The organism is Vogesella oryzae, from assembly GCF_902829295.1.
Taxonomy (GTDB): domain Bacteria; phylum Pseudomonadota; class Gammaproteobacteria; order Burkholderiales; family Chromobacteriaceae; genus Vogesella; species Vogesella oryzae.
This window is the reverse complement of sequence record NZ_CADEPL010000057.1, coordinates 1-56,595: the sequence shown is the minus strand read 5'-3', so window position 1 is coordinate 56,595 and position 56,595 is coordinate 1. Positions and strand designations below refer to the sequence as shown.

The following is a 56,595-nucleotide window of genomic DNA, read 5'->3' as shown; positions in this document are numbered from 1 at the left end:
CAGCGCCTGATTGGCCGTAGCCTGCGTGCAGTCATCGATCTGGAAAAGCTGGGCGAGCGTCAGGTGTTGATCGACTGCGATGTGATCCAGGCCGACGGCGGTACCCGCACGGCCAGCATTACCGGCGCCTATGTGGCGCTGGCCGATGCCATTGCCAAGCTGATGGCCGACGGCAAGTTGGCCGCAACGCCGCTGCGTGACCAGGTGGCAGCGGTGTCGGTGGGTATTGTCGATGGCGTGCCGTTGCTGGATCTGGACTACGTGGAAGACTCCGGTTGCGAAACCGATATGAACGTGGTGATGACCGGTGCCGGTCATTTTGTCGAAGTGCAGGGCACTGCCGAGGGCGTACCATTCAGCCGGACAGAAATGAACCGGTTGCTGGAACTGGCAGAAAAAGGCATTGGCGAGTTGCTGCAACTGCAACGTACCGCGCTGGCTGACTGAGTCTGGGTCGGTTTGCCAGAGGGGTAATGCAAAACGGGCGCCAGTGGCGCCCGTTTTGTTTACTGCTGGCTGCGATTACTTGGCAGCGGAAGCAGCTTTTTTAGCGGCCTTGGCTTTAACCACTTTCTTGGCGGCTTTCTTTTCTACTTTCTTAGCCGGAGCAGCAGCTGCCGGAGCGGAAGCGGCCGGCTTGGTAGCGGCGAAACCGGAGGAAGCAGCAACAGCGAATGCCAGGCCAGCAGCGATCAGAGTCAGTTTTTTCATGATTTTGAATTCCAGATAATGTGAGAGAGCGGGTGCCGCCAGTGCGACAACCTGGAGCCATCATAGGAGCGGTCTGCTGGCCATGTCTGTTAGGTTTTGTTCGCGGATGTAACTGCTTGTAGTCGCGGCCAACACAATGTGAATGCGGCGCCGCCCAGCGGACTGGCATCGATCTCGACCCGGCCCTGGTGCGCCAACATGATCTGTTGCACGATGGCCAAGCCCAGGCCATGACCACCTTCGGCACGGTCGCGGCTGGGGTCCAGGCGGACAAACGGCTCCAGTACGCGTTGGCGGTCTTCTTCGGGAATACCCGGGCCGTCGTCCTCCACCCGGAAGTACTGCCAGTCATCAATGGCATACAGCTTTATCAGCAGTTGCTGGTTGGCATAGCGGGAGGCGTTGCCGATCAGGTTGTCCATTGCTCGTGCCAGCAGCACGCTGTCGCCGCTGATCGAAGGTTGCTCAATCTGCAGCGTGAAATGCAGCTGTGGATTGAGCTCGCTGATGTCATCCAGCCGTTGTTGCAACCAGGCTTGCGGCTGTAACTCCTGCAGTTGCAATGGCAGGTCGGGGCGCGACAGGCGGGCGTGCAGTAACAGCTCGTCGATCATGGCGCCGACGCTGTTCAGGTCGCGTTCGATACCGGCCTGTGCAGGGTTGGCCGCATCGATGTCCAGCAGCGCCAGCCGGTAGCGCAGGCGTGCCAGCGGGGTGCGCAGCTCGTGCGCCACCGCATTGATCAGCGCCTGCTTGCTTTCCAGCAGGCGTTCGACGTTGCTGGCCATGTGGTTGAAGCCTTGCGCCAGAGGCTGCAAGCCGGAGCTGGGGGCCAGTTGTACCCGGGCGGAAAATTCGCCTTCGCTCAGTTGCTTGGCGCTGCGCTCCAGTTGCATCAGTTCGTTCCAGTGCGGGCGCATCCACAGCAGTACCGGAATCGCCAGCGACAGGCCGATCAAGGCCAGCAACGCATAGTCGAACCAGCGCAGTTCATGCAGGAACACCAGGTAACTCATCGGCCCGGCAACCAAGGCATACGGCGAGTTGCCGACGCGTTGCAGGAAGGTATAGTCGTCTTCCAGCATCACGATATCGCCTTCGCGCAGTGCTTTCAGGGTATCGCTATCGATAGGCAGCTCGTCCATGCGCTGCATGGAGACATTGAAGCCCAGGTCATGATCCAGCGTCCGCAGTGCCGCCGGCCATTGTGCCTGCGGAATGCCATCCAGCTTGTACTCGATCAGGCTCAGCGACGTCTTCAGCAAGTCGGCCAGCGCGCGGTCGCCGGTTTTTTCGGCCACCTGTTTGTACACCAGGCCGGCCAGCATCACTGCCACCAAAAAGCTGATGACCAGCAACAGATAGAACTGGATGAACAGCTTGCGCATGATTTACCAGCCGGCCGGTGAAAACAGATAACCCTTGTTGCGTACCGTCTTGATACGGGCCGGAGCAGCCGGGTCGTCGCCCAGTTTCTTGCGCAGCCGCGACACGGCAATGTCGATGCTGCGATCCAGACCGTCATAGCTCAGGCCGCGCATCACGCGCAACAGGGTGTCGCGGTCCTGCACTTCACCGGCATGGCTGGCCAATTGCCACAGCAAATCGAAGTCGGTGGTGGATAGCGTGATGCGCTCCCCGCCCAGCATGACTTCACGGCTGCGGGCATCGATACGCAACTGGCCAAAGGCAAGTTGTTGCTCGCCTTCCGTTTCGCTGCCATTGCCCTGGCGTTGTTCGTACTGGCGCAGCTGCGCGCGCAGGCGTGCGGCCAACACTGCTGGCGGGGTGGTTTTCAGCACGTAGTCATTGGCGCCCAGCTCCAGCCCCAGGATTTGATTGATGTCGCTATCCAGCGAGGTCAGGATCACGATTGGGCCGGCGAATTCCGGCCGCAGCTCGCGGCACAGCGTCAGACCGTCTTTGCCTGGCAACATGATATCCAGCAGCAGCAAGTCCGGCTGTTCGCGCCGCAGCGCGGCCTGGGCGGTATCGCCACGCGGTTCGATCACCACTTCCAGGTCGTGGCGGGCCAGAAAGCCTTGCATCAGTTGTGCCAGTTCGGCGTCGTCTTCGACGAACAGGATTTTGTGAGTCATCACCACTCTCCGGTTTAAAGCGCGAGTATCGCCTTGTCTTCGTCATAGCAGCAAGATGCTTGCTGTTTCAAAATGAAAACGCCCCGCAGGGCGGGGCGTGAAGGCCATCTGCCGGTCAGTCATGCGGCAGCGGCGGATGGCTGTCGGCATAGGCATTCAGCGAGACCACGCGGGTCTTGCCAATGCGGTGACGGTAGATCTCACGCAGATAGCAGATCGCTTTCTGGACGTGGTTGCGCGTCAGGCGGATATCGTTGATCGACACGAACTTCTTCGGATCGCGAATCAGCTCGCGGTACTTCTTCTCGTACATCGGCTTGATGGCAAACCAGTTGGTGTCGAGAATCTTGGCCGGGTTCTCGAACTCGTCCAGCAGCTCTTCCAGCCGCGACTCGTCAAATTTTTCGGCGGTGATCAGCTCGAGGATGGCGTTGTCCAGCGTGTCGTTGTAGCGATAACCGCCACGGGCGAAGCAGCGCTTGATGTAGGCCACGATCAGCGTCAGGAAGTCGTCACTCAGGCATGGGCTCTTGGCTACCAGTGTGGTCAGCGACAGGTTGGCCGATGCGCCGATCACCAGCGCATAGCGCTTCAGCGTGGTGCTGGGGAACAGGCCGTTCAGGTGCTGCTTCAGGCGGTTCAGGTCCATGTAGGACAGCTTGTAGCCCTTGGGCAGCGACAGGATGGCGACCACCGACGAACAGTTGCGGAAGAAGAACAGCTCGTTGAGCTTGGCCGGGTCGTAGCCGGATTCCTTGTATTCGTTCAGCGCGGCACGGTAGCGGTCGGATTCGATCGGCAGCAGGCTGATGCCTTCGATGGCCTGGGTCACCGGATTGAAGTGCGGCAGATCGATGGAGCGGAAGAACAGGTCGTCGATGCTGAACTTGCTGTTGCTGTTCACGTCCAGCGGATCTCCTACCACCGATTCGGCGTAGGCCACGGCTACCGGGCCGGCCAGACTCATGAACAGGTCGTTGGCATCGAGGCGGATGGTTTCGCCGATGTCGATGCCGGCACGATGGAAGTAGTTCTCGTCGTAATCGGTGGTGACGGCCTGGGCGGTCAGGATGTTGAAGATCTGCTGCGAGATGTACTGGTTGGCGTGGCGCTCCATGGCGTTCACGTCCAGATCTTCGATGCTGCCCTTATCGGTTTCTTCGGCATAACGCATGATGTCGTTGGAGATCAGCATCATGGCGTTCCACGGGCGGATGCGGCGCATCACGCTTTCGGCACCGGCTTCTTCGTTGTCGAAGTTGTAGGAGAAGTCCCACTCTTCCGACAGGTATTTGCACAGCAGGCGACCGGCGTTGATGTGCAGTGCCTCGGAGCCTTCCACATGCTGGCCGGAGATGTTCGGCAGGATGCAGATGCCGCTGGTGAAGATCGGCTCGAACACGAAACCCTGCTCGTCACCGGTGCTGCTGCCTTCCGGTTCGACGCGGGTTTCGAAGGTCTTGCTCATGTAGGCATATTGCTGCGCCAGACCGAATTCGCTGGCCATGCCGGAGCCGGTACCGCCGCCGGCGCTGAAGATATAGAAATACAGTCGCGACTGGTTGGCACGGATGCCGCAGGAGTCGATCAGGTAGGCGTGGATCAGTTTCCAGTCTTCGTCGGAAAAACTCTGGGTGTCCTTGTTGAGGATGATCTTGGCCAGATACTGCCCGAGGATAGGCGCGTTGCCGGCGCCGCCGGCATGTACCTCGGCCAGATCCATGATGCGCATCTTGCTGTAATCGTTGAGGAACGCACCCTGCTCGCCGCGATGCGAGAAGCGGATGCGGCCTTTGATGTCCTTGTCCAGGTCACCCAGCATCACCATCGGTTCGATCAGGAAGGCCGGCTTTTGCGATTTCTGCGGCGACAGCAGCGTGCGCTTGATCCAGCGCCGCGGACGGAAGTCCTGCTCGTTGCTGGGCTTTTCTTCGTTACCGAATTCGTTCAGGTAGAACTTGCGGGCGTTGTACACCAGAGTGGCAACGTCCAGTGCAATGTTCGAGCCGCAACGGCCAAGACCGATCAGGCACACCGAAGGGAATGGACGGTCGTAACTATCCAGCCCTTCATCCTGATTGGCCGCAAACGCTTCGCGCCGCAGCGTATCCAGATTGGTCAGGATGCGGGTCATGTCGCGTTCGGTGTAGTACTGATAGCGCTGGCTGGCGCTACGTTCCGGTACCGCGTGCAGGTGACGTGGTACTGCCGGTTGCTGCGGCCCCATCTCGGTATCGGCTTGGGCTTCGTTTGGACGTTCTGGCGTTGCTTGCATGATATTTCCTTCAAGAGGCCGGCCCCGGCCTTCAGGATTTGATACAGCAATATTTAAACTTCCATTTATACCATCAGATGACTTGGCCGCAGTTTGCTTTCAAGTAAATTTTGTGAACAATCCTTAGGGTTTCTGTGGTTTTTGGGGCAGTCGCATGCTTTATAAAGCATGGAAAAATATTTTGCGCAAAAGTACTGTGCATTACTTTCTCTTGCCTGCCGATAGGAAACAAAACTGCTTCTTTGCCCGACTTGCTGTGCCGCGCCGCTACTGGCATTTTCAACAGCGCGGTTTCGAATTGGTATGACATTATGACCGTGGTGGAAGGCCGTGTTCACCTGCTTTCCATTTGAATAAAACATAAAAAAAGCCACCCGAAGGTGGCTTTTTTTATGTGCGCCCAACGTATCAGATACGGCGCGCCAGCTCTTCTGCCTTGCCGACATAGCTGGCCGGGGTCAGCTCCAGCAGGCGGGTCTTTTCTGCGTCCGGAATTTCCAGACCCTTGATGAAGGCGGCCAGCGTTTCGCGGGTAACACCATCCTTGCCGCGGGTCAGCTCTTTCAGCTGCTCGTACGGATTTGGCACACCGTAGCGGCGCATTACCGTCTGGATCGGTTCGGCCAGCAGCTCCCAAGTGGCGTCCAGATCGGAAGCCAGCATCGCCGGGTTGAGTTCCAGCTTGTTCAGGCCTTTCATCAGCGCCTTGAAGCCCAGCAGAGTGTAGCCGAAGCCAACGCCCATATTGCGCAGCACGGTGGAGTCGGTCAGGTCACGCTGCCAGCGCGACAGCGGCAGCTTTTCCGCCAGGTGGTTCAGCACCGCGTTGGCCAGGCCCAGGTTGCCTTCGGAGTTTTCGAAGTCGATCGGGTTGACTTTGTGCGGCATGGTGGAGCTGCCGACTTCGTCCTTCTTCACCTTCTGCTTGAAGTAGCCCAGCGAGATATAGCCCCATACGTCACGATCCAGGTCGATCAGGATGGTGTTGATGCGGCTAAGTTGCTGGTACAGCTCGGCCATGTAGTCGTGCGGCTCGATCTGGATGGTGTACGGGTTGAAGGTCAGGCCCAGACCGGTAACGAAGCGGCCGGCCAGGCTTTCCCAGTCGACTTCCGGATAGGCCACGATGTGGGCGTTGTAGTTGCCGACGGCGCCGTTGATCTTGCCGAGGATTTCCTGCTTGACCAGCTGTTCACGCTGGCGCTTCAGGCGGTACACCACGTTGGCCAGTTCCTTGCCCATGGTGGATGGCGTTGCCGGTTGGCCGTGGGTACGGCTCATCATCGGTACCGCGGCCAGTTCGTGTGCCAGGCTGGACAGTTTGCTGATCACTTCGTCCAGTGCCGGCAGCATCACGGTGTTGCGTGCGGTTTTCAGCATCAGCGCATGGCTGAGGTTGTTGATGTCTTCCGAGGTGCAGGCGAAGTGGATGAACTCGCTGGCGGCCATCACTTCCGGGTTACCGGACAGACGCTCTTTCAGCCAGTACTCGATGGCTTTTACGTCGTGATTGGTGCGCGCCTCGATGGCCTTCACCTCTTCGCCGTGTTCCACGGAGAAGTTGGCAATCACGTCGTCGATTTCACGGATGGTGGCGTCGGAGAACGGTTTTACCTCCTCGATGCCCGGTTCTGCGGCCAACATTTTCAGCCATTCCAGCTCTACCTTGATACGGGCTTTCATCAGGCCGTATTCGGAGAAAGTGGCGCGCAGCGCTTCGGCTTGGCCGGAATAGCGGCCGTCGAGCGGGGAAAGGGCGGTCAGCGTGGTCAGATTCATCACTCAGTGCTTCCAGGTTGCTGGCCAGCGGAAGCTGGCCGGTTGCTTCAAATAAAAAACGAAAACTCAAGCTTGCAGGCGGCGGGCAATACCGGCGGCCAAGGTGTCGGCCGCAGCGGGGTTAAAGCGGAAGAACAGCTCCGGCTCCACCATCTCCAGTTCCATGATCGCCAGCTGGCCAGCGTTATCGCGGATCATATCGACGCGGGCATACAGCACGTCGAACGGCACCGCGGCCACCGTGGCTTCGGCGAACAGCACTTCGTCAGCCGTGGCTTCGTACTGGTGCACCGTGCCGCCGTGGTCATCCTGTACGCGGAAGTCGCCGGCTTTCGCTGTTTTGCGGATGGCGTGGGTGTATTTGCCATCAATGATCATCAGCGACAGTTCGCCCTGCTGCAGGATGTTTTGCTGGAACGGCTGCAGCATCAGCGCTTCCTGCTCGATCAGTTCGCCAAACACGCACTCGTACTGTTCGCTGTCGATGGCGGCGAAACGGTAGGTGTGTCGCGCGGCGCCGGAAACAACGGGCTTGAGAATCACATCCTGCCAGCCGGTTTCCGCCACGATATGGGCCAGTGACCGGGCATCACCACGTTCGATATAGACCGTCGGGACGATATTGACGTCTTTCTCTGCCAGTGCACCCAGGTAGTGCTTGTCGATATTCCAGTGGATCAGCGCCGCCTCGTTGAACAGGCGGGGGGTCTGGCTGGCGCGTGCCAGCCATGCCGAGAACTCGCTGAAACGGTTGAAGTAGTCCCACGTGGTGCGAAATACCGCGCTACGGCTGTTGGCCCAGTCGAAATCGGCATCGGCCCAGTCCTTGCGGCCAACCTTCAGTCCCTGTTTTGCCAGCGCGGCCAGTACCAGCCCATCTTCGGTGTGTACCTGGCGGCTATACCAATCGGCATCGTTGAGCTGTAACAGCTCGTGGTCAGTGAGGACGATTACATCGTATTGCATGGTGTCTTTTGATCTGCGCGTAAAAAACGGGCGTACACGACGCCCGTCCAGCTAATCATTACATGCCCGGCAGCATGCCCTTCATGCCTTTGAGGCCTTTCAGCATCTTGAACATGCCGCCCTTGGACGAGAACATCTTCATCATCTTCTGCATCTGCTCGAACTGGGCCAGCAGTTTGTTTACTTCCTGTACCGAAACACCGGAACCGGCAGCGATGCGACGCTTGCGGCTGGCCTTGATCAGCTCCGGCTTGCGGCGTTCGTCCATGGTCATGGCGTTGATGATGCCCTCGATGCGGCGCATGGATTTTTCCGCCTCGGCACCCTGTACGCCCTTGGCCAGCTGGCCGATGTCGCCCGGCATTTTTTCCAGCATGCTGGTCATGCCGCCCATCTTTTTCATCTGTTGCATCTGGGTTTTGAAGTCTTCGAGATCGAAGCCCTTGCCGGACTTCAGCTTCTTGGCCATGCGGGCCGCTTCTTCCTCGTCGATGCCTTTCTGCACGTCCTCGATCAGCGACAACACGTCACCCATGCCGAGGATACGGCCAGCCAGACGGTCCGGATGGAACGGCTCCAGCCCGCTGACTTTCTCGCCGACACCGATGAACTTGATCGGCTTGCCGGTGATGTGGCGTACCGACAGCGCGGCACCACCACGCGAGTCACCATCCATTTTGGTGAGGATCACGCCGGTCAGCGGCAGCGCCTCGTTAAAGGCCTGGGCAGTATTGACGGCATCCTGGCCCTGCATGGCATCGACCACGAACAGGGTTTCGATCGGGTTGAGGGCCGCGTGCAGTGCCTTGATTTCGGCCATCATCGCTTCGTCGATGGCGAGACGACCGGCGGTATCCACCATCAGCACGTCGAAGAAGTGGCGCTTGGCGTAATCTACGGCCGCACGGGCAATGTCTTCCGGTTTCTGGCTGCCATCGGACGGGAACCACTCTACGCCGACCTGTTCCGCCAGCATCTTCAGTTGTTCGATTGCCGCCGGGCGGTAAACGTCGGCAGACACCACCAGCACTTTTTTCTTCTGCGTTTCTTTCAGCAGCTTGGCCAGCTTGCCGACGGTCGTGGTTTTACCGGCACCTTGCAGACCGGCCATCAGGATAATGGCGGGCGGAACGGCGGCCAGATTCAGCGCATCGTTCTTTTCGCCCATCAGTTTGACCAGCTCTTCGTTCACGACGCCGATCATCGCCTGGCTTGGCGTCAGGCTGCCAAGCACCTCCTGCCCCAGCGCACGTTCCTTGACGCTGGCAATGAAGGTTTTGACCACGGGCAGGGCCACGTCGGCTTCCAGCAGCGCCATGCGCACTTCGCGCAGCGCGTCCTGGATATTGGTTTCGCTCAGTCGCGCTTGACCGCGCAGGGTTTTCAGCGCACCGGTCAGGCGTGAGGATAGGTTGTCAAGCATGGGGTGTCCTTATGGTCTGCCAACTGCATTCCGCATGGTGTAGACTTCTGCAATCGTCCATTTTACCACGACCCGGCGCCGGGGCGTGGCACTCCCCCCAATTCAAATGAGTGGCATCTTGTTGATTTTGGTCATTTTGCTGGTGTCCGGTTACCTCGGGCTGTCCTGGCATTTCATTGGTCATTGGCGTGGCGTCTCGCTATGGCCGCGCCAGCCCGGGCGCGAGCATTTCCTGCTGGGGGCGTTACTGGTGGTTCATGCGCTGGTGTTGATGTTGCCGGTACTGCGTTTCGGCGCACTGAGCATGGGGCTGGGGACGGCGCTGTCGCTGCTGGGCTGGATCATGTTGCTGATATTCTGGACCGGTAGTTACTTCGCGCGCATGGAGGGGCTGCAGGTGTTCCTGGTGCCGCTTGCTGCCATTGGCGTGCTGATGGCCGAGGTGTTGCCGATTCCGCATACCTTATATCAGATCAATAATCCGGCATTCCTGCTGCATCTAATGGTGTCATTGCTGGCGTATAGCCTGTTTGCGATTGGTGCTTTGTTGGCGGTTTTAATGCTGCTGCAAGAACGGGCGCTGCATGATCGACGCTTTGCGTTGGCCAGGCGCATGCCGCCACTGCTGGTGCTGGAAAACCTGATGTTCCAGACACTGGGCACCGGCTTTATCTTGCTGACATGCAGTTTGATCAGTGGTGTCTTTTTTGCCGAAGAGGTGTTCGGGCGTGCAGTGCCGCTTAACCATAAGGTGGTGTTCGGCATTCTGTCCTGGCTGGTGTTCGGTGGCTTGCTGCTGGGCCGAAAGCTGCATGGCTGGCGCGGGCGTATCGCCATCCGCTGGACTCTCGCTGGGTTCGCGCTGTTGCTATTTGGCTATATCGGTAGCAAGGTAGTACTGCAATTCTTTTTGCATAAATTGTAGCTATTTGACATAGTTGATACTCCATCTGTTTGTCATTTAATCGGGAGGAAATGCCATGAAGAAACTGCTTGCTGCGCTGTGTGCCCTGTTTGTGACGGTGTCAGCCTGGGCAGCGGTGAATGCCAATACCGCTACGGCGACCCAGTTAGAGGAGCTGAAGGGGATTGGCCCGGTAAAAGCCAAAGCGATTATTGATTACCGCACCAAGAATGGCCCATTCAAGACCTACGCCGACCTGGAGAAAGTGCCGGGCATCGGTCCGAAAATGCTGGAGAAACTCAAAACCGAACTGGTGGTAAGTGGTGGTGCCGCACCGGCCGTTCCTGCGGCCAAAGCAGCAACCAAGCCTGTGCCAGCAGCGCAGCCCGTCAAGAAACCTTAGTTATTTGCGTCAGACCTGCAACAAGGCCCGCTTATGCCGGGCCTTGTTGCTTTTTGCCGAATAGCGTTAGTGCCAGCTCCCGCTGGACGGCATGATCGACAATCGGTTGCGGATAGTCGCGACCTAGGACAAAACCGGCCGGTAGTGATTTGGCCTGCCATGGCGCGTGAATGGCCCGATTATCAAGTGCGGCCAACTCTGGTACGTAGCGACGGATGAATTTGCCCTCCGGGTCAAATTTTTCGGACTGGCTCACCGGGTTGAAAATGCGGAAGTAGGGTTGGGCATCGCAGCCGGTAGAGGCTGCCCACTGCCAGCCGCCATTGTTGGCAGCAAGGTCAAAATCCATCAGCTTCGCCGCGAAATAGGCTTCGCCGCGACGCCAGTCAAGCAGCAGGTCCTTTACCAGAAAGCTGGCCGCAATCATGCGCAAGCGGTTGTGCATGAACCCGCTTTGATTCAGCTGGCGCATGGCGGCATCCACAATCGGGTAACCGGTATTGCCCTGGCACCAGGCATCGAACCAGCGATCCTCGCCCGGGAATGACAGCTGCCGGTACTCGGCCTTGAAGCTGTATTCGGCAACATGCGGAAAATGCCACAGCAATTGCTGGTAGAACTCGCGCCAGATCAATTCGTTGAGCCAGCTTTCCGCGCCCTCGCTTTGTTCGCCGATGGCGAGACTGACAGCCTCTCGTACCGAGATGGTGCCGAAGCGCAAATGTGCCGACAGGTACGAGACCCCTTTTATGGCCGGAAAGTCGCGGCTTGCCTTGTAGGCGTGGATACGGTGGGCAAAGTCCAGAAGCAGCGCTTCTCCCCCTGTGCGTCCGCTTTTTACCTTTAATGTCTGCGTGGGGGCTGCCGTGAATCCCAGGGCATCAAGTGGCGGTAAGCCTTGTGATGACGGCGGCAGAGGCAGCGCGTTTTGCAGCGGTGTGGGGTGTGCTTGCGCCAAGGCGGGGGTGAAGCGTTTCCGCCACGCCCGCATGTAAGGGGTGAATACCGTATAAGGACGGCCTTGAGCGGTCAGTATCTCGTCCTGTTCAAAGATGACCTGATCTTTAAAACTGCGCAGTTCGCACCCCTGTTTTTGCAGCAAGGCGGCAACTTTGTTGTCCCTTTCTCGGGCATAAGGCTCGTAGTCGCGGTTGCAGTACACCGCATCGCACCCCAGCGATGCGGCCAACTCCGGAATCAGTTGCATCGGGTCGCCGCGTAAAACATATAAGCCGCCACCATGCTGGCGCAAGGTAGCGTCCAGCTCCTGCAGGCTGGAGTGAATGAAATCCAGCCGTCTGTCGTCACGGGGTAGGTGGCGGAGGATGTTTTCATCAAAGACGAATACGCAATGAGTGATGTTGTGGTGCCGTAATGCGTGCGACAAAGCCGCGTTATCAACAGTGCGCAAGTCGCGGCGGAACCACATCAGGCAGGTCGATTTCATTGTGCAGTCTGTTCTTGTGTCGTTAGAAAGCAACGCTTTTGTAGCGGCAGCAAGTTTTGTTGTCTAGTGGCAACAAAGATTTTTTTTGAAAAAATGTTTTAAAAACAAGGTGTTGAATTGTTTTGTGTTGTTGTGCTGGCATTCGTCGACAGGTCCGAAATTTGTTTTTTTGCAACGCCACGTTTATAGTCCGCCACAGATACCGCCGGGATGCCGGTGGTCTGAACAGCCCACCCGAAGGTTCTGCCTTCGGAAAAATTCCCGGGCAACCTACGTGACCTCTGAAAGGAACACACATGAAAAAGCTGATCGTTCTGGCTACCCTGGCTGCCCTGCCGGCAGTTGCAATGGCTGACGTTACCATCTCCGGTAACCTGGCTGTTGGTATCGTGAACACCAAGGATTCCGCCAAGGGTTCCCTGACTACCGAAGACCGCACCAGCGGTGAAATCAAGTTTGCCGGTTCCGACGATCTGGGTAACGGCCTGAAAGCCATCTGGCAAATCGCCTCCAAGATCAACCTGGCTGACACTGCTGATGGCAATACTTGGGCCGGTCGTGATTCTTACGTAGGTCTGGAAGGTGGCTTCGGTCGTCTGACCATGGGTAACATCTACATCATGCCGACCTCCGGCGCGATGTCCATCTTCGAGAACAACTCCGCTGGCTGGAAGTCCGCCATTTATGACCAGGGTACCCGTTACAACAACACCGTATCCTACAAAACCCCGTCTTTTGCTGGCTTCACTGCCACCGTACAGCACAGCTTCGGCAAGAACTCCACTGCTGAATCCGACAAGCTGAGCACCCAGGCTGTGAGCCTGGCTTACGAAGGCGACGGTTTCTCCGTTTCCTACGACGGTGAGCGTACCAAGCAAGACCAGAACAATCAGTCCTCCCTGCACGAACTGAACGCTTCTGTTTCCCTGGCTGATCTGACCCTGCAGGCTGGCTATGCTCATGGTAAGGATGAAGCTGCTGACTCCAAGCGTAGTGGCTGGGGTCTGGCTGCTTCCTACGCGCTGGGTAACCTGACTCCGAAACTGGGTTACTGGCACGAAGGTCAGGCTAAGACCGCCGGCGTGAATAAGGGTGACAGCAGCAACTCCTACGCCGCTGGCGTTGAGTACGCACTGTCCAAGCGTACCCGTGCTGGTGTTGAATACGTTCGTACCAACTACAAGGACTCTTCCAAAGTTGATGCGCACGCTACTACCGTTTACCTGGGCACCAAGTTCTAATCTGGTGTTCTTGGTTTGAAAAAGGCTGCTTCGGCAGCCTTTTTTTATTGGTATTGCTGACTAGAAAGGCATTGCCAAAGCTGGGTGAGTGGTTAATATGCCGCTATAACAAATAGCGGATGCAATTCATGCAGATGGCAGGGAGTCGTATGGAAAGTGTGGCCATTTCCGGTTTAAGCCGGGCCTTGGTGCAGAACGAGTTGCTGCTGGCGAGCGATGCCGAGTCTATTACCAAGCTGGCGCAGACAGCAGGAGTGTCGTTTGTCGAGCAATTGGTGCAGAGCAAGAAGATGTCGGCACAGGATGTCGCCTTGTTTGCTTCTACAACTTTTGGCCTGCCTTTGTATGACTTGAGTCGTCACAGTAGTGACAGCATGCCGCGCGGATTGCTGGAACAGGATTTCATTGCGGCCAACCGTCTTTTGCCTCTTTTTCGCCGCGGCAATCGCTTGTACATCGCTATTTCCGATCCCACGCAGAGTAGTGTCCTGCACGCCATTACCTTCAAGACTGGACTGACGGTCGAGTGTGTTGTTGTCGAAGATGACAAGCTTGGCGCGCTGGTGGGGCATCTTGCGGAAAACTCGATGGCGGCCATCAACAACCTGGCTGCCGAAGAGTTTGGCGAGCTGGAAATCGCGGATCCGGATGCGGAACCCGCGAGCGATGGCTTGCCGGATGTGGATGACGCGCCGGTAGTGCGTTTTGTTAACAAGTTGATGGTTGATGCAATTAATGGTGGTGCATCGGATATCCACTTTGAACCGTATGAAAAATTCTATCGCATTCGTTATCGTGTCGATGGGGTGTTGAAGGAAGTTGCACAGCCACCGCTGGCGATCAAGGAGAAGGTCGCCTCACGTATCAAGGTGGTGTCCAGAATGGATATTTCCGAGCGCCGTGTGCCGCAGGATGGCCGCTTGAAACTGGTGCTCTCCAAGCATAAGGCGGTGGATTTTCGGGTAAGTACTTTGCCGACGTTGTATGGCGAGAAGATCGTGATGCGTATTCTCGATTCTTCTGCCGCATCGCTGGATATTGAGCAGCTGGGGTTTGAGCCGGAGCAGAAGGAAATGCTGTTACGGGCCATTTCCCGACCCTACGGTATGGTGCTGGTAACCGGGCCAACCGGTAGCGGCAAAACGGTTTCGCTTTATACCTGCCTGAATATTCTCAACAAGCCCGACAGCAATATTTCCACGGCGGAAGATCCGGTAGAAATCAACTTGCCGGGTATCAATCAGGTGAATGTGAATGAGAAAGCGGGACTGACGTTTGCATCGGCGTTGCGCGCCTTCCTGCGTCAGGATCCGGACATCATCATGGTCGGCGAGATTCGGGATTTCGAGACTGCGGATATCGCGATCAAGGCGGCCCAGACCGGTCACCTGGTGTTCTCCACACTGCATACCAACAACGCGCCGGCGACGCTCAACCGCTTACTGAATATGGGGGTGGCCCCGTTCAATATCGCCAGCTCGGTATTGCTGATCATGGCCCAGCGCCTGGCGCGGCGTCTGTGCAATAGCTGCAAACAACCGGTAGATATTCCGCAGGCTGCATTGCTGCGGGCCGGTTTTAAGCAGGAAGAGCTGGATGGCAGTTGGACGCCATATGGTCCAGTTGGTTGTGACCAATGCCGTGGCACTGGTTATAAAGGGCGTACCGGTATTTACGAAATCATGCCGATTACAGACGCCATGATTCGCCTGATCATGAGTGATGGCAATGCGGTGCAGATCAATGATCTGGCACGAGAAGAGGGTATGGTTGACCTGCGGCGTGCCGGTTTGCTCAAGGTCATGCGTGGCTTGACCTCCCTGACCGAGATTGAAGCGGTCACCAACGAATAACTGACAGGGTAAAAGCATGGCCGGAACGGTAAGCAAAAAAACAGTTGCCCACATCTGGAATTGGGAAGGCAAGGATCGGACCGGCAAGCAGATTCGTGGCGAGATCCGGGCCGAGACTGAAATCGTTGCCAAAGCTCAGCTGCGCCGGCAGGGCATCAATGTGTCCAAGGTGGTCAAGCGTAAACCCAAGTTTGGCCAGAAGGTCACAGAAAAGGACGTGGCGCTGTTTACCCGTCAGCTGTCCAGCATGATGAAGGCTGGGGTTCCCTTGTTGCAGGCTTTCGACATTGCAGCAAAAGGGCTCAGCAATGCCTTGTTCACCCGTATTCTGCTGGACGTCCGTGCCGAGGTGGAGATCGGCAGTAGCCTGGCCGATGCCTTCCGCAAGTATCCGCTGTATTTCGACGGTCTGTTCTGCAACCTGGTTGCGGCTGGTGAGGCTGGGGGCGTGCTAGATGCATTGCTCGAAAAACTGGCCACCTACAAGGAAAAAGTGCTGGCCATCAAGGGCAAGATCAAATCGGCACTGGTCTATCCGGCGGCCATTATCGCAACGGCCTTCATTATTACCGCCGTGATCCTGATCTATGTGATTCCTGCCTTCAAGGAGCTGTTCTCCAGTTTCGGTGCCGATTTGCCGACACCGACCCTGATTGTCATCGCCTTGTCCGATGTGTTTGTCGAATACTGGTGGATGATTTTTGGCTCACTGATTGGTGGCATATGGGCGATTGCCTACACCTACAAGCGCTCACCGAAAATGCAGGACGGGCTTGACCGTATCATCCTGAAAGTGCCGGTGATTGGCGATGTGGTGCGCAAGGCCACCATTGCCCGCTGGTGCCGCACGCTTTCTACCATGTTTACCGCCGGTGTGCCGCTGGTGGAGGCGCTGGATTCGGTAGGAGGAGCTGCGGGCAACAAGGTGTACGCCGATGCCACCAAGGTGATACAGAACGAGGTCACCACCGGCTCGACACTGAATTCCTCTATGCAGCGTAGCAATCTGTTTCCCAATATGGTGCTGCAGATGACCGCGATCGGTGAGGAGTCCGGTGCACTGGATGACATGCTGGATAAGGTCGCCGATTTTTACGAAGAAGAAGTCGACAATGCGGTGGCATCGCTATCCAGTCTGCTGGAGCCGATGATCATGATTATTCTGGGTGTGTTGATTGGTGGCCTGGTGGTTGCCATGTATATGCCAATCTTCAAGATGGGTCAGGTGGTGGGTTGATGGTTGATGCTTTGACAACGTTGCCGCCAGTTGTGCAGATAGTGCTGGCGCTGGTCTTGGGTTTGCTGCTTGGCAGTTTTCTCAATGTGGTGATCCACCGGCTGCCCAAGATGATGGAGCAGCGCTGGCGGGCCGAGTGCGCCGAACTACAGGGCCAGGAGGCGCCTGCGGCCAACTATAACTTGTTCTTCCCGCCCTCAGCCTGCGTGCATTGTCAGGCGCCTATCCGTGCCTGGCAGAATATTCCACTACTCAGCTTTGTGTTGCAGCGTGGCCGTTGCAGCAACTGTCAGGGACGTATTTCCTGGCGTTATCCGCTGGTGGAACTGGTTTCCGGTGTGATGTTGGCCGCGTTTGCCTGGCATTGGGGGCTGGGGGCTAACTGGCTGTGGGCCAGTGTGTTCGGTCTGATACTGCTGGTGTTGACCATGATCGATGCCGCCACGCAGCTGCTGCCGGATGACCTTACCTTGCCGTTGCTATGGTTGGGGCTGCTTTTCAACCTGAATGGTGGTTTTGTACCGCTGGAACAGGCCGTTGTGGGGGCGATGGCGGGTTACCTGATACTGTGGTGCGTCTACTGGCTATTCAAGCTGGTGACTGGTAAAGAAGGGATGGGGTATGGCGACTTCAAGCTGCTGGCTGCGCTGGGGGCTTGGCTTGGCTGGCAGATGTTGCCGTTGGTGATCCTGTTCTCATCACTGGTAGGTGTTATCTGTGGCATCGCGCTGATGTTGGCCGCACGGCATGGCCGTGGCCAACCTCTGCCGTTCGGGCCATATCTGGCGGCGGCGGGGATGCTGGCATTCTTGTGGGGCAAGCCGATCATGGCTTGGTATCTGGGTGCGTAAACCGATTGTTGGTCTGACCGGGGGTATTGGCTCCGGCAAGTCCACCGTCGCACAGCTGTTTGCGGCACATGGGGTTCCCTGTATCGATAGTGATGTGGTTGCACATCAGCTCACTGCCGCCGGCGGCGCGGCAATGGCGGAAATTCGAGCTGCATTTGGCGAGCGGGTGCTGGATGAGCACGGCGCGTTGAATCGTGCAGCCATGCGTGAACTTGTCTTTGCCAAGCCGGCAGAGCGGCTCCGTCTCGAGTCCATTCTGCATCCTATGATTCGCGAGGAGTGCCTGCGTCAACTGGAGCGGGTGTCAGGGCCATACGTGCTGCTGGCGGTGCCGTTACTGTTTGAAACCCCGGCGTTCCGGACGCTGGTCAACCGTAGTCTGGTTGTGGATTGCCCGGAAGAAACACAGCAACAACGGGTGATGGCGCGCAGTGGCTTGGCCGCCGTGCAGGTGGCCGCAATCATTGCCGCGCAGATGCCGCGCCAGCAAAGGCTGCAGCTAGCTGATGACGTAATTCATAATGCTGGCGAACTGGCCGATTTGGCGCTTCAAGTTGATGAGAAACACCGCTATTATCTAGCCTGCTTTGGTTTGCCGGCTCCGGCATGACATTACGAACCAACGGATATCTGCCGTGACCAGTTTCGAGTTCCCCATCACCGAACGAACCCGTACCTTGCTCCGCCTGGAGCAGGTGTACCAGCGGCTGGTGTTCTTTATTTCGCAGGACGAGGTTAATTGCCATCATGCGGCGCTGATGGCGCTGTTTGAGGTGCTGGAGTCTGCTGGGCGGACCGAGTTGAAATCCGAGCTGTTGCAGGAGCTCGAGCGGCAGAAGCTGGCTTTGGAGTCTCTGCGCGATAATCCGGTAATTGCCCAGGATGCGCTGGATTCGGTGTTGGATGAAATCGAGCACACGGCGGCCAGCCTGCTGGAAATCAGTGGCAAATTCGGCCAGCACCTGCGCGAAAACGAGTGGCTGATGGCCATCAAGCAGCGCTCGGTGATTCCCGGTGGCACCTGCCAGTTTGATTTGCCGTCCTATTATCTGTGGCTGCAGCGCGATAGCGAGGCACGTCGGGTCGACCTGTTGCGCTGGGCTGCACCGTTGATGCCGACAGCCCGTGCCGCCACGGTTTTGCTCAAGCTGCTGCGTGACAGTGGCAAGGCGTATCAGTATGTGGCGCGACGCGGTGCTTTCCAGCAAATGTCGGGTGGCAAGGTCGTGCAGTTGATTCGTGTCTCCTATGACGCGTCGCTGCAGATCGTGCCGGAGGTCTCCGCCAATAAGTACGCACTTAATGTCCGCTTTATCTATGCCGGAACCGGCGAGGTTCGTGCCCGCCAGGTCGAGGAAGATGTGGATTTCACCCTGACCTACTGCAAGTTCTGAACTATGTCTTCCGAAAAAATCGTTGCCTGTCCGCAGTGTCGCCAAGCGGTGGAGTGGGGGCCGCAAAGTCCGTTTCGCCCATTCTGTAGCGAACGTTGCCGCTTGATCGATCTTGGGCAATGGGCCGATGAAAGTTATCGCGTGCCGCTGTCCGGTGCCGATGCCATGACAGAGCAGGATACGCTGTAGCCTGTACGCCGCGTAAAAAAGCCGCCTGATCAGGCGGCTTTTTGCATTGCAAGTTCTTAGGCTTACACGCGGGCGATGGCGGCGCCTTGGGCAAAATAACTGCGGACACCGGACAGGATGGCGTCGGCCATCTGTTGCTGGAAGTCCGGGTCAATCAGCTTCTGCTCTTCTTCCGGGTGGCTGATAAAAGCGGTTTCAACCAGAATGGACGGAATGTCCGGCGCTTTCAGTACCGCGAAACCAGCCTGTTCGACCTTGTCCTTGTGCAGCTTGTTCAGGCTGCTCAGCTTGCCTAATACCGATTTGCCCAGTTTCAGGCTGTCGTTGATGGTGGCGGTCTGGGTCAGGTCCAGCAGGGTATGGGCCAAGTACTTGTCCTTGCCGCCAATTTTTACGCCACCGACCATGTCGGCATCGTTCTGGGTTTTGGCCAAAAAGCGCGCCATGGTACTGGTGGCGCCGTTTTCCGAGAGCGCAAAGACCGACGAGCCGCGCGCGGTACGGTTATCGACGGCATCGGCGTGGACCGAAATGAACAGGTCAGCATTCAGGCGCCGAGCCTTGGCAACGCGGACGCCCAGCGGCAGGAAGACATCTTCGTCGCGGGTCAGGATTGCGCGCATATTCTTTTCGCCGTCGATCATTTTTTTCAGTTGACGGCTGATCTTCAGTACCACGTCTTTCTCTCGGATGCCGCTGGGACCGATCGCCCCCGGATCTTCACCGCCATGACCCGGGTCGATCACGATGGTGACGGTACGGCCGAGCGTGCCCTTGTCCTTGTTGTTGCGTGGTGCGGAATTGTCCAGTTGGCCCTTGTTGTAGTCTTCCAGCAGAGCCAGCAACGGGTCGTCCTGCTGCGCGTCTGCCGGGTAGAGGTCCAGCACCAGTCGATGCTGATATTCGCCGATCGGCTTTAGCGAGAAGATTTGCGGTTTGACCTCGTTGCGCAAGTCCAGCACCAGGCGCACGGTATCGTTATTGAACTGGCCGGCACGGGCCATGCGGATGAACGGGTCGGCGCTCTGAATCTGCTTGCCCAGATCCTGCAGAATGCCGGTGAGTTGTACCCCTTCCAGATCGACGACCAGACGATTGGGGTTGGCCAGCGAGAACTGCTTGTAGCGGATTTCGCTATTGGCTTCTATGGTTACCCGGGTGTAGGTGGAAGATGGCCATACGCGCACGGCCACAATCTGGCTGCTGGCGGCAAAGCCAACCCGGCTGACAGTGAGCAGAAAAGTGGCGGCGGCAGCGCCGATCAGCTTGCGGCGGTCAGAGTCTGGTAGCGGGCGAGACATGCGTTTCCTGTTTCACTGTGGGCAACAAGGCGGTAGTTGCGACCATCATTTGCCATCTGGAGTTCCAGTGACATGTCGGGGGCCGGTAGTGCACCGGCTGCTTTTTGCGGCCATTCCACGATGCAGAGACTATCGGATGCGAGGTAGTCGGCAAAGCCGGCATCAAACCATTCCCGTGGATCGTTGAAGCGGTACAGGTCGAAATGATGCACGGTGGCCATTGGCAGCGAATAGCTTTCCACCAAAGTATAGGTTGGGCTCTTTACTTTACCGCTGTAGCCGAGTCCGCGTAGCAAGCCGCGGGTGAAGGTGGTTTTCCCGGCACCCAGGTCACCATGCAGTTGCAGTTGCAGACCGGCTTGCAGGCAGTTGGCCAGTGTCTGGCCAAGGTGCAGGGTGGCTGCTTCGTCGGCGAGAAAGCCCGCGACACTGGTATGATCCGTCGCCATGAATGAAATGTCCGGTCAAAACGAGAATTATCGCCATTTGGCTCGCCAAATCAAGGCTTGGGCGCAGGAGCTCGGCTTTGCCGAGGCGCGGATTACCCGTGCCGAGCTGCCGGTGGAAGCCGAAGCCACCTTGGCTGCATGGCTGGCAGAGGGCTGTCATGGCGAGATGGAGTACATGGCTCGTCATGGCAATCTGCGGTTGCGCCCGGCCGAGCTGGTGCCGGGCACGCTGCGGGTAATCAGCCTGCGCATGCATTACTGGCCGGAAGAAGCGGCAGCCTCGGATGCCGTGTTGGCGGATAGCTCCCGCGCCTATATCTCGCGCTATGCGCTGGGGCGGGATTATCACAAGGTGCTACGTAACCGGCTGCAGAAGCTGGCCGAACGGATCTCGGTGCATGAGCCGTCACACCAGTTCCGGGTATTTACCGACAGCGCGCCGCTGGCCGAGGTGGCGTTGGCCGCGCAGGCCGGGCAGGGCTGGCGCGGCAAGCACACGCTGCTGCTCAACAAGCAGCAAGGCTCGCTGTTCTTTCTCGGCGAAATTCTGACCAACCTGCCGTTGCCGGAAGATGACAGCGAGGTCGGGCACTGTGGCCGCTGCACGCGCTGTCTCGATATCTGTCCGACTGCCGCCATCGTGGCGCCCTACAAGGTGGATGCGCGGCGCTGCATTTCCTATCTCACCATCGAGCTGAAAGGTGTGATTCCGGAGCCGCTGCGGCCGTTGATCGGCAATCGGGTCTACGGTTGCGACGATTGCCAGTTGGCCTGTCCGTGGAACCGCTTTGCGGTGCCAACGGCAGAGGCCGACTTCGCTGTGCGTCACGGCTTGGACGATGTCTGCTTGCTGGAGTTGTTTGCCTGGGATGAGGCAACGTTCCAGCAGCGCATGGCAGGTAGTCCGATTTATCGTATCGGCTACGCCAAGTGGTTGTCCAACCTCGCCATCGGACTGGGCAATGCGGCCTATGATCCGGCGATTGTTGTTGCTTTGCAGCAGCGGCAGGAAGATGACAATGACTGGGTGCGCGAGTCGGTGATTTGGGCGCTACAGCGACAGGCAGAAGGGCGGTAGTAGCAATAAAGGTTGGCCGCATGCGGCCAACCTTGTGTGCTTACCGGAGTGGCTTGGTGAAGTGGAACGAAGAAATCACGAAGCCGTGACGGAAGTACAGCTTGTGGGCCGCGGTGCGCCAGGTGCCGGAGTCCAGCACCACAAAGCCGCAGCCATGCTGGCGCGCCTCGGCTTCCAGCCAGTCCAGCATCTGGCTGCCGACACCCTGCGAGCGCACGCTGTCGTCGGTGACCAGATCATCGACGTAAAGCCGCATGTCTTCGTAAGTGTTCTCGTAGATGCGGTACAGCCCGAGCGCTACCACGTTGCCGCCGGCATCCAGGGCGGCAATCAGCCGGGCGCCGAAGCCGCAGATGCGGGCCATTTTGGCGTGATAGCTGGCGGCATCGTTTGGCAGCATCGGGCGCAACTGGCGATGAACCGGCAGGGCTGCCGCCAGCAGGGCCGGTTCCACGATCTGGCCGTGTGCATCACACAGCCTGACAATGCGCAGTGCGTCCATCAGTCGGTGCGGGACGGTGCAATGACCAGCGATTCGCCTTCCAGCACGACCTTGCCTTTTACCAGGCATGCGGTAGCGAACTTCACGCGCTTCTTGGCCGGGTCCAGCTCGGTGACGGTGACACGGGCGGTGACCGTTTCGCCAATTTTTACCGGCGCCTTGAACTTGGTGGATTGCGACAGATAGATGGTGCCGTTGCCCGGCAGGCGGGTACCGACCACGGTGGAGATCAAACCCGCGGTGAGCATGCCGTGCGCGATGCGGGTCTTGAACATCGAGGCTTCGGCGTATTCCTGATTGATGTGTACCGGGTTGTCGTCGCCAGACACGGCCGCAAACATCAGAATGTCGGCTTCGGTAATGGTTTTGGCGTACTCGGCGGAATCGCCGATCTTGATGTCTTCAAAAAAAACCGTCATGGGAACTCCCTTTGCAAGGTGACTATCGCGACAGCCGCCAGTGCCTGGCCACTGTTAACCTGGGTGTGCTCCTGCCTGTATCTTGTTGTTATGACGTGCTCAATGCTGCGCTGCATTCTTGCATGCTTTCCCCCAAATGCAAATTGCGAGGAAATCGCGTAATATCTCCTCACCCCTGTTGTACTGCAGTTGCTTTGTAGTCAATTCACCAATTAAACGCTCGTTTAAACGTGTGCCTGGCGCCTGCCGCGTGGCAACACGATACGGGCTGTTTCAACCAGAGAGTTCGCTGGAGGAATATGAAAGCTCTAGTCGCTGTGAAGCGCGTTGTGGATTACAACGTGAAAGTGCGCGTCAAGGCTGACGGCACCGATGTGGATGTGGCCAACGTCAAGTTCTCGATGAACCCGTTCGACGAAATCGCGGTGGAAGAAGCTGTGCGCCTGAAGGAAGCCGGCAAGGTCACCGAGATCGTGGTGGTATCGATGGGGGTGAAGCAGTGCGAGGAAACCCTGCGCACTGCACTGGCCATGGGTGCCGATCGCGCCATCCTGGTGGAAACCGATGCCGAGCTGCAGCCGTTGGCGGTGGCCAAGCTGCTGAAGGCCGTTGCCGATAAAGAGCAGCCACAGCTGCTGATCGTGGGCAAACAGGCCATCGACGACGACGCCAACCAGACCGGGCAGATGACTGCCGCGCTGCTGGGCTGGGCGCAAGGCACTTTCGCCTCCAAGGTGGACGTGGCTGCCGAAACCGTGGACGTGACCCGTGAAGTGGACGGTGGTCTGGAAACCGTCAAGCTGCGCCTGCCGGCGGTGGTCACCACCGACCTGCGCCTGAACGAGCCGCGCTACGTCAAGCTGCCGAACATCATGGCCGCCAAGAAAAAGCCGCTGGACAAGACCTCCCCGGCCGATCTGGGCGTGGATGTAGCTCCGCGTCTGAAGACCCTGAAAGTGGCCGAACCGGCCAAGCGCTCCGCCGGCATCAAGGTAGCCAACGCTGCCGAGCTGGTGGCCAAACTCAAGAACGACGCAAAGGTGCTGTAAGCCATGGCTATTCTCGTTATCGCTGAACACGACAACCAGAGCCTGAAAGCAGGCACTCTCAACACCGTTACCGCTGCCGCCAAGCTGGGCGAGGTGCATGTGCTGGTAGCCGGCCACAACGCTGCTGCCGCCGCCGATGCCGCCAAGTCCGTGGCTGGTGTCGCCAGGGTGCTGCTGGCAGACAGTGTGGCTTACGCGCACGGTCTGGCCGAGAACCTGGCGCCGTTGGTGGTGGAGCTGGCCAAGGGCTACAGCCACGTGCTGGCACCGGCGACCTCCTACGGCAAGAACCTGCTGCCGCGCGTGGCTGCACTGCTGGACGTGGCGCAGATTTCCGACATCATCGCCATCGAATCCGCCGATACCTTCGTGCGTCCGGTTTACGCCGGCAACGTGCTGGCCACCGTGCAGTCGTCCGACAGCATCAAGGTCATCACCGTGCGTACCACTGCATTTGAAGCGGCTGCCAGCGGTGGTGCGGCCAACGTGGAAAGCGTTGCCGCTGCTGCGGACGCGGCGCTGTCGAGCTTTGTCGGCCAGGAGCTGACCAAGTCCGACCGCCCGGAGCTGGGCGCTGCCAAGATCATCGTTTCCGGTGGTCGTGCGCTGGGTTCGGAAGAGCAGTTCAAGGCGGTGATCGAGCCGCTGGCTGACAAGCTGGGTGCTGCCGTTGGCGCTTCCCGCGCCGCGGTCGATGCCGGTTACGCGCCGAACGACTACCAGGTTGGCCAGACCGGCAAGGTCGTGGCGCCGCAGCTGTACGTGGCGGTGGGTATCTCCGGTGCCATCCAGCACCTGGCCGGCATGAAGGACTCCAAGGTGATCGTGGCGATCAACAAGGACGAAGAGGCGCCGATCTTCCAGGTGGCCGATTACGGCATTGTCGGTGACCTGTTCACCGTGGTGCCGGAGCTGATTGCCGAGCTGTCCAAGTAATACCCGTAGTACCCATAAAACAAGGCGTGGCGCTACGGTGCCACGTCATACAAGAAAGCCGGCCATGACCGGTTCGTCTGGGGAATTCCTGTCGCAGCAGCGACAGGCATGTCCGTTGGCGGACAGCATGGCCGGCTTTTTTGCACGACGATGGAAGTTATAGAGGAGCTTTACTCATGATCTACAAGGCACCAAGCAAGGACATCCGTTTTGCGCTCAACGAGCTGGCGGAGCTGCCGGCAATCTGCACCCTGCCGGGCTACGAGGACTGCACCGTCGAGCTGACCGATGCCATTCTGGAAGAGGGCGCCAAATTTGCCGAAAACGTGCTGGCGCCGATCAACAAGCTGGGCGACAAGGGGGCCAAGTGGTCACCGGATTTTAGCGTGACCGCTGCCGAAGGCTTCAAGGATGCCTGGCAACAGTATGTCGAGGCTGGCTGGGTAGGGCTGCGAGCCCCGGCCGAGTTTGGTGGCCAGGGCTTGCCGGCACTGGTGGCCATTGCGGCGGAAGAAATGTGGTGTTCGGCCAACCTGGCGTTCTCGCTGGCGCCGTTGCTGACGCTGGGGGCGGTGGAGGCCATCAACCACCACGCTTCCGAAGAGCTGAAAGCCGTCTACCTGCCGCGCATGTCCAGTGGCGAATGGACCGGCACCATGAACCTCACCGAGCCGCAGGCCGGTTCTGACTTGGCGCAGGTGCGCAGCAAGGCCGTGCCGGTAGGCGATGGCAGTTACAAAATCAGCGGCCAGAAGATTTTCATTACCTGGGGCGAGCACGATATGGCGGACAACATCGTCCACCTGGTGCTGGCCCGTCTGCCGGACGCCCCGGCCGGGGTGAAAGGCATCTCGCTGTTCATCGTGCCCAAGTTCCTGGTCAATGCCGATGGCCGCCTGGGGGCACGCAACGACGTGCGCTGCGTGTCGCTGGAGCACAAGCTGGGCATTCACGGCAGCCCCACCGCAGTGATGAGCTTTGGCGACGAGGGTGGCGCCATCGGCTACCTGGTGGGCGAGGCCAACAAGGGCCTGGGTTATATGTTCACCATGATGAACCACGCTCGTCTCGGTGTCGGTGTGGAGGGCATGGCGGTATCCGAGCGCGCCTATCAGAAGGCGGTGGAGTATGCCCGCGAGCGGGTGCAGAGCCGTGCTGTCGGTAGCCCCGACTCGGCTGGCGTGGCCATCATCCGTCATCCGGATGTGCGTCGCATGCTGATGACCATGAAAGCGCAGATCGAAGCACAGCGTGCGCTGGCCTTTTACGCGGCTGCCGCGCTGGATCGTGCTGCCCGCCACCCGGTGGCCAGCGAAGCGGCGCGCAATCAGGCGCTGGTGAATTTCCTGATCCCCATCGTAAAAGGCTGGAATACCGAGCAGGCCAACGAGATCACCAGTCTGGCTGTGCAGGTGCATGGCGGCATGGGCTTCATCGAGGAGACTGGCGTAGCCCAGTACTACCGCGATGCGCGCATCACCGCCATCTACGAAGGCACTACCGGTATCCAGGCGCTGGATCTGATCGGACGCAAAACCGCGGCAGAGGATGGCGCGACTGCCCGCTGGTTGCTGGAAGAGGTGCGTACCACCGCTCGCAAGTTGGCCGCAGCCGGATTCGACACTGTGGCGGCCAACCTTGAAGCGGCAGCCAAGGATGCCGAGCGCTGTGTAGCGTTTATCCTCGAAACCTTTGGTGGCAATCCGGCCCTGGCGGCCGCCGGCTCGGTGCCATTCCTCAAATTGATGGGCATTGTGCTCGGTGGCTGGATGATGGGACGGGCGGCACTGGTCGCCAAGGCGCAGCTGGCAGACGACGATGCCGATGCCGGTTTCCTGTCCGCCAAGATCGTTACCGCGCGTTTCTATGCCGAGCATCTGCTGCCGCAAGTCGGCGGCTTGGCGGCGGCAATCGTGCATGGTGCCGATAGTGTGCTGGAGCTGGACGAAGAGCTGTTCTGAGTGACAAGCAAGGCGCCCCGGAGTCGGGGCGTTTTGCTATCCGGAGAAGGTGGTATGCGCGGTGTTGACGGAAACGGCAGCCGGCGTGACGCTGGCGGCAGCCTGCCTTTTTGCGGCGCTGTCCGCCAGGACGGCTTGCCGAAAAGCGATTTCGTGTTACAATCGAAAAGTTTATCCGAACGGGGCATGCGCAAGGCGCGCGGTGTCCCGTTTGTTGTATAAGTGATTAAAAAAACACTATTTTCAGGAGCCAGCCAGTGACAACCGTACCCGCGATTCTTGCCTTGGCTGACGGCACGCTGTTTAAAGGCGTCGCCATCGGAGCCAATGGCCACACCGTCGGAGAGGTGGTATTCAATACCGCCATTACCGGTTATCAGGAGATCCTTACCGATCCGTCCTACACCCGGCAGATCGTCACCCTGACTTATCCGCATATTGGTAATGTCGGCGCGAACTCGGAAGATACCGAGTCCCGCGCCGTTTTTGCATCCGGTCTGATCATCCGTGATCTACCGCTGTTGCACAGCAATTTCCGTGCTGAAGCCTCGCTGTCGGATTACCTCAAGCAGAACAATGTCGTCGCCATCGCCGACATCGACACCCGCAAACTCACCCGCATGCTGCGCGAAAAAGGCGCCCAGTCCGGCTGCATCATGGCTGGTGACATCGATGAGGCCAAGGCTATCGAACTGGCACGCGGCTTTGGCAGCATGGCTGGCCAGGATCTGGCCCAGGTCGTTACCTGCGAGCAACCGTACCAGTGGAACACCCGTGAATGGCGTCTGGGTCAGGGCTATACCGCCCAAACCGACACCCCGTTCCACGTGGTGGCCTACGACTTCGGCGTCAAGCACAACATCCTGCGCATGCTCGCCGAGCGCGGCTGCAAGCTCACCGTGGTGCCGGCCAAAACGCCGGCCAAGGACGTGCTGGCACTGAATCCGAATGGCGTATTCCTGTCCAACGGCCCGGGCGATCCGGAACCGTGCGACTACGCCATCGCCGCCATCCGCGACATTCTGGATACCAAGCTGCCGGTATTCGGCATTTGCCTGGGGCACCAGTTGTTGGGCCTGGCATCCGGCGGCAAAACTTCCAAGATGAAGTTCGGCCATCACGGTGCCAACCACCCGGTGCAGGACCTGGATTCCGGCCGCGTGATGATCACCAGCCAGAACCATGGCTTCCAGGTAGATGAAACCAGTCTGCCGGCCAACGTGCGCGTGACGCATCGTTCGCTGTTCGACGGCACTGTGCAGGGTATCGCGCTGACCGACCGTCCGGCGTTCTCCTTCCAGGGGCACCCGGAAGCGAGCCCGGGTCCGGAAGACGTGGCCTACCTGTTCGACCGCTTCATCGCTGCCATGGCAGAACGCAAGACCGCCTGATCAAGGAGCGCATCATGTTTGGCATAACCGACCTGACCACCTACATCCTCGGCACCATCTTCATTGTGCTGCTGCCGGGGCCCAACTCGATGTATGTGCTGTCCGTCGCTGCCCAGCGCGGCGTCAAGGCCGGTTTTGCCGGGGCCGCCGGCGTTTTCGTCGGCGACTTCATCCTGATGACACTTGCTGCCACTGGCGCGGCAGGCTTGCTGAAAGCCAATCCGGCGCTGTTTGCCGTGGTCAAGTACCTGGGCGGCGGCTATCTGGCGTGGCTGGGTATCAACATGCTGCGTGCAGCGTTGCAGGCATTGCGCAACAGCAGTCGTGGCGAAGCAGTCGCCACCAGAACAGTGAATGCGGCCAACCCCTTCGTGCGGGCGTTGGTCATCAGCCTGATGAATCCCAAGGCGATCCTGTTCTTCGTGTCCTTCTTCGTGCAGTTTGTTGACCCGGCCTATGCCTATCCGGCGCTGACCTTCGCGATCCTCGGCGGCATCCTGCAGTGCTTTAGCGCGCTGTACCTGACCACCATCATCGTTGCCGGCTTCCGCCTGGCCGAGGCGTTCCGCCGCCGTCGCAAGTTGGCCGCATCGCTGTCCGGCACTGCCGGTGCGATGTTTGTCGGTTTTGGCGCCAAGTTGGCTGCAGCTAGCCTGTGAACTGAATCATTGAATTGAATTGAGCGAATACGATGCCGAAACGTACTGATATCAAAAGCATTCTCATTATTGGCGCCGGCCCGATCGTTATCGGCCAGGCGTGCGAATTCGACTACTCCGGCGCCCAGGCCTGCAAGGCGCTGCGGGAAGAGGGTTACAAAGTCATCCTGGTGAACTCCAACCCGGCCACCATCATGACCGACCCGAACATGGCCGACGTCACCTACATCGAGCCGATTACCTGGCAGGTGGTGGAAAAAATCATCGCCAAGGAGCGTCCGGACGCGATCCTGCCGACCATGGGCGGCCAGACCGCGCTGAACTGCGCGCTGGACCTGGCGCGCAACGGCGTGCTGGACAAGTACAAGGTCGAGCTGATCGGTGCTACCGAAGACGCCATCGACAAGGCGGAAGACCGCGGCCGCTTCAAGGAAGCCATGGCCAAGATCGGCCTGTCCTGCCCGCTGTCCTTCGTCTGCCACACCATGGAAGAGTCGCTGGAAGCACAGGCCAAGGTCGGCTTCCCGACCCTGATCCGTCCGTCATTCACCATGGGCGGCTCCGGTGGCGGCATCGCCTACAACAAGGAAGAGTTCCTGGCCATCTGCGAGCGCGGCTTCGAAGCGTCGCCGACCCACGAACTGCTGATCGAACAATCCGTACTCGGCTGGAAAGAGTACGAGATGGAAGTGGTACGTGACCGCAACGACAACTGCATCATCATCTGCTCGATCGAAAACTTCGACCCGATGGGCGTGCACACCGGCGACTCCATCACCGTGGCCCCGGCGCAGACGCTGACCGACAAGGAATACCAGATCATGCGTAACGCCTCGCTGGCGGTGCTGCGTGAAATCGGTGTCGATACCGGCGGCTCCAACGTGCAGTTCGCGACCAATCCGGATACCGGCGAGATGATCGTGATCGAGATGAACCCGCGTGTATCGCGTTCCTCGGCACTGGCCTCCAAGGCAACCGGCTTCCCGATCGCCAAGGTCGCTGCCAAGCTGGCGGTGGGTTACACCTTGGACGAGCTGCGCAACGAGATCACCGGTGGCGTGACTCCGGCATCGTTCGAACCGTCCATCGACTACGTGGTTACCAAGATTCCGCGTTTTGCCTTCGAGAAATTCCCGCAGGCCGATGATCGTCTGACTACGCAGATGAAGTCGGTGGGCGAAGTGATGGCCATGGGCCGCACGCTGCAGGAATCGATGCAAAAGGCGCTGCGTGGCCTGGAAACCGGTCTGTCCGGTTTCAATCCGGTGACCAGCAACGAAGAAACCATCCGTCACGAGCTGGGCGCGCCGGGTCCTGAGCGTATCCTGTACGTGGCAGACGCTTTCCGTATCGGCATGAGCCGTGACGACATCTTTGCCGTCAGCAAGATCGATCCGTGGTTCCTGGCGCAGATCGAAGATCTGGTCGGTGAAGAACAAGCGCTGGCCGGCCGCAAGGTTGACAGTCTGGGCTATGACGAACTGCGTCGCCTGAAGCGCAAGGGCTTCTCAGACCGCCGTCTGGGCGAACTGCTGGGTACCGACCAGGCCGCCGTGCGCGCGCATCGCTGGAACCTGCAACTGCATCCGGTGTACAAGCGGGTGGATACCTGCGCCGCGGAATTCGCGACCAATACCGCCTACATGTACTCCACTTACGAAGAAGAGTGCGAGTCCAATCCGACCGATCGCAAGAAGATCATGGTGCTGGGTGGCGGCCCGAACCGTATCGGCCAGGGTATCGAGTTTGACTACTGCTGCGTGCATGCGGCACTGAGCCTGCGTGAGTCCGGTTTTGAGACCATCATGGTCAACTGCAACCCGGAAACCGTATCCACCGACTACGACACCTCCGATCGCCTGTACTTCGAACCGCTGACGCTGGAAGACGTACTGGAAATCTGCCGCGTGGAAAAGCCGTTCGGCGTGATTGTGCAGTACGGTGGCCAGACGCCGCTGAAACTGGCGCGCGCGCTGGAGGCCAACGGCGTGCCCATCATCGGTACCAGCCCGGACATGATCGATGCCGCTGAAGACCGCGAGCGCTTCCAGCTGTTGCTGAACGATCTGGGTCTGAAGCAGCCGCCGAACCGTACCGCGCGTACACCGGCCGATGCCATGCGTCTGGCCGAAGAAATCGGTTACCCGTTGGTGGTGCGTCCGTCCTATGTGCTGGGTGGCCGCGCGATGGAAATCGTGCATGAGCCGTCCGATCTGGAGCGCTATATGCGCGAAGCGGTGAAGGTGTCCAACGACAGCCCGGTGCTGCTGGACCGCTTCCTGAATGACGCCATCGAAGTCGACGTGGATTGCATCTCCGACGGTACCGACGTGGTGATCGGCGGCATCATGCAGCACGTGGAACAGGCTGGCGTACACTCCGGCGACTCCGCCTGCTCGCTGCCGCCGTACAGCCTGTTCCCGGCGGTACAGGACGAAATCCGTCGCCAGACCGAGGCCATGGCGCGTGCGCTGAATGTGGTTGGTCTGATGAACGTGCAGTTCGCTATTCAGGGCGACACCATCTACGTGCTGGAAGTGAACCCGCGTGCCTCGCGTACCGTGCCGTTCGTGTCCAAGGTGACTTCCGCGCCGCTGGCCAAGATTGCTGCCCGCGCCATGGCCGGCATCAGCCTCAAGGAGCAGGGTTTCACTAAGGAAGTGGTGCCGCCGTACTACGCGGTGAAGGAAGCGGTATTCCCGTTCATCAAGTTCCCGGGTGTGGACACCATCCTGGGGCCGGAAATGAAATCCACCGGTGAAGTGATGGGGGTTGGCCGCACCTTCGCCGAAGCCTTCATCAAGAGCCAGCTGGGTGCCGGCGACAAGCTGCCGCGCACCGGCAAGGTGTTCCTGTCGCTGCGTCAAAGCGACAAGGAAGGTGGCATCGAAGTGGCGCGCGAACTGCAGAAGCTGGGCTTCGGCGTCTGCGCCACCCGCGGTACCGCCAAGGCACTGGCCGAGGCAGGCATCGTGGTGCAGGTGGTGAACAAGGTGAACGAAGGTCGTCCGCACATCGTCGACATGATCAAGAATGGCGAAATCGACATTCTGTTCAATACCGTTGACGAGAAGCGTCAGGCGATCCAGGACAGCCATGCCATCCGTCGCTCCGCGCTGCAGATGCGCGTGCCGCAGTACACCACCCTGGCAGGTGCCAAGGCCGTATGTGTCGGCCTGTCGCATGTCGATGACTTCGATGTTTACAGCGTGCAGCAGCTGCACGCCGAAGTGCAGGGCTGAGCGGATTTGCCTGCGGCCAACCTTTGAACCGCAGGCAAAATCCCGTTACAATTCGCGCTGACAACATCGTCCGCCAAGCCGCCGTCCTGTACGGCGGCTTGCGCTTTTATCATGGGGCGGGAAGGCCCCCGGAGAACAGAACATGATCAAAGTCCCGCTGACTGTACGCGGTGCCGAGCTGCTCAAGGCCGAATTGCAACGCCTGAAGAGCGTGGAGCGTCCGTCGGTGATCGAGGCGATTGCCGAAGCGCGCGCGCAGGGCGACCTGTCGGAAAACGCCGAATACGATGCGGCCAAAGAGCGCCAGGCGTTTGTGGAAGGCCGCATTGCCGAGCTGGAAGGCAAAATCTCCAATGCCCAGATTATCGATCCGCTGGAACTGAACGCCGATGGCCGCATCGTGTTTGGTGCTACCGTCAAACTGATGGATCTGGAAAGCGAAGATGAAGTGACCTACCAGATCGTGGGCGACGATGAAGCTGACATCAAGGATGGCAAGGTGTCCATCAACTCGCCGATCGCGCGCGCGCTGATCGGCAAGGAAGGTGGCGACGTGGCTGAAGTACTGGCCCCGGGCGGCATCCGCGAATATGAAATTCTGGACGTACTCTATATCTGACGCAGCCTGATGGCATGCTGTCTGCCAGTGTGGCCGAACAGGGGGTTGAATGAACGGTTTGCGTGAAATTGCCCGTACGCTGTGGATTGGCGGCATGTGGGTGGTGGGCATTATCGTGGCGCCGGTGCTGTTTTCGACGCTGAATAATGTGACCGCCGGCATGGTGGCAGGAAAGTTGTTTGCAGCTATCGCCTGGGTAGGGCTGGTGTGCAGCGTATTCCTGATGGCGGAGCTGGTGCTGCGCAATGGCGCCAGGGCATTGAAAAGCGGGGCGTTCTGGTTGTTGGTGGGGATGCTGGTGTGCATCATCATCAACCACTTCGCGGTGACTCCGATTATTGCCGGTTTGAAAGCTCAGATGAACCATGCTGCCGAAGGTCTATTTGGCGGCGGCTTTGCCACCTGGCATGCGATTTCCAGTCTGATCTATCTGGTGCAGAGCCTGATGGGGCTGATGTATATCCTGAGCAACGATAATTAATTGTCGCAGGCAGCAAAAAAGCGGTGGCATGCCACCGCTTTTTTCTCGTGCCGGTAACCGTATCGCTGTTACGGGCGGGCCTTCAGCGCTTTCTTGCTCTTGGGCAGTTCGATCAGCTGCTTGTCGGATGGGCGGTACATAACCAGCAGTTTGCCGATATGCTGAACCTGGCCGGCGCCCAGTTCGTCGCAGATCTTGTCGTACATCGCCACGCGGGCATCGCGATCATCGCCTTGAACGCGAACCTTGATCAGCTCGTGGGCATCCAGATTGATAGCGATTTCGCGGATAACCGACTCGGTCAGGCCGTTATTGCCGATCATCACCACCGGGTTCAACGAGTGGGCCAGACCTTTCAGGTATTGGCGCTGGACTGTGGTCAGTTCGATTTTCATTTATTGCTTCAAGTTTCAGATTAAAAAGCGATTTTACTAGAGTTTGGCCCAATCCCCAACGGGGATTTTTGATGCAGGAATTCATCATGGCACGCAGCAAAACCAGCAATGCCTGGCTGAAAGAACATGTTAACGACGCATATGTGCAGATGGCACAGAAAGATGGCTATCGTGCCCGTGCGGCCTACAAGCTGCTGGAGATCAATGAAAAGGATAAATTGATCCGTCCGGGCACTATTCTGGCCGATCTGGGGTCTGCTCCAGGGAGCTGGTCGCAGGTGGCGGCACGGATCGTCGGAGATAACGGCAAGGTCTTTGCGCTGGATATCCTGCCGATGGACCCGATTCCGGACGTGGCATTCATCCAGGGGGATTTTCGCGAGCAGGAAGTGCTGGATGAATTTGTCGCCTTGCTTGGCGGGCGCGAACTTGACCTTGTAATTTCCGACATGGCGCCCAATATCTCCGGGATGAGTAGTATCGATCAGGCGCGCAGTTTTCACCTGACCGAGCTGGCACTGGAATTCGCTCGCGATCACTTGAAACCGGGCGGCAGCTTTCTCGTCAAAGTGTTTCAGGGGAGTGAATTCCAGGATTACATGAAAGCCATGCGTGAATTGTTTACCGAAGTGGTAACGCGCAAGCCCAAAGCTTCGCGCGATCGCTCCAGTGAAATCTACCTGCTGGGCAAGGGTCGTCGCTGACAGCCTGCCTGCCCCAGTTTACAATCAGATAACCATTTACCTTGTCAGGGCACATAGGAGCACGCTCTTGTGAACAATATCGGTAAGAATATAGCGATCTGGGTGATCATCGGTCTGGTACTGATGACCGTGTTTAACCAGTTCACCAAACGTCAGGAAACACAGAACCAGATCGAGTACTCGCAATTCATCAGCGATGTCGAAACCGGCAAGGTGCAATCTCTTACCATCGAAGGTAACCCGTTACGCGGGCAGTGGATTCGCGGCAAACGCAATGACGGTTCGCAGTTCAGCTCTTTTGCGCCGCTGGATACCAAGCTGGTGGATGTGCTGATCAACAACAATGTGCGCTTCTCTGCCAAGCCGGAGGAAGAGCCGTCCATGCTGATGAACATCTTCATCAGCTGGTTCCCGATGCTGTTGCTGATCGGTGTGTGGTTCTTCTTCATGCGCCAGATGCAGGGCGGCGGCAAGGGCGGTGCATTCTCGTTCGGCAAGAGCAAGGCGCGCATGCTGGATCAGGACACCAATACCGTGACCTTTGCCGATGTGGCCGGTTGTGACGAGGCCAAGGAAGAGGTGAAGGAGATCGTCGACTACCTGCGCGACCCGACCCGCTACCAGAGTCTGGGTGGTCGCATTCCGCGCGGCATCCTGCTGGCAGGCAGCCCGGGTACCGGTAAGACGCTGCTGGCGAAGGCCATCGCCGGTGAAGCCAAGGTACCGTTCTTCAGCATTTCCGGTTCCGATTTCGTGGAAATGTTCGTCGGTGTCGGCGCCTCTCGCGTACGCGACATGTTCGAGCAAGCCAAGAAAAACGCGCCATGCATCATCTTTATCGATGAAATCGACGCTGTCGGCCGTCAGCGAGGCGCCGGCCTCGGCGGCGGTAACGACGAACGCGAACAGACCCTCAACCAGCTGCTGGTGGAGATGGATGGTTTCGAAACCAACCAGACCGTGATCGTGATTGCCGCTACCAACCGTCCGGACGTACTCGACCCTGCGCTGCAGCGTCCGGGCCGTTTTGACCGCCAGGTGGTGGTGCCGCTGCCGGATATTCGTGGTCGCGAACAGATTCTGGGCGTGCACATGCGCAAAGTACCGATTGCTGCCGACGTGGACGCATCGGTTATCGCCCGCGGTACGCCTGGTTTTTCCGGTGCCGATCTGGCCAACCTGGTGAACGAGGCGGCCTTGTTCGCCGCGCGTCGCAGCAAGCGTCTGGTTGATATGCTGGATTTCGAATCCGCCAAGGACAAGATCATGATGGGCGCGGAACGTCGCTCCATGGTGATGTCCGAAGAGGAGAAAAAGAATACCGCGTATCACGAGTCCGGCCACGCCATCGTTGCCAAACTGCTGCCGAAGTCTGATCCGGTGCATAAGGTCACCATCATCCCGCGCGGTCGTGCGCTGGGTGTGACCATGCAGCTGCCGGAAGAAGACCGCTATGCGTATGACCGTGGTTATCTGCTGGATCGCATCGCTATTCTGTTCGGTGGCCGTATCGCCGAAGAATTGTTCATGAACCAGATGACGACCGGTGCCAGCAACGACTTCGAGCGCGCCACCCAGATGGCTCGCGACATGGTGACCCGTTACGGTATGTCCGACAAACTGGGGCCGATGGTGTACGGCGAGAACGAGGGGGAAATCTTCCTCGGCCGCTCGGTCACCACCCACAAGAACCTGTCCGAAGCCACCATGCAGCAGGTGGATCAGGAAATTCGCCGCATCATCGACCAGCAGTACGCGCTGGCTCGCCGCCTGCTGGACGAGAACCGCGACAAGGTGGAGGCAATGACCGCCGCGCTGCTGGAGTGGGAAACCATCGATGCCGAGCAGATCAACGACATCATGGATGGCCGCCCGCCGCGTCCGCCGAAACCGGGTGGTGGTTTTGCCAAACCTTCCGAGCCGAAGAACCCGCCGCCGGCTCCAGAAGCCAGCGCTACACCGGCACAGGAAGTGTAAGCCGGCGACCGGCTTGCCAACCCAGGGCCGCAGCCTTAAGCTGCGGCCTTGTTTTTTCTCCGCCGCGCCAGTCGGTGCGGCCACAGTCCAACGCGGTGCGGCCAACATGCAGCCATTTGTTTGCGGGCGCTTTACGCTCGATCTGACCCGTCCTCTGGTGATGGGCATCCTTAACGTTACTCCCGACTCTTTTTCCGATGGCGGCCGCTATGATCGGCTGGATAACGCGCTGGCGCGTGCCGAAGCACTGCTGGCCGAAGGGGCCGATATCCTCGATATCGGTGGCGAGTCAACCCGGCCGGGTGCACCGTTTGTCAGCCCGGAGGAAGAGTTGCAGCGGGTGCTGCCGGTGCTGGAAAAGCTGGTGGCGCTGAATGTGCCGCTGTCGCTGGATACCCGTCGTACCAGCGTGATGCGGGCGGCGTTGGCAGCCGGTGCGGTTGACCTGATCAACGATGTGTCGGCACTGGAGGACGAGGGCGCGCTGGCGCTGGTGGCTGCGGCCAACGTCGGCGTCTGCCTGATGCACAAGCAGGGCAACCCGGACAATATGCAGCACAAGCCGCAGTATCGGGACGTGGTCGAGGAGGTGGGCGACTACCTGGCGCGCCGCGTGGCCTTGTGCCGCGAACATGGCGTGGCAGCCGCGCGACTGCTGGGCGACCCGGGGTTCGGCTTTGGCAAGACGCTGGAGCACAACCTGGCGTTGCTGCGCGAGTTACCGCGACTGGAGGCCATGGCCGGTGTGCCGTTGCTGGTCGGCATGTCGCGCAAGTCGATGTTGGGAGCCGTTACCGGCGAGGCGCAGCCGGACCAGCGCTTGGGCGCCAGCGTGGCGGCGGCGCTGTTGGCCGCACAACGCGGGGCCAAAATCATCCGGGTACATGATGTAAAAGCTACGCGCCAGGCGCTGCAGCTATGGCAAGCAGTAGCGGATAGCGAATAATTCAGAAGGTTGGCAGCCGGTCGAGTGCCGGCGCTAGAATAGCCGCCAAATTGCGATAGAAAAGGGCTGACAATGGGCCGTAAATATTTTGGTACCGACGGCGTGCGAGGCGAAGTCGGCAAGTTTCCGATCACTCCGGATTTCGTGCTGCGACTGGGCTACGCCGCCGGCAAGGTGCTAGTGGATCACGAGCGTCAGGAGCACCCGACGGTGATCATCGGCAAGGACACCCGTATCTCCGGCTACATGCTGGAAGCGGCGCTGCAGGCCGGTTTTACTGCGGCCGGCGTCAATGTACTGCTGACCGGCCCGCTGCCGACGCCGGGTATCGCCTACCTGACCCGCGCGCTGCGGCTGTCCGCCGGGGTGATGATTTCCGCCTCGCATAACCCGTATCAGGATAACGGCATCAAGTTCTTTGCCGAGGGCGGCAAGAAGCTGGACGATGCACTGGAGCTGCAGATCGAGGCGATGCTGGATTCGCCGATGGAAACCAGCCCGTCACGGGAGCTGGGGCGTGCCCGTCGTATCGATGGCGCCGCCGAGCGTTACATCGAGTTCTGCAAGAGTACGTTCCCGAACGAGCTCAACCTGCGCGGCATGAAGCTGGTCGTGGACTGTGCGCATGGCGCGACCTACCACATCGCCCCCAAGGTGTTTCACGAGCTGGGCGCCGAGGTCATCACCATTGGTGGCGAACCGAACGGTTACAACATTAACGATGCTGTCGGCGCGACCCATCCGGAGGCGGTTGCGGCGGCGGTTAAGGCGCATGGTGCCGATTTCGGTATCTCGCTGGATGGCGACGGCGATCGGCTGATGATGGCGGATCGCGATGGCCGGCTTTACGACGGTGACCAGCTGATCTACGTGGTGGCCAAGGCGCGCGCGGCGCGCGGCCAACTGCACGGCGGCGTGGTGGGGACGGTAATGACCAATATGGCGATGGAGCTGGCGCTACAGCAGCAGGGTGTGCCGTTCGGGCGTGCCAAGGTGGGCGACCGCTACGTACTGGAAATGCTGCATGCCAACGGCTGGCAGGTAGGGGGCGAGGCTTCCGGCCATATCCTGTGCCTGGACAAGCACAGCACCGGTGACGGCATCATCTCCTGTCTGCAGGTGTTGGCCGCATGCAAGGAGCTGGGCAAGGATCTGGCCGCCATCTGCAACGACTGGCAGCCGTTCCCGCAAAAGATGATCAACGTGCGCCTGGATGGCCAGGACTGGCAACGTGCCAGTGCCGCGCAGCTGGAAGCGGCCACCGCCGCGCTGGCCGGACGCGGCCGGGTGGTGCTGCGGCCTTCCGGTACCGAACCGGTGGTACGGGTGATGGTCGAGGCCGACGATGCGGCATTGGCCACGCAGTGGGCCGAGGCAATCGCGGCGGCAATCCGCGCCGCTTGAGTGCTCGCTTGAAGACAAAGGCCGCCATTGGCGGCTTTTTTCTTGTCTGCGACCGGTTATCGGGCGATGCGGGTTTTCTTGCCCTGCGGCAAGTACGTTAATCGGTAGCTAAGGGGGGCTGTGTTATGATGGCTGCCGTTTCAGAACTGCCTCGACGTATCCGCCTATGTGGAACTGCCTCTTTCCGGACGCGACGTTGATGTGGTTTCGACCGATCAACGGTTTGTCAGGCTGACATGGATATCCTGCAGATTCTTCTCGATTTGTTTACTGGCTACGGTTATCTGGCTGTCTTCCTCGTGTTGCTGGTTTGCGGTTTTGGCGTGCCGATTCCCGAAGACATCACGCTGGTGGCCGGCGGCATCATTTCCGGGCTGGGCTACACCAATGTGCACTGGATGTTTGTCGTCGGCATGGCTGGCGTGCTGGTGGGGGATGGCATCATGTTCTTTGCCGGCCGCATCTTCGGCCACCAGGTTTTGCGCTTCCGGCCGATTGCCAAGGTGATGACGCCGTCGCGTTTCGAGGCGGTGCAGGAAAAGTTTGCCAAGGATGGAAACTGGGGGCTGTTTGTCGCCCGCTTCCTGCCGGGGCTGCGCTCCCCCATATTTCTGACTGCCGGGCTGACGCGGCGCATTCCGTACTGGCGCTTTTTGCTGCTGGACGGCTTTGCCGCGCTGATCTCGGTGCCGATCTGGGTCTATCTGGGTTATCTCGGCGCCAGTAACCGCGACTGGCTGATGGCCATGGTGCACCGTGGCCAGACCGGTATCCTGATCGTGCTGGCTATCCTGGCGCTGGTGCTGGCCCTGGTGTGGTGGCGCAAGCGCCGTACCGCACAGCAGCAGTCCTCCTGAGCCGTTTGCGGCCAACAAAAAGCCCCGCCTGATGAGCGGGGCTTTTTGGTCTGGTGTGCGGCGGGATCAGCCGACCTGCAGCAGTTCTACCTCAAACACCAGGGTCGCATTCGGCGGAATCACGCCACCGGCGCCGCGGGCGCCATAACCCAGTTCGGCCGGGATGGTGAGCTTGCGCTTGCCGCCTACTTTCATGCCTTGTACCCCTTGGTCCCAGCCCTTGATCACGTAGCCGGCCCCCAGCGGGAAGCTGAAGGGCTGGAAGCGATCCTTGCTGGAGTCGAATTTGCTGCCATCGGTCAGCCAGCCGGTGTAGTGCACGGTCACTTCCTTGCCGCTCTGTGCCTCGCTGCCTTCGCCAACGACCAAGTCTTCGATGATCAGTTCTGCCATTGTTATGTCCTCGTTGCTGCGGTGAGTCTTGAGCCGGCCATTCTACCGTGTGAATCGGCAGGCGGTAAGGCCGATGTTGTCTTTGCTGCTCAATGGCTTATAACGGTACAAGTCGTCGGTTTAACCACGCTCCTGTCAGCAAAGGGGAACAACCATGGACATCACACACCTGCCCAGTAACGAGCATATTGTCGTCCGCCATGTTTCAGTCGGGCAGCCACTGCAGTGGCTGAAGCTGGGATGGCAAGACCTGAAGCGCGCGCCGGCCGATTCAATGTTTTACGGCGCGGCATTCGTTCTGATGGGCTACCTGCTCAATATGTATTTCAGTTATGCCCCCGAGTACATGATCACGCTGGCCGCGCTGTTTCTGCTGGCGGGGCCATTCATGGCCATCGGTCTGTATGACATCTCGCGGCAGCTGGAGGCGTTCAACGGCGGCAGGGTACGGCTGGCACACAGCATGGCGGCCTGGCGCAGCAATATGCCCGGCTTCTCGCTCTACGCCGTATTGCTGGCCGTGATGGTATTCGGCTGGTTCCGTGTTTCGCTGCTGATGTTTGCGCTGTTCTACGAAACCAGCGTGCCAACGCTGGACTCGCTGGTGACCAATGCCTTCACCCAGGAAAACCTCACTTTCCTTATTGCCTGGTTCGGTACCGGCTTCCTGTTTGCCGCTGCGGTGTTCTCGCTGAGCGTGTGCGCGATCCCGATGCTGCTGGATAAAGAAGTGGACACCATTACCGCCATGGTAATGAGTGTGCAGGCGGTATATCACAATCTGCTGACGATGCTGGTATGGGCGGCTATCATCGTGGCTCTGACCGCGATCGGGTTTGCCACCCAGTTTGTCGGGCTGATACTGGTCACCCCGCTGATCGGTCTGTCCAGCTGGCACGCCTACCGCGCCCTGATTACTTATGAGCACTAGACCCGCCAGCACATGACCGTACCTTCCATCGTGTTTCTGGACCGGGACAGCTTGCCTGTCCCGGTTCCCGTTTGTAGCCTGCCGCACCGCTATCGCGAGTATCCCGCCACCAGTCGCGAGCAGATCGTCGCGCACTGTGCCGATGCCGATATCGTCATTACCAACAAGGTACCGTTCGACGCCGCCACGTTGGCCGCATTGCCGCATCTCCGGATGCTGGCCATTGCCGCTACCGGTTATAACCATATCGATCTGGATGCCTGTCGCCGGCAGGGCATTGCCGTGGCCAATATCCGTAATTACGGCGATGCCACCGTGGCCGAGCATGCCTTCATGCTGATGATGGCGCTGATGCGCAATTTGCCGGCCTACCAGCGCGATGTGGCCGCCGGCGTCTGGCAGAATGCGCCGCAGTTCTGTCACTTCGGCGCGCCGATCCGTGATCTGCAAGGAGCCACGCTGGGCATTTTCGGCAGCGGTGGCATCGGGCAGCAGATGGCGGCGCGGGCGCGTGCCTTCGGCATGCAGGTGCAGTTCGGCGAACGCAAGGGCGCTGCCGAGGTTCGTGATGGTTATGTGTCGTTCGATACGCTGCTGGCGACTTCGGACGTGATCTCGCTGCATTGCCCGTTGAACGAACAGACCCGCAACCTGATCGGTGAGCGCGAGTTGCAGGCGATGAAACCGGGCTCGGTGCTGGTGAATACCGCGCGTGGCGGCCTGGTGGATGAAGACGCGCTGATTGCGGCGCTGAAGTACGGTCAACTCGGTGGTGCCGGTTTTGACGTGCTGACGGTCGAGCCGCCACGCGAGGGTAATCCGTTGCTGAAAGCCCGCCTGCCGCATCTGATCGTCACCCCGCACGTTGGCTGGGCCAGCCGCGAGGCGATGGACAGATTGGCCGCGCAACTGATGGGCAATATCGAGTCGTTCCTGCGCGGCGAGCGTCAGCAGCGGCTGGACTGATCTGCCTGTGCCGCCGGCAGCAACAAAAAACCCGCCAATGGCGGGTTTTTTGTTGTCTGCACGGATAGTGCATCCAGCTGGCCAGGGTTAGCAATCTTCGCAGGATGTCGTCCGGTTGGCGTCTGGCTGGCGCGCGGCTAGACATCCAGCTAGGGCTAGTGCTTCCGTGATACCGCTTGCGACCCAGCTCCGGCAGCCGCCACTTCGCGCTCTCATGGCATGGGAATATCGGGAGGCTTTTTGCCGGCTTGCAAAAGCAGGGGGGCTTGACCATAACAAAGGGACCGGCAAAGCGGTCCCTGGTCTGTGCTGTTCCGGTGATGGAATCAGTCGTCCATGTCCTTCAGATTCAGACGGCGTTCATCTTCCGGATCCAGCCCCAGCTTGCCGCGGATGCAGCTCAGGTACACGTTGACGTCCGGACCGCCGCCGTAGCGTTGTGCCTGCCAGATCATCTCGCCCAGGCAGTCGATTACATCATGCTGGGCGTCGTGTTCATTGCCGTGTTTGGTCAGCAGTTGCTGGTACAGCGTGCGGATGCCGAAGGGCTGGTCGATGGAGAGCTGCTCTTCTACCGCCAGGTGCATGCTCATGTGCATGAAGGGGTTGGTTTCCCCCTGTTCCGGTAACCACTCGCGCTCGCCGTACTGCTCGGGGCGGGCCAGGATGGCATGGTATTCCGGATGGGCGGCAATCACCGTGGCCAGCAGTTTTTCCAGGTCGCTCAGCGGGTGACCGGCTTGCTGCTTGTTCCAGGTGTCGAAAAAGAATCGGCGGGCATCCTGCCGGCTGGGTGCGAACATGATTGTTGACTGAATAACTCGGAAAATCAGCATTATACGAGGGCAATCCCACCATGACCACGCTTGCCAACTTCACGGCCAACCTCTGGGCTGGCCGCCAGCAGCCGCTGGCCGACTACATCGGGCAGGTGGTGCTGATCGTCAACACCGCCAGCGAGTGCGGCTATACCCGCCAGTATGCCGGCCTGCAGGAGCTGCAGGAGGCGTTGGCCGCCCGCGGTTTTACCGTGCTGGCCTTTCCCTGTAACCAGTTTGGCGGCCAGGAGCCGGGCGATGCCGCCGCTATCGCCGCTTTCTGCAGTAGCCGTTTCGGAACCAGTTTCCCTCTGTTCGAGAAGGGTGATGTCAATGGTGCCGCCGCCAGTCCGTTATGGCGCTGGCTGACCGGCGTCGACAACGGCCACCCGCATCCGGTGAAGTGGAATTTCACCAAGTTCCTGATCGACCGCAAAGGGCGGCTGGTCAAGCGCTACGAGCCGGCAGCCGAGCCGCACGAATTGCTGCCGGATATCGAGGTACTACTCAACGCGGCGGCTTGAGCAGTATTGGGTGTGGCAAAACAAAGCGGCCAACCTGGAAGCAGGTTGGCCGCTTTGTTGCGTACCGGTACGACTTACTTGCGGGTGAACACGATGTCCCACACGCCGTGTCCCAGACGGATGCCGCGCGCTTCGAACTTGGTTAGCGGGCGGTAGTCCGGACGCGGTGCATAACCCTCGGCGGAGTTCTGCAAGTCGGGATTGCTGCTGAATACTTCCATGATCTGGATCGCATAGTCTTCCCAGTCGGTGGCGGCATGCAGGTAGCCACCGGGCTTGAGCTTCTTCACCAGCTTTTCGATGAATGGTGCCTGGATCAGGCGGCGCTTGTTGTGGCGCTTCTTGTGCCACGGGTCCGGGAAGAAAATATGCACGCCATCCAGACAGCCATCCGGCAGCATATTGTCCATCACCTCAACCGCATCGTGACGGATCAGGCGCAGGTTGCTCAGATTCTGCTCGGCGATCAATTTGCACAGGTTGCCGACGCCCGGCGAGTGTACTTCTACACCCAGGTAGTCGTTCTGCGGGTTGGCCGCTGCGATCTCGGCGGTGGCGGTGCCCATGCCGAAGCCGATTTCCATGATTTTCGGCGCTTCACGGCCGAATGCCTGGGCCAGATCCAGCGCCTGCGGCTGATAGTCGATACCCCAGCGTGGCATGCCTTCGTCGATGGCGCGCTGCTGCGAGGCGGTCAGATGGCCCTGACGCAGCACGAAGCTGCGAATGGCGCGGTTGAAGGCCGGATTTTCCATGCTCGTCACTCAAAAACTGCAAAAAGATCGCGATGTTACCGAATCTTGCGGCGCTCGGGTAGGGCGCCACGCACGCGGCCAACCTCGGTCGTCAGGTCCGGAGTTCAGCCAGCAGCGTGTCCACCGTCGGGTAATGCAGGCAGCCCGGCAATTCGCGCAGCAGGCGGGTATTGCTCAGTCGCCGTGACTCGGCCATGAACGACCACAGCCCGGGAGAAACCCGTTGCTGTACTTGCGCGCGCGGCAGGCGTGGCAGCCGCGGGTAGCCCAGCGTATCAGCCAGCTTGTCGTACCAGGTGCCTACCGGCAGTGGCTGGCTATCGCTGGCGTTATAGATGCGGATGCCGCCGCGAGTCTGCTGCAATGCGGCTACGCATAATCGGGCCAGATCATCGGCATGGATATGATTGCTTATGCTGTCTTCGTCAGCGTCGATCAGCGGTGTCTGGCTGGCGAAGCGCGACAATGGCAAACGGTTGGCCGCATAGATGCCGGGCGCGCGCAGGATGGTCAGCGCGCAGCTATGCAGCATGGCAAAGGCACGCAGCTGGCGTTCCGCATCGACCCGGCGCTGCGCGCGCGGGCTTTGCGGCTGCAAGGGGTGGGTTTCGTCCAGCCATTCGCCAGCGGCATTACCGTAGACGCCGCTGGTGCTGATGTAGACGATACGCTGTGGTAGACTCGCCGTTTTTGCCAGTTGCGACAATACCTTGCGCAATCTGGGGTCTTGGTTGCCGCTATCCGGCGGCGGTGCGGTGTACAGTACGGCATCGGCCAGACCTGCCAGACGGGACAGGCTGCGGCCAACGTCCAGATCAGCCAGTAGCGGCATCGCACCGCCTTCGCGCCATAGCCGGGCTTTTTCCGGATCGCGTAGTAGGACGATGACGCGCCAGTGGCGTGTCAGCTGGGGCAGGGCGCGTCGGGCGATGTCGCCGGCGCCGATGATGAGCAAGGTTCGCATAGCAGCCATTCTAGCGAGAGTTTAAGGGATCGAGATGACGTGTCAGGTAAAGGTGCTTCCCAGTGGCCATTCTTTTGGCGTAGAAGCGCATGAAACCATTCTGGAAGCGGCGCTGCGCCAAAATGTCGGCCTGCCGTACGGTTGCCGCGATGGCGCCTGCGGCGCATGCAAGGGCAAGGTTGTCGAGGGTGATGTCGAGCACGGTGGTGCGCAGGACAAGGCTTTGTCCGCGGCTGACCGCGCACAGGGTATGGCGCTGTTCTGCTGCGCCAAGCCCAAGGGCGACATTACCATCGAGGCGCGCGAGCTGGCCGGTATCGGCGATATCCAGATCAAGACCCTGCCATGCCGTGTCGAGTTGATCGAGAAGATTCACGACGTTGCCGTGCTCAAGCTCAAATTGCCGGTATCCGAGCGTCTGCAGTTCATGGCCGGGCAGTACATCGATATCCTGATGAAGGATGGCAAAAAGCGCAGTTTCTCGATCGCCAATGCGCCGCATGACGATGCCTTCATCGAACTGCACATCCGCCACCAGCCGGGCGGTTCTTTCTCCGACTACGTGTTCAGCGCGATGAAGGAAAAAGAGATCATGCGCTTTAAGGGGCCGCTGGGCTCGTTCTTCCTGCGCGAGGACTCCGACAAGCCGATCATCATGGTGGCCAGCGGTACCGGTTTTGCGCCGATCAAGGGCATCATCGAGCATGCTATCCACCACGGCATCACCCGCCCGATCGTGTTCTACTGGGGTGCCCGCACGCCGGCAGACCTGTACATGGCGGAGCTGGCGGCCAAGTGGCAGGCAGAGAACAGCAACATCACCTTTATCCCGGTGGTGTCGGATGCGCTGCCGGAGCACAACTGGGTTGGCCGCACCGGTTTCGTTCACCAGGCAGTACTGGATGATTTCGAGTCGCTGGCCGGATACCAGGTCTATGCCTGCGGCGCACCGATCATGGTGGAGGCTGCGCACAAATCGTTTATCGCCGAGCGTGGTTTGTCGGAAGACGAGTTCTTCTCCGATGCCTTCTTCCTGTCCAAAGACATGAGCGGCAGCAAATAAGCCGGCCGTAAACGAGGTCATGCCACATGGCCAGTAAAAAAGCCACCGCAGTGCGGTGGCTTTTTTTTGGATGCGGTGGGTGGATAACACCTTGCCCTGACTGCCATAGCGCGAGTGTAGAGGGGCCGCAAATGAAAAGGACTTGCAGAATGCTCTGCAAGTCCTTTTTTATACTTGGTGGGCCCTGCGGGGCTCGAACCCGCGACCAAAGGATTATGAGTCCTCTGCTCTAACCAACTGAGCTAAAGGCCCAAGAGCCGGCAATTATAGCAGATAAAATGCTTACTGGTTGCCCGGCTCGTTATCCAGGAAGCTGCGCAGACGCTCGGAGCGAGTCGGGTGACGCAGCTTGCGCAAGGCTTTGGCTTCGATCTGGCGGATACGTTCGCGGGTTACATCGAACTGTTTGCCAACCTCTTCCAGCGTGTGATCGGTGTTCATGTCGATGCCGAAACGCATGCGCAATACCTTGGCTTCGCGCGGGGTCAGCGAGTCAAGCACTTCCTTGGTGGCATCGCGCAGGCTGGCATACATGGCCGCTTCCGCCGGCGCCACGGTCACCGAGTCCTCGATGAAGTCGCCCAGGTGGCTGTCGTCGTCGTCGCCGATCGGGGTTTCCATCGAGATAGGCTCTTTGGAAATCTTCATGATCTTGCGGATCTTGTCTTCCGGCATCTCCATCTTTTCCGCCAGTTCGGCCGGGTCCGGCTCGCGACCGGTTTCCTGCAGGATCTGGCGGCTGATGCGATTCATCTTGTTGATGGTTTCGATCATGTGCACCGGAATACGGATGGTGCGTGCCTGGTCTGCGATGGAGCGGGTGATGGCCTGACGGATCCACCAGGTGGCGTAGGTGGAGAACTTGTAGCCGCGACGGTATTCGAACTTGTCCACCGCTTTCATCAGGCCGATGTTGCCTTCCTGGATCAGATCCAGGAACTGCAGACCGCGGTTGGTGTACTTCTTGGCAATGGAGATCACCAGACGCAGGTTGGCCTCGATCATCTCGCGCTTGGCCAGACGTGCCTTGGTTTCACCCGACGACATGCGGCGGTTGATTTCCTTCAGCTGTTCGATGCTCATCATCGCCTGTTGCTGCAGGTCGGCAATCTTGCTCTGCTTTTCGATGATGGCGTACTTGAAGCGGGACAGGGTTTCAGACCAGTCCTTGCCGTTATCGATTTCTTTTTCCACCCAGTCGAGATTGCACTCGTTGCCCGGGAAGGACTTGATGAAGTGATCGCGCTTCATGCGCACGCGGGTAACGCAGATGTCCTGAATCTCGCGTTCCAGCCTGCGGATGCCGTTGACGCGCTCACGCAGCTTCTCGCACAGACTCTCGATCTGGCGGGTGGAGAAACGGACACCCATGAACAGTTCGGTGATGGCTTCCTGTGCGGCAATGTACGGCTTGCTGCCATAGCCATGCTCGCCCAGTGCGGCCAACAGTACATTGTAATGTTCGCGAATCTGGGCAAAGTGGGCGAGCGCTTCCTGCTTGAGTTCTTCCAGGTTGGCTTCGTTGATGGCGGCGGTATCTTCTACCGTCTCTTCATCTTCTTCGTCTTCTTCGTCCTCATCGACTTCGTCTTCATCGACGGCCGGTTCGCTGAACTCCACTTCCGGTGCGGTGTCCGCTTCCGGGTCGATCATGGCATCGATGATTTCGTCGATGCGCAGTTCGCCGGCTTCCACCTGGGTAATCAGTTCCAGTACTTCGGCCACCGAACCCGGGCAGGCGGACAGCGCCTGGATCATGAACTTCAGGCCTTCCTCGATGCGCTTGGCAATGACGATTTCGCCTTCGCGGGTCAGCAGCTCGACCGAACCCATTTCGCGCATGTACATGCGCACCGGGTCGGTGGTGCGGCCGAACTCGGAATCGACAGAGGACAGTGCTGCTTCGGCTTCTTCCACAGCATCTTCGTCAGCGACCGGCGGGGTGGCGTCGGACATCAGCAGGGTTTCTGCATCCGGCGCTTCTTCATAGACCTGAATGCCAAGGCCACCGATCATGGTGACGATGTTTTCGATCTGTTCAGCGTCGGAAACGTCTTCGGGCAGGTGGTCGTTGATCTCAGCGTAGGTGAGGTAACCACGTTCCTTGCCCAGCGCGATCAGCTGGCGCAGCCGTTTGCGCTGCTCTTCCAGGCTCATCGGCTCGGTTGCCGGTTCGTTGTTCTGTTTTTTGGTATCGGGAGATAACGCCATTTGGTTTCCTGCTCGAAAAAAGCCGAAAAAAACAATTGATTATAACACAACTATGTGTTGCTCGTCTGGCTCAGCCGGCGGGACGGGCGCGGCGGGCCAGTAGCGTGCGCAGTAGTTGCAGCTCTTCCTGACTCAGGTGTTCGTAGCCTTTGCTGGATAGCGTGGTGACCAGATCATGATCGAAGCGCGCCATCAGGCGGGCAAAGCCCTGTACAAAATTTTCCTTGTCGCGATCGTCGGGGTTGGCAAATTCCTCCGGCTCCCGCAACGACTCCTGCAGTACGGAGTCGATAATGGTTTCGTGCTCGGTATGGCGGAATGACTCGGCCAACTGGGCGCTGCTGGGAGCGGTTTCGCTGGCCTGAATCCGTTCGATGATGGCGACCAGCGTTGCCATCTCGCCCTCGTAAACCTGGTTTTCGTGTACGTCGATATGATGAGCCCAGTCCGGATTCATCAGCGCCCACTTGATTTCGCGCCGTACCATCGGTGTACTGCCCGGCTTGTTGGAGTCACGAGGCAGCTGATAGTTGCGGCGTCCTTTGCGCTCGCTACGCGGCCTGCCCAGCAACATATCCAGCTCATCGACTTCCACCTCGGCCAATTCGGCCAGACGCTTTCTGATGATATAGCCCAACATGGGGGCGGCTATCTGGTCCAGCAAGGGTTTGGCCTGTTTGATCAGCTCGGCGCGGCCCTCGGGCGAGGAAAGGTCGATGTCGCTGCATAGCTGGCGGATGAAATAGGCAGACAGGGGGATGCTCTGTTCCTTCAGCGCCAGCTCGAACGCCTCACGGCCGAATTCGCGGATGTAGCTGTCCGGGTCATGCTCTTGTGGCAGGAACAGGAAGTGCAGGGCCTTGCCATCCACCAGTTGCGGCAAGCTGTTTTCCAGTGCACGCCAGGCCGCTTTCTGGCCGGCCTTGTCGCCATCAAAACAGAAATACACCTGATCTGCGTGGCGTAGCAGCTTGCGCACGTGTTCGCCGGTGGTGGCGGTGCCCAGCGTAGCAACGGCGTATTCCACGCCATACTGTGCCAGCGCCACCACGTCCATATAGCCTTCCACCACCAGTACCGCATTGGCGCCGCGGATGGCCTGACGTGCTTCATACAGGCCGTATAGCTCGCGGCCTTTCTCGAATAGCGGTGTTTCCGGAGAGTTCAGGTATTTCGGCTCGCCCTTGCCGAGTACGCGACCGCCGAAGCCGATGATGGCGCCGCGCTGGTTGCGGATCGGGAACATTACCCGGTCGCGGAAGCGGTCGTAACGCCGGCCGCTATCTTCGGCAACGATGACCAGCCCGCTGTCGACCAGGGCGGCATCGTTGTAATCGCCGGTGATGGCCTCCAGGTTCTGCCAGCCATCCGGTGCATAGCCCAGGCCATAACGGGCGGCAATCTCGCCGGTCAGTCCGCGTCCCTTCAGGTAGGCAATGGCATTGGGGGCGCTTTTCAGCTGCTGCTTATAGAACGCCGCCGCGCGGGCCAGCGCATCTTCCAGTGACAGCTGCTTTTCCCGCGCCGCGCGAACGGCTTCCGGGTTGGCCGCACGTTCTTGTTGCGGTACCGGCATGCCGATACTTTCGGCCAGAAACTTTACCGCATCCACAAAGGGCAGCCCCTGGTACTCCATCACGAAGCCGATGGCAGAACCGTGGGCACCGCAGCCGAAGCAGTGATAGAACTGTTTGCTCGGGCTGACGGTAAAGGAGGGCGACTTTTCCTTGTGGAACGGGCAGCACGCCATGTAATTCTGGCCACCCTTTTTCAGCGGGACATAACGATCCACCACGTCGACGATGTCGACGCGGGCCAGTAGCTGATCGATGAAGTCCTGCGGAATCATCTGGTGGTTTTAGCCTGCCAGTTTGGCTTTGATGCGGGCGGACACGGCGCCCATGTCGGCGCGGCCGGCCACTTGCGGCTTCACGGCACCCACGACCTTGCCCATATCCTTGGCGCCGGCAGCGCCGGTGCTGGCGATGGTGGCATCAATGATGGCCTCGATCTCGGCTTCGCTCAGTTGCTGCGGCATGTAGTCCTGCAGTACGACCAGTTCGGCTTGTTCCTTGGCGACCAGGTCTGGGCGATTGCCTGCCTCGTACTGGGTGATGGAGTCACGGCGCTGTTTGACCATTTTCTCGATCACGGCGGTGATGGCAGCATCGTCGAGCTCGATACGCTCGTCCACTTCCTTTTGCTTGATGGCAGCCATCAGCAGGCGGATGGGGGGTAGACGTTCGCTGTCGCGGGCTTTCATCGCGGTTTTCATGTCATCGGCAATGCGGGCTTTCAGGATCATGATCGTGTCCATGCTAGAGGCGGAGTTGGCCGCAATGCTTGCGGCCAACGTAAATGACAAAACCGCAGGACAGTCCTGCGGTTTTCTGGCGAACAGCCGTTTAAGCTTAGTACAGCTTCGGCGGCAGTTGCTGGCTGCGGATGCGCTTGTAGTGACGCTTCACGGCAGCAGCTTTTTTGCGCTTGCGCTCTGCGGTCGGCTTTTCGTAGAACTCGCGGGCGCGCAGTTCGGTCAGCAGACCGGTTTTTTCGATTGCGCGCTTGAAGCGACGCATTGCAACTTCAAACGGCTCATTCTCTTTAACGCGGATAGTCGGCATTTAGCTGAAGTCCTTAAATTCTTTGGCTTGAGGCGTACGTCATTAACGGTTCGCCCCGAGGGAAATGACTATTGTAAACAACGTTGTAGCTTTTGTAAAAGCTACGATGCGTGGCAACGGCTAAAAGTGTGCACTGCGCATCATCCCTGACGGGAAGAGATCACCCCCTCACGTGGCGAGCTTGGTGTCGCCGAATAAAAGCGTTTAGGCATCCGTCCGGCCAAGTAGGCTTCACGCCCGGCCTGGACTCCCAGTTTCATGGCCATTGCCATCCGCACAGGGTCTTGTGCGGCGGCAATGGCGGTATTCATCAAGACGCCGTCACAGCCCAGTTCCATGGCGATGGCGGCATCAGAGGCGGTGCCGACGCCGGCATCCACCAATACAGGTACCTGCGATTGCTCGATGATGAGCTGCAGGTTCCACGGATTCAGAATTCCCATGCCGGAGCCGATCAGACTGGCCAGCGGCATGATGGCGCAGCAGCCGATCTGTTCCAGTTCGCGGGCGACTATCGGGTCGTCCGAGGTATAGACCATGACATCGAAGCCTTCCTTGACCAGCGTCTCGGCAGCTTTCAGTGTTTCACGGACATTGGGGAACAGGTTGTTCGGGTCGCCCAGGACTTCCAGTTTGACCAGTCTATGGTCGTCCAGCAGTTCACGGGCCAGGCGCAGGGTGCGAACCGCATCGTCTGCGCTGTAACAGCCCGCCGTGTTGGGCAGGAGTGTATACCGGTTTTTCGGCAAAAAGTCGAGCAAATTCGGCTCGCCCGCGTTCTGGCCGAGGTTTACGCGACGAATCGCAACAGTGACGATGTCGCAGCCGGAGGCATCCAGTGCCTCGGCGGTTTGCTGAAAGTCCTTGTACTTGCCGGTGCCGACCAGCAGACGGGATTGATAGGTTTTGCCGGCAATAACCAGGGCGTCTTGTTGCACGCTGCTTTCCTTCTGGAAGTTGATGCTGCTGTCTGGGATTAGCCGCCGCCTACCGCTACCACGATTTCCAGTGCGTCGCCGTCGGACAACGGGGTGCTGGCATGCTGGCTACGCGGCACAATCTCGCCATTGCACTCAATGGCGATGCGTTTGCCGCCAAGCTCCAGGGCGGTAATCAGGTCGGAAAGTGTGGACACGGTAGCGTCGAAGTGGCGGCTTTCGCCATTGAGCTGAATGGTGGGCATATCTGCTTAACGTCGTTCTGCGCGCTGCACCACATCCACCTGGCGCACTGCGGCCAATACCTTTTCCAGGTGCGGCAGGTTATCCACCTGCAGGCGGAAGTGGATGTGGATGTAGCCGTCGTTGCTGTGGTTGTCTTGCGTATCGACCGCCTCGATATTGGCGGAGGAGTGCGAAATGGCGGCGGCAATGTCGGCCAGCGCGCCACGCTGGTTAAAAGCGATGATGCTGATATTGACGCCGAACATGCGCTCTTTCTGCGCTTCCCAGCGTACTTCCAGCAGTTTGTCGGTCTCGATGCGCTGCACGTTGTTGCAGTCGCTGCGATGAATCATCAGGCCTTGATCCTTGCGGATCACGCCGACAATCTGGTCGCCCGGAATCGGGTTGCAGCAGCTGGACAGGTGGATGCCGCCACTCTCGTTGCCGCGTACCGCGATCGGGCCGATGCTCTGCTCGCCCGGTTGCTGTCCGGAGACTTCCAGCAGTTTGCGGGCCACCACTGCGGCCAACTGCTTGCCGGTGCCGATATCGATCAGTACGTCGTTGAAGCGGCGGTTGTGCTCGCCGAGCTTGCGCATCAGGCTGTCTTCCAGCTCCGGCGTCAGCTCCAGCTCGAACGGCGATAGTGCGCTGGCGGCCTGGCGCAACAGCTTTTGTCCCAGCAGCACGGCATCCTGCTGTTGTAGCGTTTTCAGGTAGTTGCGAATGCCGGAGCGCGCACGGCCGCTCTGCACGAAGTTCAGCCACGACGGATTGGGCTTGGCCTGGGTGGAGGTGATGATCTCCACGGTATCGCCATTGCGCAATGCGGCACGCAACGGCACCAGGTTGTGATTGACGCGGGCGGCAATGCAGCGGTGGCCGACGTCGGTGTGTACCGCGTAGGCAAAGTCCACCGGGGTAGAGCCTTGCGGCAGCACGATGATCTTGCCCTTGGGGGTGAACACATACAGTTCGTCCGGGAACAGGTCGATCTTGATGTGTTCCAGGAATTCGATGGCATCCTCGCTTTCGGCCTGCATGTCGAGAATGCTCTGCAGCCACTGGTGGGTGCGCTGCTTGGCGGCGTCGATGCTGGCGTCGCCGGATTTGTACATCCAGTGCGAGGCAATGCCGGCTTCGGCGACCGCGTTCATTTCGCGGGTGCGGATCTGCATCTCTACCGGCGTGCCGAACGGGCCGAACAGGGTAGTGTGCAGACTCTGGTAACCGTTGCCCTTGGGAATGGCGATGTAGTCCTTGAACTTGCCCGGGATGGGCTTGTACAGGCTGTGCAGGGCGCCCAGTGCCAGATAGCAGCTGGGGCTGTCTTTCACGATGATGCGAAAGCCGTAGATGTCCAGCACCTCGGAAAAAGACAGATGCTTTTCCTGCATCTTCTTGTAGATGCTGTACAGGTTCTTCTCGCGGCCCTTGATGGTGGCTTCGATATTGGACTCCACCAGCCGCTGGCTGACGGCGCGCAAAATCTTGTCCACCACTTCGCGGCGATTGCCGCGCGCGGCGCGAACCGCCTTGGACAGCACCTGGTAGCGGTGCGGATACAGGTGCTTGAACGCCAGATCCTGCAGCTCGCGGTAGACCTTGTTCAGGCCGATGCGGTTGGCGATCGGGGCGTAGATTTCCAGCGTTTCCAGCGCGATGCGCTGGCGCTTGTCCTCGCGCATGGCATCCAGCGTGCGCATATTGTGCAACCGGTCGGCCAGCTTGACGATGATGACGCGGATATCGCGCGCCATCGCCAGCACCATCTTGCGGAAGTTTTCCGCCTGTGCGCTTTCCTTGCTCTGGAATTCCAGTTTTTCCAGCTTAGACAGGCCGTCGACCAGATCGGCGATGGTGCGGCCGAAGTGGTCAACCAGCGTCGGCTTGGTGACGCCGGTGTCTTCCAGCACGTCATGCATCAGCGCTGCGGCCAACCCCTGGGCGTCCAGTCGCCATTCGCTGAGCATGGTGGCTACCGCCAGCGGATGGGTAATGTACGGCTCGCCGCTCTTGCGGGTCTGGCCTTCATGCGCCTCGCGGGCGGTCTGGAAGGCTTGTCGCAGCAGCTGGACGTCTTCCGGCTTCAGGTACTGCGCTGCAGCCTCGAACAGGGCCGCCGCCTCGGACTCGACGAGGGCGTGGTAGTCAATGGCGGCGGTTTCCAGGCTCATGAAGCAGATCAGCTCTTGGTGCGGGTCAGTACTTCGCTGCCAACGTGACCGTCGGCGATTTCTTTCAGGGCAACGACGGTCGGCTTGTTACGGCCCTGTTCCACGAAGGAAGTGGCGCCTGAAGCGATCTGGCGCGCGCGATAGGCGGCTGCCAGGGTCAGGTCGAAACGGTTCTGGATGCGTTCCAGGCAATCGTCAACGGTGATGCGGGCCATGATGGATCTCACTTACAAGAATGAACAAACGATAAGGGATTGCGCGCGCGGGATAAAGCCCTAGCGCGGCGATTGCATCGCGGCGATGGCATCGCCGTGACGCGACAACTGTTTGCCGGCTCGCAGACGCTGGCAGCGAATGACGCTGACCAGGTCCTGGCTGGCGGTGGCAAAGTCATCGTTGACGATCACGTAGTCGTAATCGGCAACCAGGTCGATCTCGGCGCGGGCTTCGGACAGGCGGCGGGCAATGACCTCCTCGCTGTCGGTGGCGCGGCCGCGCAGCCGGCTTTCCAGTACCTCGATCGAAGGCGGCAGGATGAATACCGATACCGACTCCGGAAACACCGCACGGACCTGGCGTGCGCCCTGCCAGTCGATTTCCAGCAGGATGTCGCGGCCTGCGGCCAACCTTTCGCGCAACCAGCGCGCGCTGGTGCCGTAGTAGTTGCCGTAGACCTCGGCGTATTCCAGGAAGTCACCCTCGGCAATCATGCCCTCGAAACGGCTACGGTCGACAAAGTGGTAGCTCTTGCCATCTACCTCGCCGTCGCGCGGGGCACGGGTGGTATATGACACCGACAGCTCGATGCCGGGTTCGGCCTTGAGCAGGGCGGCAACCAGCGAAGTCTTGCCGGCGCCGGAGGGGGCAACCACCACGAAAATCGTGCCTTGTGCTTGCGACATGAACGAATCCTGAAACTGACTGAGCAATATTTCAGGATACCACAAGCGGCGGCGGCGATTAAAGTCGGCCGGCGGCTGGCAAGGGTGTGCACCGAACGGTCGTTTCAGGGTAGAATCGCGCGTTTTTCAACATGTTACGTCCCGTAGGAGGACGAGGGAGCGCACAAGATGCTGCTGGAAAGCTTTTTCAAGCTTAAAGAGCACGGCACCGACGTTAAGACCGAGGTGATTGCCGGCTTTACCACCTTCCTGACGATGGCCTACATCGTCATCGTCAACCCGGCCATCCTGTCGATTACCGGCATGGATTTCAATGCCGTGTTCGTGGCTACCTGCCTGGCTGCGGCACTGGGTACCGGCATTATGGGCCTAGTAGCCAACTACCCGATTGCACTGGCGCCGGGCATGGGTCTGAACGCTTATTTCACCTTCACCGTGGTGAAGGGCATGGGCGTGCCGTGGCAAGCTGCGCTGGGCGCGGTATTCATTTCCGGCATCGTGTTCCTGGCGGTGAGCCTGTTCAAGGTGCGGGAAGCCATCGTCAACGCCATTCCGCAGTCGCTGAAGTTCGCGATTTCCGCCGGTGTCGGTCTGTTCCTGGCCATCATCGCGTTGAAGAACGCCGGTGTGGTGGTGGATCACCCGGCCACGCTGGTGACACTGGGCGACCTGCATGACCCGCGCGTGCTGCTGGCGATTCTGGGTTTCTTCATCATCGTGGCACTGGAATACCGCCGCGTGCATGGCTCCATCATTATCGGCATCCTGACCGTAACCGCACTGTCCATCGCGCTTGGCCTGTCCAAGTTCGAGGGCGTGGTAGCGCCGGTACCGAGTATGGCGCCGACCTTCATGCACATGGATCTGAACGGCGCGTTGACCGCCGGCCTGCTGGGCGTGATCTTCGTGTTCTTCTTCGTCGACCTGTTCGATACCACCGGTACCCTGGTGGGCGTGTCGCACCGTGCTGGCCTGCTGGACAAGGATGGCAAGCTGCCGCGCCTGAAGCGCGCGCTGATGGCCGACTCGGTGGCCATTACCGCCGGTGCGGTGATGGGGACTTCGTCCACTACCGCCTATATTGAATCGGCAGCGGGTACCGCCGTGGGTGGCCGTACCGGTCTCACCGCCGTGGTGGTGGCGATCCTGTTCCTGGCCTGCCTGTGGATTTCGCCGCTGGCGAAAACCGTACCGGCCTATGCCACTGCGCCGGCACTGTGCTACGTCGCCGTGCTGATGACCCGCGGTCTGGCCGAGATCAACTGGGATGACCTGACCGAATCCGCACCGGCAGTGATGACCGCCGTGGCAATGCCGTTCACCTTCTCGATTGCCGACGGTATCGCCTTCGGTTTCATCAGCTACGCTGCGGTCAAGATTCTGGCCGGCCGTTTTGCCGATCTGAAGCCGGCGGTAGTGGTGATTGCCGCGCTGTGGGTCGTGAAACTGGCGATGTTCTAAGGTAGCAAGATGGAAAACCTCAGCAATCTGGATTACGCCAGCTATCTCAAGGGCTGGATTCGCACCGTGCCGAACTGGCCGCACGACGGGGTGATGTTCCGCGACATCACGCCGCTGCTGCAGAATCCCAAGACCTTCCGCATGCTGATCGACGTGTTCGTGCACCGTTACATGGGCGAGAAAATCGACATGGTGGCGGGGCTGGACGCGCGCGGCTTCATCATCGGTTCGGTGCTGGCCTACGAGCTGAACGTCGGCTTCATTCCCATCCGCAAGAAGGGCAAGCTGCCGTTCACTACCGTGGAAGAGGAATACGAGCTGGAGTACGGCAACGCCACCGTGGAAATGCACACCGACGCCTGCAAGCCGGGCGACCGCGTGGTGCTGGTGGACGATCTGATCGCCACCGGCGGCACCATGATGGCCGGCTACAAGCTGCTGCATCGCATGGGTGCCGAGGTGGTCGAGGCGGCGGCCATCATCGAGCTGCCGGAGCTGGGT

General features: G+C 59.4%; 57 protein-coding genes and 1 tRNA gene (1 of these 58 only partly in view). 30 read left to right on the top strand and 28 right to left on the bottom strand.

Annotation, left to right across the window (positions count from 1 at the left end):
- Nucleotides 1-447, top strand: partial view of a ribonuclease PH gene (gene rph, locus HU218_RS16455; protein WP_174876024.1) — the 3' portion only. The gene continues 270 nt to the left of window position 1, outside the view; the window shows 447 of its 717 coding nt (coding positions 271-717); its start codon lies beyond the left edge, outside the window; it ends in the stop codon at nt 445-447.
- Between the two features lie 75 nt (nt 448-522).
- On the opposite strand, the gene HU218_RS16450 is transcribed toward rph, so the two are convergent.
- The 8 genes from HU218_RS16450 to ffh form a co-directional block, all read right to left on the bottom strand.
- On the bottom strand, nt 523-711 hold the full coding sequence (locus HU218_RS16450) for a hypothetical protein (RefSeq protein WP_174876023.1): 189 nt from the start codon (nt 709-711) through the stop codon (nt 523-525).
- 89 nt (nt 712-800) lie between these two features.
- Nucleotides 801-2,099 (bottom strand): two-component system sensor histidine kinase RstB, encoded by a 1,299-nt coding sequence (gene rstB / locus HU218_RS16445; protein WP_174876022.1) that lies wholly within the window; start codon nt 2,097-2,099, stop codon nt 801-803.
- A gap of 3 nt (nt 2,100-2,102) precedes the next feature.
- On the bottom strand, nt 2,103-2,810 hold the full coding sequence (gene rstA / locus HU218_RS16440) for a two-component system response regulator RstA (RefSeq protein ID WP_174876021.1): 708 nt from the start codon (nt 2,808-2,810) through the stop codon (nt 2,103-2,105).
- 115 nt (nt 2,811-2,925) lie between these two features.
- A complete protein-coding gene (locus HU218_RS16435) occupies nt 2,926-5,085 on the bottom strand; it encodes a hypothetical protein (protein WP_246211369.1) in 2,160 nt (719 codons plus the stop codon).
- A gap of 65 nt (nt 5,086-5,150) precedes the next feature.
- Nucleotides 5,151-5,423 carry a hypothetical protein gene (locus HU218_RS16430; RefSeq protein ID WP_174876020.1) on the bottom strand — a complete coding sequence of 91 codons (273 nt, stop codon included), beginning with the start codon at nt 5,421-5,423 and terminating at the stop codon, nt 5,151-5,153.
- Between the two features lie 70 nt (nt 5,424-5,493).
- Nucleotides 5,494-6,864 carry an adenylosuccinate lyase gene (purB, locus tag HU218_RS16425; protein WP_174876031.1) on the bottom strand — a complete coding sequence of 457 codons (1,371 nt, stop codon included), beginning with the start codon at nt 6,862-6,864 and terminating at the stop codon, nt 5,494-5,496.
- A 66-nt stretch (nt 6,865-6,930) separates the two neighbouring features.
- A complete protein-coding gene (locus HU218_RS16420; protein ID WP_174876019.1) occupies nt 6,931-7,830 on the bottom strand; it encodes an ATP-grasp domain-containing protein in 900 nt (299 codons plus the stop codon).
- 58 nt (nt 7,831-7,888) lie between these two features.
- A complete protein-coding gene (gene ffh / locus HU218_RS16415) occupies nt 7,889-9,253 on the bottom strand; it encodes a signal recognition particle protein (protein ID WP_174876018.1) in 1,365 nt (454 codons plus the stop codon).
- A gap of 118 nt (nt 9,254-9,371) precedes the next feature.
- On the opposite strand from ffh, the gene HU218_RS16410 reads away from it, so the two are divergent.
- Both HU218_RS16410 and HU218_RS16405 read left to right on the top strand, forming a co-directional pair.
- Complete coding sequence (locus tag HU218_RS16410; protein WP_246211367.1) at nt 9,372-10,178, top strand: cytochrome C assembly family protein; 807 nt, start codon at nt 9,372-9,374, stop codon at nt 10,176-10,178.
- A gap of 55 nt (nt 10,179-10,233) precedes the next feature.
- The gene (locus tag HU218_RS16405; protein ID WP_174876016.1) at nt 10,234-10,560 is read left to right on the top strand and encodes a ComEA family DNA-binding protein; all 327 of its coding nucleotides are present in this window, start codon (nt 10,234-10,236) and stop codon (nt 10,558-10,560) included.
- Between the two features lie 31 nt (nt 10,561-10,591).
- Here HU218_RS16405 and HU218_RS16400 read toward each other — a convergent pair whose 3' ends face one another.
- A complete protein-coding gene (locus tag HU218_RS16400; protein WP_246211358.1) occupies nt 10,592-11,989 on the bottom strand; it encodes a cryptochrome/photolyase family protein in 1,398 nt (465 codons plus the stop codon).
- A gap of 314 nt (nt 11,990-12,303) precedes the next feature.
- Between HU218_RS16400 and HU218_RS16395 the strand changes: the two genes are divergently transcribed.
- The 7 genes from HU218_RS16395 (at nt 12,304) to yacG (ending at nt 18,772) form a co-directional block, all read left to right on the top strand.
- The gene (locus HU218_RS16395; protein ID WP_174876014.1) at nt 12,304-13,248 is read left to right on the top strand and encodes a porin; all 945 of its coding nucleotides are present in this window, start codon (nt 12,304-12,306) and stop codon (nt 13,246-13,248) included.
- Nucleotides 13,249-13,397: 149 nt separating this feature from the next.
- Nucleotides 13,398-15,101, top strand: a complete 1,704-nt coding sequence (gene pilB / locus HU218_RS16390) for a type IV-A pilus assembly ATPase PilB (RefSeq protein ID WP_174876030.1) — start codon at nt 13,398-13,400, stop codon at nt 15,099-15,101.
- Nucleotides 15,102-15,117: 16 nt separating this feature from the next.
- Nucleotides 15,118-16,338: a type II secretion system F family protein gene (locus HU218_RS16385; protein WP_174876013.1), complete on the top strand. Its 1,221-nt coding sequence runs from the start codon at nt 15,118-15,120 to the stop codon at nt 16,336-16,338.
- Nucleotides 16,338-17,189, top strand: a complete 852-nt coding sequence (locus HU218_RS16380; protein WP_174876012.1) for a prepilin peptidase — start codon at nt 16,338-16,340, stop codon at nt 17,187-17,189. Before HU218_RS16385 ends, HU218_RS16380 begins: the two co-directional genes overlap by 1 nt.
- Entirely contained in the window at nt 17,182-17,799 is a 618-nt protein-coding gene (gene coaE, locus HU218_RS16375) for a dephospho-CoA kinase (protein WP_246211356.1), read from the top strand. Before HU218_RS16380 ends, coaE begins: the two co-directional genes overlap by 8 nt.
- A gap of 25 nt (nt 17,800-17,824) precedes the next feature.
- Nucleotides 17,825-18,583 (top strand): cell division protein ZapD, encoded by a 759-nt coding sequence (zapD, locus tag HU218_RS16370; RefSeq protein ID WP_174876010.1) that lies wholly within the window; start codon nt 17,825-17,827, stop codon nt 18,581-18,583.
- 3 nt (nt 18,584-18,586) lie between these two features.
- Nucleotides 18,587-18,772, top strand: coding sequence for a DNA gyrase inhibitor YacG (yacG, locus tag HU218_RS16365; RefSeq protein WP_174876009.1), 186 nt, complete (start codon nt 18,587-18,589; stop codon nt 18,770-18,772).
- A 62-nt stretch (nt 18,773-18,834) separates the two neighbouring features.
- On the opposite strand, the gene HU218_RS16360 is transcribed toward yacG, so the two are convergent.
- Both HU218_RS16360 and tsaE read right to left on the bottom strand, forming a co-directional pair.
- On the bottom strand, nt 18,835-20,073 hold the full coding sequence (locus HU218_RS16360; protein WP_174876008.1) for an N-acetylmuramoyl-L-alanine amidase: 1,239 nt from the start codon (nt 20,071-20,073) through the stop codon (nt 18,835-18,837).
- Nucleotides 20,034-20,522 (bottom strand): tRNA (adenosine(37)-N6)-threonylcarbamoyltransferase complex ATPase subunit type 1 TsaE, encoded by a 489-nt coding sequence (gene tsaE, locus HU218_RS16355; RefSeq protein ID WP_174876007.1) that lies wholly within the window; start codon nt 20,520-20,522, stop codon nt 20,034-20,036. Before tsaE ends, HU218_RS16360 begins: the two co-directional genes overlap by 40 nt.
- Between tsaE and queG the strand changes: the two genes are divergently transcribed.
- The gene (gene queG / locus HU218_RS16350) at nt 20,521-21,600 is read left to right on the top strand and encodes a tRNA epoxyqueuosine(34) reductase QueG (RefSeq protein ID WP_174876006.1); all 1,080 of its coding nucleotides are present in this window, start codon (nt 20,521-20,523) and stop codon (nt 21,598-21,600) included. The genes tsaE and queG overlap by 2 nt on opposite strands.
- Nucleotides 21,601-21,640: 40 nt before the next feature.
- On the opposite strand, the gene HU218_RS16345 is transcribed toward queG, so the two are convergent.
- Nucleotides 21,641-22,102 (bottom strand): GNAT family N-acetyltransferase, encoded by a 462-nt coding sequence (locus HU218_RS16345; RefSeq protein ID WP_174876005.1) that lies wholly within the window; start codon nt 22,100-22,102, stop codon nt 21,641-21,643.
- Entirely contained in the window at nt 22,102-22,521 is a 420-nt protein-coding gene (locus tag HU218_RS16340) for a MaoC family dehydratase (RefSeq protein WP_174876004.1), read from the bottom strand. The genes HU218_RS16345 and HU218_RS16340 overlap by 1 nt, the downstream gene beginning before the upstream one ends.
- A 299-nt stretch (nt 22,522-22,820) precedes the next feature.
- On the opposite strand from HU218_RS16340, the gene HU218_RS16335 reads away from it, so the two are divergent.
- From HU218_RS16335 to HU218_RS16300, 8 genes are all read left to right on the top strand, one after another.
- Nucleotides 22,821-23,570 (top strand): electron transfer flavoprotein subunit beta/FixA family protein, encoded by a 750-nt coding sequence (locus HU218_RS16335; RefSeq protein ID WP_174876003.1) that lies wholly within the window; start codon nt 22,821-22,823, stop codon nt 23,568-23,570.
- 3 nt (nt 23,571-23,573) lie between these two features.
- Nucleotides 23,574-24,506, top strand: a complete 933-nt coding sequence (locus HU218_RS16330; RefSeq protein ID WP_174876002.1) for an electron transfer flavoprotein subunit alpha/FixB family protein — start codon at nt 23,574-23,576, stop codon at nt 24,504-24,506.
- 176 nt (nt 24,507-24,682) lie between these two features.
- Complete coding sequence (locus tag HU218_RS16325) at nt 24,683-26,467, top strand: acyl-CoA dehydrogenase (protein WP_174876001.1); 1,785 nt, start codon at nt 24,683-24,685, stop codon at nt 26,465-26,467.
- Between the two features lie 257 nt (nt 26,468-26,724).
- Nucleotides 26,725-27,858: a glutamine-hydrolyzing carbamoyl-phosphate synthase small subunit gene (carA, locus tag HU218_RS16320; RefSeq protein WP_174876000.1), complete on the top strand. Its 1,134-nt coding sequence runs from the start codon at nt 26,725-26,727 to the stop codon at nt 27,856-27,858.
- Between the two features lie 14 nt (nt 27,859-27,872).
- Entirely contained in the window at nt 27,873-28,517 is a 645-nt protein-coding gene (gene leuE, locus HU218_RS16315; protein ID WP_174875999.1) for a leucine efflux protein LeuE, read from the top strand.
- A 32-nt stretch (nt 28,518-28,549) separates the two neighbouring features.
- Nucleotides 28,550-31,759, top strand: coding sequence for a carbamoyl-phosphate synthase large subunit (gene carB, locus HU218_RS16310; protein ID WP_174875998.1), 3,210 nt, complete (start codon nt 28,550-28,552; stop codon nt 31,757-31,759).
- A 142-nt stretch (nt 31,760-31,901) separates the two neighbouring features.
- Nucleotides 31,902-32,378, top strand: coding sequence for a transcription elongation factor GreA (greA, locus tag HU218_RS16305; RefSeq protein ID WP_174875997.1), 477 nt, complete (start codon nt 31,902-31,904; stop codon nt 32,376-32,378).
- A 49-nt stretch (nt 32,379-32,427) separates the two neighbouring features.
- Nucleotides 32,428-32,859: a DUF4149 domain-containing protein gene (locus HU218_RS16300; RefSeq protein ID WP_174875996.1), complete on the top strand. Its 432-nt coding sequence runs from the start codon at nt 32,428-32,430 to the stop codon at nt 32,857-32,859.
- 68 nt (nt 32,860-32,927) lie between these two features.
- On the opposite strand, the gene yhbY is transcribed toward HU218_RS16300, so the two are convergent.
- Complete coding sequence (gene yhbY, locus HU218_RS16295) at nt 32,928-33,254, bottom strand: ribosome assembly RNA-binding protein YhbY (RefSeq protein ID WP_174875995.1); 327 nt, start codon at nt 33,252-33,254, stop codon at nt 32,928-32,930.
- Between the two features lie 83 nt (nt 33,255-33,337).
- Between yhbY and rlmE the strand changes: the two genes are divergently transcribed.
- From rlmE to HU218_RS16270, 5 genes are all read left to right on the top strand, one after another.
- Complete coding sequence (gene rlmE, locus HU218_RS16290) at nt 33,338-33,958, top strand: 23S rRNA (uridine(2552)-2'-O)-methyltransferase RlmE (RefSeq protein ID WP_174876029.1); 621 nt, start codon at nt 33,338-33,340, stop codon at nt 33,956-33,958.
- A 69-nt stretch (nt 33,959-34,027) separates the two neighbouring features.
- Complete coding sequence (gene ftsH / locus HU218_RS16285) at nt 34,028-35,935, top strand: ATP-dependent zinc metalloprotease FtsH (RefSeq protein WP_174875994.1); 1,908 nt, start codon at nt 34,028-34,030, stop codon at nt 35,933-35,935.
- A gap of 106 nt (nt 35,936-36,041) precedes the next feature.
- Nucleotides 36,042-36,881, top strand: coding sequence for a dihydropteroate synthase (folP, locus tag HU218_RS16280; protein WP_174875993.1), 840 nt, complete (start codon nt 36,042-36,044; stop codon nt 36,879-36,881).
- Nucleotides 36,882-36,953: 72 nt separating this feature from the next.
- A complete protein-coding gene (glmM, locus tag HU218_RS16275) occupies nt 36,954-38,285 on the top strand; it encodes a phosphoglucosamine mutase (protein WP_174875992.1) in 1,332 nt (443 codons plus the stop codon).
- 236 nt (nt 38,286-38,521) lie between these two features.
- Nucleotides 38,522-39,142, top strand: coding sequence for a DedA family protein (locus HU218_RS16270; RefSeq protein ID WP_174875991.1), 621 nt, complete (start codon nt 38,522-38,524; stop codon nt 39,140-39,142).
- 66 nt (nt 39,143-39,208) lie between these two features.
- Here HU218_RS16270 and HU218_RS16265 read toward each other — a convergent pair whose 3' ends face one another.
- Nucleotides 39,209-39,535: an FKBP-type peptidyl-prolyl cis-trans isomerase gene (locus HU218_RS16265; RefSeq protein WP_174875990.1), complete on the bottom strand. Its 327-nt coding sequence runs from the start codon at nt 39,533-39,535 to the stop codon at nt 39,209-39,211.
- 154 nt (nt 39,536-39,689) lie between these two features.
- Between HU218_RS16265 and HU218_RS16260 the strand changes: the two genes are divergently transcribed.
- Both HU218_RS16260 and HU218_RS16255 read left to right on the top strand, forming a co-directional pair.
- Nucleotides 39,690-40,466: a DUF2189 domain-containing protein gene (locus tag HU218_RS16260; RefSeq protein WP_174875989.1), complete on the top strand. Its 777-nt coding sequence runs from the start codon at nt 39,690-39,692 to the stop codon at nt 40,464-40,466.
- A gap of 12 nt (nt 40,467-40,478) precedes the next feature.
- A complete protein-coding gene (locus tag HU218_RS16255) occupies nt 40,479-41,432 on the top strand; it encodes a D-2-hydroxyacid dehydrogenase (protein WP_174875988.1) in 954 nt (317 codons plus the stop codon).
- Nucleotides 41,433-41,758: 326 nt separating this feature from the next.
- Here the strand turns inward: HU218_RS16255 and HU218_RS16250 are convergent, their stop codons facing one another.
- Nucleotides 41,759-42,235 (bottom strand): DUF1841 family protein, encoded by a 477-nt coding sequence (locus tag HU218_RS16250; RefSeq protein WP_174875987.1) that lies wholly within the window; start codon nt 42,233-42,235, stop codon nt 41,759-41,761.
- A 53-nt stretch (nt 42,236-42,288) separates the two neighbouring features.
- On the opposite strand from HU218_RS16250, the gene HU218_RS16245 reads away from it, so the two are divergent.
- The gene (locus HU218_RS16245) at nt 42,289-42,774 is read left to right on the top strand and encodes a glutathione peroxidase (RefSeq protein ID WP_174875986.1); all 486 of its coding nucleotides are present in this window, start codon (nt 42,289-42,291) and stop codon (nt 42,772-42,774) included.
- Nucleotides 42,775-42,848: 74 nt separating this feature from the next.
- Here the strand turns inward: HU218_RS16245 and trmB are convergent, their stop codons facing one another.
- Nucleotides 42,849-43,529, bottom strand: coding sequence for a tRNA (guanosine(46)-N7)-methyltransferase TrmB (gene trmB, locus HU218_RS16240; RefSeq protein WP_174875985.1), 681 nt, complete (start codon nt 43,527-43,529; stop codon nt 42,849-42,851).
- Between the two features lie 91 nt (nt 43,530-43,620).
- Nucleotides 43,621-44,493 (bottom strand): SDR family oxidoreductase, encoded by an 873-nt coding sequence (locus HU218_RS16235; RefSeq protein ID WP_174875984.1) that lies wholly within the window; start codon nt 44,491-44,493, stop codon nt 43,621-43,623.
- 34 nt (nt 44,494-44,527) lie between these two features.
- Between HU218_RS16235 and HU218_RS16230 the strand changes: the two genes are divergently transcribed.
- Entirely contained in the window at nt 44,528-45,556 is a 1,029-nt protein-coding gene (locus HU218_RS16230) for a CDP-6-deoxy-delta-3,4-glucoseen reductase (protein ID WP_174875983.1), read from the top strand.
- Between the two features lie 175 nt (nt 45,557-45,731).
- On the opposite strand, the gene HU218_RS16225 is transcribed toward HU218_RS16230, so the two are convergent.
- The 10 genes from HU218_RS16225 to gmk all read right to left on the bottom strand — a co-directional run bounded on the left by HU218_RS16225 (nt 45,732) and on the right by gmk (nt 54,633).
- Nucleotides 45,732-45,808: transfer RNA gene (locus tag HU218_RS16225), tRNA-Ile, on the bottom strand.
- 30 nt (nt 45,809-45,838) lie between these two features.
- On the bottom strand, nt 45,839-47,767 hold the full coding sequence (gene rpoD, locus HU218_RS16220) for an RNA polymerase sigma factor RpoD (protein ID WP_174875982.1): 1,929 nt from the start codon (nt 47,765-47,767) through the stop codon (nt 45,839-45,841).
- Nucleotides 47,768-47,837: 70 nt separating this feature from the next.
- Nucleotides 47,838-49,616, bottom strand: coding sequence for a DNA primase (dnaG, locus tag HU218_RS16215; RefSeq protein ID WP_174875981.1), 1,779 nt, complete (start codon nt 49,614-49,616; stop codon nt 47,838-47,840).
- Between the two features lie 9 nt (nt 49,617-49,625).
- Entirely contained in the window at nt 49,626-50,072 is a 447-nt protein-coding gene (locus HU218_RS16210; protein ID WP_174875980.1) for a GatB/YqeY domain-containing protein, read from the bottom strand.
- 106 nt (nt 50,073-50,178) lie between these two features.
- On the bottom strand, nt 50,179-50,391 hold the full coding sequence (rpsU, locus tag HU218_RS16205) for a 30S ribosomal protein S21 (protein WP_088966472.1): 213 nt from the start codon (nt 50,389-50,391) through the stop codon (nt 50,179-50,181).
- Between the two features lie 140 nt (nt 50,392-50,531).
- Complete coding sequence (locus tag HU218_RS16200; protein ID WP_217450858.1) at nt 50,532-51,329, bottom strand: thiazole synthase; 798 nt, start codon at nt 51,327-51,329, stop codon at nt 50,532-50,534.
- A 38-nt stretch (nt 51,330-51,367) separates the two neighbouring features.
- On the bottom strand, nt 51,368-51,574 hold the full coding sequence (thiS, locus tag HU218_RS16195; protein WP_174875979.1) for a sulfur carrier protein ThiS: 207 nt from the start codon (nt 51,572-51,574) through the stop codon (nt 51,368-51,370).
- Between the two features lie 6 nt (nt 51,575-51,580).
- Nucleotides 51,581-53,731 carry a RelA/SpoT family protein gene (locus HU218_RS16190; protein WP_174875978.1) on the bottom strand — a complete coding sequence of 717 codons (2,151 nt, stop codon included), beginning with the start codon at nt 53,729-53,731 and terminating at the stop codon, nt 51,581-51,583.
- Nucleotides 53,732-53,739: 8 nt separating this feature from the next.
- Entirely contained in the window at nt 53,740-53,946 is a 207-nt protein-coding gene (rpoZ, locus tag HU218_RS16185) for a DNA-directed RNA polymerase subunit omega (RefSeq protein WP_174875977.1), read from the bottom strand.
- Nucleotides 53,947-54,006: 60 nt separating this feature from the next.
- Nucleotides 54,007-54,633 (bottom strand): guanylate kinase, encoded by a 627-nt coding sequence (gene gmk / locus HU218_RS16180; protein WP_174875976.1) that lies wholly within the window; start codon nt 54,631-54,633, stop codon nt 54,007-54,009.
- A gap of 168 nt (nt 54,634-54,801) precedes the next feature.
- Between gmk and HU218_RS16175 the strand changes: the two genes are divergently transcribed.
- Together HU218_RS16175 and HU218_RS16170 are read left to right on the top strand one after the other, a co-directional pair.
- Nucleotides 54,802-56,094 (top strand): NCS2 family permease, encoded by a 1,293-nt coding sequence (locus HU218_RS16175; RefSeq protein ID WP_174875975.1) that lies wholly within the window; start codon nt 54,802-54,804, stop codon nt 56,092-56,094.
- A 9-nt stretch (nt 56,095-56,103) separates the two neighbouring features.
- The coding region (locus HU218_RS16170) for an adenine phosphoribosyltransferase (protein WP_174875974.1) at nt 56,104-56,595 on the top strand (492 nt) is incomplete at its 3' end.

Bases quoted from the DNA above. Each gene is read 5' to 3' on its own strand.
- HU218_RS16385 (WP_174876013.1), top strand. From the start codon at position 15,118: ATGGCCGGAACGGTAAGCAAAAAAACAGTTGCCCACATCTGGAATTGG.
- HU218_RS16300 (WP_174875996.1), top strand. From the start codon at position 32,428: ATGAACGGTTTGCGTGAAATTGCCCGTACGCTGTGGATTGGCGGCATG.
- HU218_RS16400 (WP_246211358.1), bottom strand. From the start codon at position 11,989: ATGTGGTTCCGCCGCGACTTGCGCACTGTTGATAACGCGGCTTTGTCG.
- HU218_RS16435 (WP_246211369.1), bottom strand. From the start codon at position 5,085: ATGCAAGCAACGCCAGAACGTCCAAACGAAGCCCAAGCCGATACCGAG.
- leuE (WP_174875999.1), top strand. From the start codon at position 27,873: ATGTTTGGCATAACCGACCTGACCACCTACATCCTCGGCACCATCTTC.
- yacG (WP_174876009.1), top strand. From the start codon at position 18,587: ATGTCTTCCGAAAAAATCGTTGCCTGTCCGCAGTGTCGCCAAGCGGTG.
- HU218_RS16380 (WP_174876012.1), top strand. From the start codon at position 16,338: ATGGTTGATGCTTTGACAACGTTGCCGCCAGTTGTGCAGATAGTGCTG.
- carB (WP_174875998.1), top strand. From the start codon at position 28,550: ATGCCGAAACGTACTGATATCAAAAGCATTCTCATTATTGGCGCCGGC.
- HU218_RS16325 (WP_174876001.1), top strand. From the start codon at position 24,683: ATGATCTACAAGGCACCAAGCAAGGACATCCGTTTTGCGCTCAACGAG.
- rstB (WP_174876022.1), bottom strand. From the start codon at position 2,099: ATGCGCAAGCTGTTCATCCAGTTCTATCTGTTGCTGGTCATCAGCTTT.
- HU218_RS16270 (WP_174875991.1), top strand. From the start codon at position 38,522: ATGGATATCCTGCAGATTCTTCTCGATTTGTTTACTGGCTACGGTTAT.
- HU218_RS16330 (WP_174876002.1), top strand. From the start codon at position 23,574: ATGGCTATTCTCGTTATCGCTGAACACGACAACCAGAGCCTGAAAGCA.
- HU218_RS16405 (WP_174876016.1), top strand. From the start codon at position 10,234: ATGAAGAAACTGCTTGCTGCGCTGTGTGCCCTGTTTGTGACGGTGTCA.
- HU218_RS16260 (WP_174875989.1), top strand. From the start codon at position 39,690: ATGGACATCACACACCTGCCCAGTAACGAGCATATTGTCGTCCGCCAT.
- HU218_RS16235 (WP_174875984.1), bottom strand. From the start codon at position 44,493: ATGCGAACCTTGCTCATCATCGGCGCCGGCGACATCGCCCGACGCGCC.
- HU218_RS16175 (WP_174875975.1), top strand. From the start codon at position 54,802: ATGCTGCTGGAAAGCTTTTTCAAGCTTAAAGAGCACGGCACCGACGTT.
- dnaG (WP_174875981.1), bottom strand. From the start codon at position 49,616: ATGATTCCGCAGGACTTCATCGATCAGCTACTGGCCCGCGTCGACATC.
- HU218_RS16360 (WP_174876008.1), bottom strand. From the start codon at position 20,073: ATGTCTCGCCCGCTACCAGACTCTGACCGCCGCAAGCTGATCGGCGCT.
- greA (WP_174875997.1), top strand. From the start codon at position 31,902: ATGATCAAAGTCCCGCTGACTGTACGCGGTGCCGAGCTGCTCAAGGCC.
- yhbY (WP_174875995.1), bottom strand. From the start codon at position 33,254: ATGAAAATCGAACTGACCACAGTCCAGCGCCAATACCTGAAAGGTCTG.
- rpsU (WP_088966472.1), bottom strand. From the start codon at position 50,391: ATGCCGACTATCCGCGTTAAAGAGAATGAGCCGTTTGAAGTTGCAATG.
- HU218_RS16340 (WP_174876004.1), bottom strand. From the start codon at position 22,521: ATGACGGTTTTTTTTGAAGACATCAAGATCGGCGATTCCGCCGAGTAC.
- HU218_RS16190 (WP_174875978.1), bottom strand. From the start codon at position 53,731: ATGAGCCTGGAAACCGCCGCCATTGACTACCACGCCCTCGTCGAGTCC.
- folP (WP_174875993.1), top strand. From the start codon at position 36,042: ATGCAGCCATTTGTTTGCGGGCGCTTTACGCTCGATCTGACCCGTCCT.
- rpoD (WP_174875982.1), bottom strand. From the start codon at position 47,767: ATGGCGTTATCTCCCGATACCAAAAAACAGAACAACGAACCGGCAACC.
- trmB (WP_174875985.1), bottom strand. From the start codon at position 43,529: ATGGAAAATCCGGCCTTCAACCGCGCCATTCGCAGCTTCGTGCTGCGT.
- HU218_RS16450 (WP_174876023.1), bottom strand. From the start codon at position 711: ATGAAAAAACTGACTCTGATCGCTGCTGGCCTGGCATTCGCTGTTGCT.
- HU218_RS16345 (WP_174876005.1), bottom strand. From the start codon at position 22,102: ATGGACGCACTGCGCATTGTCAGGCTGTGTGATGCACACGGCCAGATC.
- purB (WP_174876031.1), bottom strand. From the start codon at position 6,864: ATGAATCTGACCACGCTGACCGCCCTTTCCCCGCTCGACGGCCGCTAT.
- rpoZ (WP_174875977.1), bottom strand. From the start codon at position 53,946: ATGGCCCGCATCACCGTTGACGATTGCCTGGAACGCATCCAGAACCGT.
- HU218_RS16250 (WP_174875987.1), bottom strand. From the start codon at position 42,235: ATGTTCGCACCCAGCCGGCAGGATGCCCGCCGATTCTTTTTCGACACC.
- tsaE (WP_174876007.1), bottom strand. From the start codon at position 20,522: ATGGCGACGGATCATACCAGTGTCGCGGGCTTTCTCGCCGACGAAGCA.
- HU218_RS16210 (WP_174875980.1), bottom strand. From the start codon at position 50,072: ATGATCCTGAAAGCCCGCATTGCCGATGACATGAAAACCGCGATGAAA.
- HU218_RS16420 (WP_174876019.1), bottom strand. From the start codon at position 7,830: ATGCAATACGATGTAATCGTCCTCACTGACCACGAGCTGTTACAGCTC.
- thiS (WP_174875979.1), bottom strand. From the start codon at position 51,574: ATGCCCACCATTCAGCTCAATGGCGAAAGCCGCCACTTCGACGCTACC.
- rstA (WP_174876021.1), bottom strand. From the start codon at position 2,810: ATGACTCACAAAATCCTGTTCGTCGAAGACGACGCCGAACTGGCACAA.
- HU218_RS16335 (WP_174876003.1), top strand. From the start codon at position 22,821: ATGAAAGCTCTAGTCGCTGTGAAGCGCGTTGTGGATTACAACGTGAAA.
- HU218_RS16245 (WP_174875986.1), top strand. From the start codon at position 42,289: ATGACCACGCTTGCCAACTTCACGGCCAACCTCTGGGCTGGCCGCCAG.
- pilB (WP_174876030.1), top strand. From the start codon at position 13,398: ATGGAAAGTGTGGCCATTTCCGGTTTAAGCCGGGCCTTGGTGCAGAAC.
- gmk (WP_174875976.1), bottom strand. From the start codon at position 54,633: ATGTCGCAAGCACAAGGCACGATTTTCGTGGTGGTTGCCCCCTCCGGC.
- ffh (WP_174876018.1), bottom strand. From the start codon at position 9,253: ATGCTTGACAACCTATCCTCACGCCTGACCGGTGCGCTGAAAACCCTG.
- queG (WP_174876006.1), top strand. From the start codon at position 20,521: ATGAATGAAATGTCCGGTCAAAACGAGAATTATCGCCATTTGGCTCGC.
- HU218_RS16230 (WP_174875983.1), top strand. From the start codon at position 44,528: ATGACGTGTCAGGTAAAGGTGCTTCCCAGTGGCCATTCTTTTGGCGTA.
- HU218_RS16395 (WP_174876014.1), top strand. From the start codon at position 12,304: ATGAAAAAGCTGATCGTTCTGGCTACCCTGGCTGCCCTGCCGGCAGTT.
- glmM (WP_174875992.1), top strand. From the start codon at position 36,954: ATGGGCCGTAAATATTTTGGTACCGACGGCGTGCGAGGCGAAGTCGGC.
- HU218_RS16255 (WP_174875988.1), top strand. From the start codon at position 40,479: ATGACCGTACCTTCCATCGTGTTTCTGGACCGGGACAGCTTGCCTGTC.
- HU218_RS16265 (WP_174875990.1), bottom strand. From the start codon at position 39,535: ATGGCAGAACTGATCATCGAAGACTTGGTCGTTGGCGAAGGCAGCGAG.